The sequence below is a fragment of the Kitasatospora sp. NPDC008050 genome (genome assembly GCF_042957465.1).
Lineage (GTDB): Bacteria > Actinomycetota > Actinomycetes > Streptomycetales > Streptomycetaceae > Kitasatospora.
On sequence record NZ_JBIBIJ010000019.1, the window covers coordinates 111,528 to 156,134 of the forward strand.

37 protein-coding genes and 4 tRNA genes (1 of these 41 cut by a window edge) are annotated in these 44,607 nt (G+C 71.4%); 17 read left to right on the forward strand and 24 right to left on the reverse strand.

Annotation, left to right across the window (positions count from 1 at the left end):
- From ACFZB9_RS29925 to ACFZB9_RS29940, 4 genes are all read right to left on the reverse strand, one after another.
- Positions 1–847, reverse strand: the 5' portion of a protein-coding gene (locus tag ACFZB9_RS29925) for a TIGR03560 family F420-dependent LLM class oxidoreductase (RefSeq protein ID WP_391452328.1). Its footprint begins 35 nt before the window's first position; only the first 847 of its 882 coding nucleotides appear in the window; it begins with the start codon at positions 845–847; its stop codon lies off the left edge, out of view.
- A 46-nt stretch (positions 848–893) separates the two neighbouring features.
- Positions 894–1,376, reverse strand: coding sequence for a hypothetical protein (locus ACFZB9_RS29930; RefSeq protein ID WP_391452330.1), 483 nt, complete (start codon positions 1,374–1,376; stop codon positions 894–896).
- Between the two features lie 217 nt (positions 1,377–1,593).
- Complete coding sequence (locus ACFZB9_RS29935) at positions 1,594–2,550, reverse strand: pirin family protein (protein ID WP_391452332.1); 957 nt, start codon at positions 2,548–2,550, stop codon at positions 1,594–1,596.
- A gap of 140 nt (positions 2,551–2,690) precedes the next feature.
- On the reverse strand, positions 2,691–3,227 hold the full coding sequence (locus tag ACFZB9_RS29940; RefSeq protein WP_391452334.1) for an SseB family protein: 537 nt from the start codon (positions 3,225–3,227) through the stop codon (positions 2,691–2,693).
- A 276-nt stretch (positions 3,228–3,503) separates the two neighbouring features.
- Here ACFZB9_RS29940 and ACFZB9_RS29945 point away from each other — a divergent pair, with 276 nt between their 5' ends.
- Both ACFZB9_RS29945 and ACFZB9_RS29950 read left to right on the forward strand, forming a co-directional pair.
- Positions 3,504–5,333 carry an acyl-CoA dehydrogenase gene (locus tag ACFZB9_RS29945; protein ID WP_391452335.1) on the forward strand — a complete coding sequence of 610 codons (1,830 nt, stop codon included), beginning with the start codon at positions 3,504–3,506 and terminating at the stop codon, positions 5,331–5,333.
- A gap of 328 nt (positions 5,334–5,661) precedes the next feature.
- Positions 5,662–6,969, forward strand: a complete 1,308-nt coding sequence (locus tag ACFZB9_RS29950) for a M18 family aminopeptidase (protein WP_391452337.1) — start codon at positions 5,662–5,664, stop codon at positions 6,967–6,969.
- An 84-nt stretch (positions 6,970–7,053) separates the two neighbouring features.
- Here the strand turns inward: ACFZB9_RS29950 and ACFZB9_RS29955 are convergent, their stop codons facing one another.
- Together ACFZB9_RS29955 and ACFZB9_RS29960 are read right to left on the reverse strand one after the other, a co-directional pair.
- Complete coding sequence (locus ACFZB9_RS29955; RefSeq protein ID WP_391452339.1) at positions 7,054–8,883, reverse strand: NHL domain-containing thioredoxin family protein; 1,830 nt, start codon at positions 8,881–8,883, stop codon at positions 7,054–7,056.
- A 42-nt stretch (positions 8,884–8,925) separates the two neighbouring features.
- Entirely contained in the window at positions 8,926–9,381 is a 456-nt protein-coding gene (locus tag ACFZB9_RS29960) for a winged helix-turn-helix transcriptional regulator (RefSeq protein WP_391452341.1), read from the reverse strand.
- 96 nt (positions 9,382–9,477) lie between these two features.
- Here ACFZB9_RS29960 and ACFZB9_RS29965 point away from each other — a divergent pair, with 96 nt between their 5' ends.
- Positions 9,478–10,467: an NADP-dependent oxidoreductase gene (locus tag ACFZB9_RS29965; protein ID WP_391452343.1), complete on the forward strand. Its 990-nt coding sequence runs from the start codon at positions 9,478–9,480 to the stop codon at positions 10,465–10,467.
- Positions 10,468–10,683: 216 nt separating this feature from the next.
- On the opposite strand, the gene tgmC is transcribed toward ACFZB9_RS29965, so the two are convergent.
- The 5 genes from tgmC to ACFZB9_RS29990 form a co-directional block, all read right to left on the reverse strand.
- Positions 10,684–11,823, reverse strand: coding sequence for an ATP-grasp peptide maturase system methyltransferase (gene tgmC / locus ACFZB9_RS29970; protein WP_391452345.1), 1,140 nt, complete (start codon positions 11,821–11,823; stop codon positions 10,684–10,686).
- Positions 11,820–12,785 (reverse strand): ATP-grasp ribosomal peptide maturase, encoded by a 966-nt coding sequence (tgmB, locus tag ACFZB9_RS29975; RefSeq protein ID WP_391452347.1) that lies wholly within the window; start codon positions 12,783–12,785, stop codon positions 11,820–11,822. Before tgmB ends, tgmC begins: the two co-directional genes overlap by 4 nt.
- A 1-nt stretch (position 12,786) precedes the next feature.
- Positions 12,787–13,071 carry a putative ATP-grasp-modified RiPP gene (gene tgmA / locus ACFZB9_RS29980; RefSeq protein WP_391452349.1) on the reverse strand — a complete coding sequence of 95 codons (285 nt, stop codon included), beginning with the start codon at positions 13,069–13,071 and terminating at the stop codon, positions 12,787–12,789.
- A gap of 333 nt (positions 13,072–13,404) precedes the next feature.
- A complete protein-coding gene (locus ACFZB9_RS29985; RefSeq protein ID WP_391452351.1) occupies positions 13,405–13,977 on the reverse strand; it encodes an ATP-binding protein in 573 nt (190 codons plus the stop codon).
- A gap of 195 nt (positions 13,978–14,172) precedes the next feature.
- Positions 14,173–14,355 carry a hypothetical protein gene (locus tag ACFZB9_RS29990; RefSeq protein WP_391452353.1) on the reverse strand — a complete coding sequence of 61 codons (183 nt, stop codon included), beginning with the start codon at positions 14,353–14,355 and terminating at the stop codon, positions 14,173–14,175.
- Positions 14,356–14,596: 241 nt separating this feature from the next.
- On the opposite strand from ACFZB9_RS29990, the gene ACFZB9_RS29995 reads away from it, so the two are divergent.
- Entirely contained in the window at positions 14,597–15,835 is a 1,239-nt protein-coding gene (locus ACFZB9_RS29995; RefSeq protein ID WP_391452355.1) for a helix-turn-helix domain-containing protein, read from the forward strand.
- Positions 15,836–15,919: 84 nt separating this feature from the next.
- On the opposite strand, the gene ACFZB9_RS30000 is transcribed toward ACFZB9_RS29995, so the two are convergent.
- Positions 15,920–16,069, reverse strand: coding sequence for a hypothetical protein (locus tag ACFZB9_RS30000; protein ID WP_391452357.1), 150 nt, complete (start codon positions 16,067–16,069; stop codon positions 15,920–15,922).
- 9 nt (positions 16,070–16,078) lie between these two features.
- Between ACFZB9_RS30000 and ACFZB9_RS30005 the strand changes: the two genes are divergently transcribed.
- Positions 16,079–16,213 (forward strand): zinc-binding dehydrogenase, encoded by a 135-nt coding sequence (locus tag ACFZB9_RS30005; protein ID WP_391452359.1) that lies wholly within the window; start codon positions 16,079–16,081, stop codon positions 16,211–16,213.
- Positions 16,214–16,309: 96 nt separating this feature from the next.
- On the opposite strand, the gene ACFZB9_RS30010 is transcribed toward ACFZB9_RS30005, so the two are convergent.
- Positions 16,310–16,903: a GNAT family N-acetyltransferase gene (locus tag ACFZB9_RS30010; protein ID WP_391452361.1), complete on the reverse strand. Its 594-nt coding sequence runs from the start codon at positions 16,901–16,903 to the stop codon at positions 16,310–16,312.
- A 144-nt stretch (positions 16,904–17,047) separates the two neighbouring features.
- A complete protein-coding gene (locus tag ACFZB9_RS30015) occupies positions 17,048–18,331 on the reverse strand; it encodes an adenylosuccinate synthase (RefSeq protein WP_391452363.1) in 1,284 nt (427 codons plus the stop codon).
- 126 nt (positions 18,332–18,457) lie between these two features.
- Here ACFZB9_RS30015 and ACFZB9_RS30020 point away from each other — a divergent pair, with 126 nt between their 5' ends.
- From ACFZB9_RS30020 to purM, 3 genes are all read left to right on the forward strand, one after another.
- Entirely contained in the window at positions 18,458–19,288 is an 831-nt protein-coding gene (locus ACFZB9_RS30020) for a diacylglycerol kinase (protein WP_391452364.1), read from the forward strand.
- Between the two features lie 161 nt (positions 19,289–19,449).
- Complete coding sequence (purF, locus tag ACFZB9_RS30025; RefSeq protein ID WP_391452366.1) at positions 19,450–21,030, forward strand: amidophosphoribosyltransferase; 1,581 nt, start codon at positions 19,450–19,452, stop codon at positions 21,028–21,030.
- Positions 21,031–21,099: 69 nt separating this feature from the next.
- Entirely contained in the window at positions 21,100–22,173 is a 1,074-nt protein-coding gene (purM, locus tag ACFZB9_RS30030; RefSeq protein WP_391452367.1) for a phosphoribosylformylglycinamidine cyclo-ligase, read from the forward strand.
- A 153-nt stretch (positions 22,174–22,326) separates the two neighbouring features.
- On the opposite strand, the gene ACFZB9_RS30035 is transcribed toward purM, so the two are convergent.
- Positions 22,327–22,581 carry a DUF3073 domain-containing protein gene (locus ACFZB9_RS30035; RefSeq protein WP_327068206.1) on the reverse strand — a complete coding sequence of 85 codons (255 nt, stop codon included), beginning with the start codon at positions 22,579–22,581 and terminating at the stop codon, positions 22,327–22,329.
- A 402-nt stretch (positions 22,582–22,983) separates the two neighbouring features.
- Positions 22,984–24,177 carry a Glu/Leu/Phe/Val dehydrogenase dimerization domain-containing protein gene (locus ACFZB9_RS30040; RefSeq protein ID WP_391452369.1) on the reverse strand — a complete coding sequence of 398 codons (1,194 nt, stop codon included), beginning with the start codon at positions 24,175–24,177 and terminating at the stop codon, positions 22,984–22,986.
- A gap of 252 nt (positions 24,178–24,429) precedes the next feature.
- Between ACFZB9_RS30040 and ACFZB9_RS30045 the strand changes: the two genes are divergently transcribed.
- Together ACFZB9_RS30045 and bldC are read left to right on the forward strand one after the other, a co-directional pair.
- The gene (locus tag ACFZB9_RS30045) at positions 24,430–25,332 is read left to right on the forward strand and encodes a hypothetical protein (protein ID WP_391452371.1); all 903 of its coding nucleotides are present in this window, start codon (positions 24,430–24,432) and stop codon (positions 25,330–25,332) included.
- Between the two features lie 637 nt (positions 25,333–25,969).
- Positions 25,970–26,176, forward strand: coding sequence for a developmental transcriptional regulator BldC (bldC, locus tag ACFZB9_RS30050; RefSeq protein WP_014137253.1), 207 nt, complete (start codon positions 25,970–25,972; stop codon positions 26,174–26,176).
- Positions 26,177–26,703: 527 nt separating this feature from the next.
- Here bldC and ACFZB9_RS30055 read toward each other — a convergent pair.
- A tRNA-Asp gene (locus ACFZB9_RS30055) sits at positions 26,704–26,780 on the reverse strand.
- Between the two features lie 149 nt (positions 26,781–26,929).
- Entirely contained in the window at positions 26,930–30,898 is a 3,969-nt protein-coding gene (gene hrpA, locus ACFZB9_RS30060; protein WP_391452373.1) for an ATP-dependent RNA helicase HrpA, read from the reverse strand.
- Positions 30,899–31,380: 482 nt separating this feature from the next.
- Here hrpA and ACFZB9_RS30065 point away from each other — a divergent pair, with 482 nt between their 5' ends.
- From ACFZB9_RS30065 to ACFZB9_RS30075, 3 genes are all read left to right on the forward strand, one after another.
- On the forward strand, positions 31,381–32,691 hold the full coding sequence (locus ACFZB9_RS30065; RefSeq protein WP_391452375.1) for a glycosyltransferase 87 family protein: 1,311 nt from the start codon (positions 31,381–31,383) through the stop codon (positions 32,689–32,691).
- Positions 32,691–34,385: a DUF2079 domain-containing protein gene (locus ACFZB9_RS30070; protein WP_391452377.1), complete on the forward strand. Its 1,695-nt coding sequence runs from the start codon at positions 32,691–32,693 to the stop codon at positions 34,383–34,385. The genes ACFZB9_RS30065 and ACFZB9_RS30070 overlap by 1 nt, the downstream gene beginning before the upstream one ends.
- A gap of 739 nt (positions 34,386–35,124) precedes the next feature.
- Entirely contained in the window at positions 35,125–36,345 is a 1,221-nt protein-coding gene (locus ACFZB9_RS30075; protein WP_391452378.1) for a styrene monooxygenase/indole monooxygenase family protein, read from the forward strand.
- 40 nt (positions 36,346–36,385) lie between these two features.
- On the opposite strand, the gene ACFZB9_RS30080 is transcribed toward ACFZB9_RS30075, so the two are convergent.
- Positions 36,386–36,802 (reverse strand): DUF1348 family protein, encoded by a 417-nt coding sequence (locus ACFZB9_RS30080; RefSeq protein ID WP_391452380.1) that lies wholly within the window; start codon positions 36,800–36,802, stop codon positions 36,386–36,388.
- 121 nt (positions 36,803–36,923) lie between these two features.
- On the opposite strand from ACFZB9_RS30080, the gene ACFZB9_RS30085 reads away from it, so the two are divergent.
- A complete protein-coding gene (locus tag ACFZB9_RS30085) occupies positions 36,924–37,871 on the forward strand; it encodes a GlxA family transcriptional regulator (RefSeq protein ID WP_391452382.1) in 948 nt (315 codons plus the stop codon).
- A 43-nt stretch (positions 37,872–37,914) separates the two neighbouring features.
- Here the strand turns inward: ACFZB9_RS30085 and ACFZB9_RS30090 are convergent, their stop codons facing one another.
- Positions 37,915–38,142 (reverse strand): hypothetical protein, encoded by a 228-nt coding sequence (locus ACFZB9_RS30090; RefSeq protein ID WP_391452384.1) that lies wholly within the window; start codon positions 38,140–38,142, stop codon positions 37,915–37,917.
- 386 nt (positions 38,143–38,528) lie between these two features.
- Here ACFZB9_RS30090 and ACFZB9_RS30095 point away from each other — a divergent pair, with 386 nt between their 5' ends.
- The gene (locus ACFZB9_RS30095) at positions 38,529–38,732 is read left to right on the forward strand and encodes a cold-shock protein (RefSeq protein WP_045694210.1); all 204 of its coding nucleotides are present in this window, start codon (positions 38,529–38,531) and stop codon (positions 38,730–38,732) included.
- 3 nt (positions 38,733–38,735) lie between these two features.
- The gene (locus ACFZB9_RS30100; protein WP_391452461.1) at positions 38,736–40,139 is read left to right on the forward strand and encodes a DEAD/DEAH box helicase; all 1,404 of its coding nucleotides are present in this window, start codon (positions 38,736–38,738) and stop codon (positions 40,137–40,139) included.
- A gap of 111 nt (positions 40,140–40,250) precedes the next feature.
- On the opposite strand, the gene ACFZB9_RS30105 is transcribed toward ACFZB9_RS30100, so the two are convergent.
- The 4 genes from ACFZB9_RS30105 to ACFZB9_RS30120 form a co-directional block, all read right to left on the reverse strand.
- Positions 40,251–40,324 (reverse strand) — tRNA-Phe (locus ACFZB9_RS30105).
- A 27-nt stretch (positions 40,325–40,351) separates the two neighbouring features.
- A tRNA-Asp gene (locus ACFZB9_RS30110) sits at positions 40,352–40,425 on the reverse strand.
- A 53-nt stretch (positions 40,426–40,478) separates the two neighbouring features.
- A tRNA-Glu gene (locus ACFZB9_RS30115) sits at positions 40,479–40,551 on the reverse strand.
- Positions 40,552–40,708: 157 nt separating this feature from the next.
- Positions 40,709–41,050 carry a metallopeptidase family protein gene (locus ACFZB9_RS30120; protein ID WP_391452463.1) on the reverse strand — a complete coding sequence of 114 codons (342 nt, stop codon included), beginning with the start codon at positions 41,048–41,050 and terminating at the stop codon, positions 40,709–40,711.
- Between the two features lie 1,520 nt (positions 41,051–42,570).
- Between ACFZB9_RS30120 and ACFZB9_RS30125 the strand changes: the two genes are divergently transcribed.
- A partial coding sequence (locus ACFZB9_RS30125) for a DEAD/DEAH box helicase (RefSeq protein ID WP_391452465.1) occupies positions 42,571–44,607 on the forward strand: 2,037 nt, incomplete at its 3' end.

Below are 44,607 nucleotides of genomic sequence, written 5' to 3' on the forward strand. Positions count from 1 at the left end.
CGGCGATCTCCTCGGCGAACTCCGCCGGGTTGCGGCCCGCCTCCGGCACCACCTGGAGTTCGGCCACGCCCAGCTTCGCCAACTGCTCCGCCTCGGCGAGGAAGGCGTCCAGCTCGCCCAGCGCCGGACGGCGGCTCCACATCACGGTCTTCTCGATCGCCTCGTAGTCGCGACCCGCATCGGCGCAGTGCGCCCGCAGTACGTCCAGCTTGTGGCCGACCTCCGCGACGCTGTTGCCGAACAGGTTGCAGGCGTCGGCGTACTGGGCGACCAGCCGCAGCGTCTTCTTCTCGCCGCTGCCGCCGATGATGATCGGCGGACGCGGGCTGCGCAGCGGGCGCGGCACGCAGAGCGTCTCGGCCAGCTGGTAGTGCCGGCCCTCGTAGGGACCGTTGTCGTCGCTCCACATCTGCAGACAGATCTGCAGCGTCTCCTCCAGGCGCTCGAACCGCTCGCTCACCGGCACCACCGGGACCCCGAGGGCTCGCTGCTCGCGCTCGTACCACGAGGCCCCGAGGCCCAGCTGCGCACGGCCGCCGGAGAGCACGTCCAGGGTGGTGACGATCTTCGCCAGCAGGCCCGGATAGCGGTACATCACGCCGGTGACCATCAGGTTGAGCTGCATCCGCTCGGTGATCGCGGCGACGTAGCCGAGGGTGGTGTAGCCCTCCAGCATCGGCTCGGTGGCGACCGAGTGCGGGGTCTCCATCTGGAAGTAGTGGTCCATCACGGTGAACCGGGCGAACCCGGCCTCCTCGGCGATCCGCGCGGTGCGCGCGAGCGTCGGGGCGATCAGCGCCGGGTCCTCGGGGGTGGTGTACTTCCAGTAGTGCAGGCCGAGCTTCATGTCGGTGCCCCCAACAGGGTCGGGTGAATGGTCAGCTGACTCGACGCTATCGTGCCTGACGGAAGATCAGATGCCATGATGCGAGCAGCTCGTGGCGCAGCAGATCGTCGGCGATCGGCCCGTTGGCCGGTGTCCGGAACCACCACCAGCCGCGGCCCGCCAGGTCCAGCTGCGCGACCCGCGCCATCCGCTGCCCGTCGTCGACCACGGTGAACGAGCGGTAGTGGTCGTCCGTCTGCTGGACCGCGGCCTGCTCCAGCCGCTCGCGCAGCGCGGCCGGGAGCTTGCCGAGCGCGGCCGCCAGGTGGTCACGCAGGAAGAGCGCGCCGGCTAGGTCGTAGGCGTTCCACGCGTCGCGGGCGAAGGGCGGCAGCGCACGGTCGGCGTCGATCCGCGCGACCTGCTCCGCCCAGGCGGTGGCCAGCTCGACGGCATCCCGCTCGGCACCGACGCCGAATGGCACCCGGTGGGCGGTGAGCTGGGCCAACTCGTCCTCGCTGAACAGGGATCGCAGTCGCGCGTCGGTCATCGATGGGTCGCCTCCCGAGGTGATTCGGACGCTCAGCTAGGAGGACGAGTAGCGATTCCGTTTAGTTCGCGAGTTGAGCGCAACTTGAGTCCAGACGGCCGCTCTTGAGGATCGAGCTCGTCGCCACCCGGCCCGCCTGCGCCCGCTGCCCCGCCGCCGGTGGGCGGCCGACGGGGCAGCGGGCGGGGCGCTCGGCGGTGGTGTGTGAGTGGCCTGATCAGTTGGCGCCGGCGGGGATGGTGCCCAGGCGGCCGGCCTGGAAGTCCTCCATGGCCTGCTGCAGTTCGCGGTGGCTGTTCATCACGAACGGGCCGTAGTGGGCGACCGGCTCCCGGATCGGCTCACCTCCCAGCAGGACGACCTCGAAGTTGGCGCTGCGGGAGTCCTGGGCCTCGTCGGCCCGGATGGTGAGGGAGTCGCCCTCGCCGAAGACGACGGCCTGGCCCAGGTGGAACGGGCGCCGCTCCGAACCCGCCGAGCCGCTGCCGGCCAGGCCGTAGGCCAGCCCGTTGAAGTCGGGCCGCCAGGGCAGGGTGACCTCGGCGCCGGGGTTCACCGAGACGTGGATCATCGTGATCGGGGTGTGGGTGGCACCGGGGCCCTGGTGGCCCGCGATGTCGCCGGCGATGAGCCGTACGAGCGCGCCGCCGTCCGCCGAGGCGAGCAGCTTCACGTTGCCGCCCCGGATGTCCTGGTACTTCGGCGCGATCATCTTGTCCGCGGCGGGCAGGTTCACCCACAGCTGCAGCCCGTGGAAGAGGCCGCCGGACATGACCAGCGACTCCGGCGGGGTCTCGATGTGCAGCAGGCCGGAGCCCGCCGTCATCCACTGGGTGTCGCCGTCGGTGATGACGCCGCCACCGCCGTGCGAGTCCTGGTGGATGAAGGTCCCGTCGATGATGTACGTGACGGTCTCGAAGCCGCGGTGCGGGTGCCAGGGGGTGCCCTTGGGCTCGCCGGCCGCGTAGTCCACCTCGCCCATCTGGTCCATCATGATGAACGGGTCCAGGTACTTCTGGTTGATCTTGGCGAAGGCGCGACGGACCGGGAAGCCCTCGCCCTCGAAGCCGCTCAGCGCGGTCGACACGGCCAGCACCGGCCGCGGCCGGGCGCCTTCGGCGGGGGATGCGATGCGCGGCAGAACAAGCGGGTTCTCGACGGTCACGGCTGGCATGTCGGCCTCCTTCTGAGTGCTTGGGCCTACCTCTGCGAGGTTAGTTCAACGCTCAACAAGAAGCAAGTTGAATGTTCAACCATGACTCGACGGGTCGGCCGGGATCAGCCCCCCGCGGGGGGCCGGGTGTGCGGGGCGGGTCAGCCGTACATCCGCCGCATGGTGAAGTCGACCATCTGCTCCACGGCCTTGGCGTCGAACACCATCCGGTGCTCGCCCTCCATGTCCAGCGCGAAGCCGTAGCCGGTCGGCAGCAGGTCCAGCACCTCGGCGCCGGAGACGCTGAAGTACTTGGAGTCCTTGCCCGCGTACCGGCGCAGCTCCTTGAGCGAGCTGAACATCGGGATCACCGGCGTCGGCGTGTTGTGCAGGGCCAGGAAGCCGGGGCGGTCGCCGCGCGGGCAGTGCACCTTCGAGGTGATGAAGATCGCCTGGAAGTCCTCCACCGGCATCGAGCCGGTGGTGAAGGCGCGCACGGCGTCCGCGAGCGAGGGCGGCGAGGGCTCGGGGTAGAGCGACTGCCCGGCGGCCTGCGGCTGCTCGCCGTACCCTCCGAGCCCGCCGGCCTGCGCGCCGTAGCCCTGCTGCCCGTAGCCGCCGCCCATGCCCTGCTGCCCCGCCTGCTGGTAGGGGTCGCCGGGGTAGCCGCCGTTCGCGCTCTGCTCATAGCCGTACACACGGACAGGCTAGCGAACCCGGCCCGTCCGGCGGGGCGGTCGGATCGGACAAGGTGCGCTGGGATGGTCCTGTCGGGAACCGACGGCGCGTGGGTCGGCGGGCACTGCGGGGCCGGCGGGGACGTACGGCCCTGGACGTGACTACGTTCACGCCGGATTAACGGTGAAAGGCTTGAAGAAGTTACTTACCGGTAGCATCATGATGTCTACTGGCGGGTAGGTGCGCCCACGAAACCTTATCGGCGCACCCGGAAGCGACGAACCGGAGAAACGGTCATGGGTCACTACAAGTCCAACCTGCGGGACGTGGAGTTCAACCTCTTCGAGGTGCTCGGCCGCGACCAGGTGTACGGCACCGGTCCGTTCGCCGACATGGACGTCGACACCGCGAAGAGCATCCTCAGCGAGATCTCGCGGCTGGCCGAGAACGACCTCGCCGCCTCCTTCGCGGACACCGACCGCAACCCGCCGGTCTTCGACCCGGAGACCAACACCGCGCCGATCCCGGACACCTTCAAGAAGAGCTACAACGCCTACATGGACGCCGAGTGGTGGCGCCTGGGCATCCCGACCGAGATCGGCGGCCAGGTCACCCCGTCCTCGCTGATCTGGGCCTACGCCGAGCAGATCCTGGGCTCCAACCCGGCCATCTGGATGTACTCCTCCGGCCCGGCCTTCGCCGGCGTCGTCTTCGACGAGGGCACCGAGGAGCAGCACAAGGTCGCCAAGCTCATGACCGACCGGCTCTGGGGCGCCACCATGGTGCTGACCGAGCCGGACGCGGGCTCCGACGTGGGCGCCGGCCGCACCAAGGCGATCAAGCAGGAGGACGGCTCCTGGCACATCGAGGGTGTGAAGCGCTTCATCACCTCGGGCGAGCACGACATGTCCGAGAACATCATCCACCTGGTGCTGGCCCGCCCCGAGGGCGGCAAGCCGGGCACCAAGGGCCTGGGCCTCTACATCGTCCCCAAGTACGACTTCGACTGGGAGACGGGCGAGCTGGGCGAGCGCAACGGCGCCTACGCCACCAACGTCGAGCACAAGATGGGCCTGAAGGCCTCCAACACCTGTGAGATGACCTTCGGCGCCAAGCACCCGGCCAAGGGCTGGCTGGTCGGCGAGAAGATCGACGGCATCCGCCAGATGTTCAAGATCATCGAGTTCGCCCGGATGATGGTCGGCACGAAGGCCATCGCCACCCTCTCCACCGGCTACCTGAACGCGCTGGAGTACGCCAAGGAGCGCGTGCAGGGCGCCGACATCGCCAACTTCCTGGACAAGAACGCCCCGCGCGTCACCATCACGCACCACCCCGACGTGCGCCGCTCGCTGCTGACCCAGAAGGCGTACGCCGAGGGCATGCGCGCCCTGGTGCTCTACACCGCCTCGGTCCAGGACGACATGCTGGCCGCCCGCCTGCGCGGCGAGAAGGACGAGGCCGCCGAGCGCCTCAACGACCTGCTGCTGCCGATCGTCAAGGGCTACGGCTCGGAGAAGTCCTACGAGCAGCTCGCCCAGTCCCTGCAGACCTTCGGTGGCTCCGGCTACCTGCAGGAGTACCCGATCGAGCAGTACATCCGGGACGCCAAGATCGACACCCTCTACGAGGGCACCACCGCGATCCAGGGCCTGGACTTCTTCTTCCGCAAGATCGTCAAGGACGGCGGCCAGGCGCTCACCGCGGTCTCCGAGCAGATCCAGAAGTTCCTCGGCGCGGGTGAGGGCGGCGACGCCCTGGCCGCCGAGCGCGAGCTGCTCGCCAAGGCCGCCGGCGACCTGGAGGCCATCGTCGGCAAGGTCCTCAGCGACCTGTCCGCGGTCGAGCAGGACGTGAAGAACATGCACAAGGTGGGCCTGAACACCACCCGCCTGCTGCTGGTCTGTGGCGATGTGGTGGTCGGCTGGCTGCTGATGCGCCAGGCCGTCGTGGCCCAGGCCAAGATCGAGGCCGGCGCCACCGGCAAGGACCTCGCCTTCTACCAGGGCAAGCTCGCCGGTGCCCGGTTCTTCGCCCGCAACATCCTGCCGACCATCAGCGCCCAGCGCCTGATCGCCGAGGGCATCGACCTGGACGTCATGGAGCTGGCCGAGGACGCGTTCTGATCCCGTTGACCACCTGACACACCCTCAGCACTGTGGGGCCCGCGCTGTCGTGCGGGCCCCACAGTGCTGTCCCGGCCCCACCCTCCTGGCGCCGTGGCGCCCGGCCGGGCCCCCACGCGCCGCGCCGATCCGCGCACTCGTTCGACCCCGAGCGATCCGGGCTCCCAGGTACCGGACAGTAGGTGAACAGGGCGGGTGATGATGACGCATCAGTCACCCGGGACCAATACCAACTCTTGACTGTCCTGTCGGTGTACGGGCATATGCTCGGATGGGAGGGCACCTTCGCACCGCCGGCTCTCCGCACTTCCCTCGACCCAGGAGCAGCATGTCCACCGCCGACCGACCGGTGTTCTTCGACCGGACCCATACCGACGACCTGATCGCCTTTCTGGCCGCCGCCCCGTCCCCGTACCACGCGGTGGCCGGCGCGGCCGAGCGGCTGGAGAAGGCGGGTTTCCGGCAGGTCGCGGAGACCGACGGGTGGGAGGGCACCACCGGCGGGCGGTACGTCATCCGGGGCGGCGCCCTGATCGCCTGGTACGTGCCCAAGAGCGCGGGCCCGGCCACGCCGTTCCGGGTGGTCGGCACCCACACCGACTCGCCCAACCTGCGGGTCAAGCCGCTGCCCGACACCGGTGCGGCCGGCTGGCGGCAGGTGGCGGTGGAGATCTACGGCGGGGTGCCGCTGAACACCTGGCTGGACCGGGACCTGGGTCTGTCCGGCCGGCTGGTGCTGCGTGACGGATCGACCCGGCTGGTGCAGCTGGACGAGCCGCTGCTGCGCGTCCCGCAGCTGGCGATCCACCTGGACCGGCAGGTCAACGACGGGCTGAAGCTGGACAAGCAGCGGCATCTGACCCCCATCTGGGGGCTGGGCAAGGTGGACGAGGGCGGCCTGATCAAGTACGTCGCCGAGCGCGCCCAGCTGGACGCGAGCGCGGTGGTGGGCTGGGATCTGATGACCCACGACGTCCAGCCGCCGTCGTACCTGGGCCGGGACCGCGAGCTGCTGGCCGCGCCGCGGCTGGACAACCTGCTCTCGGTGCACGCGGCGACCGCCGCGCTCGCCGCCGCCGTCAGCGCGGAGGGCGCCGACCGGCTGCCCTACATCCCGGTGCTGGCCGCCTTCGACCACGAGGAGACCGGCAGCGAGTCGGACACCGGCGCGCAGGGCCCGCTGCTCGGCAATGTGCTGGAGCGCAGCATCCACGCCCGCGGCGGCACCATGGAGGACCGGGCCAGGGCGCTGGCCGGCACCGTCTGCCTCTCCTCCGACATGGGGCACGCCGTGCACCCCAACTACAGCGAGCGGCACGAGCCCGGCCACCAGCCGGTCCCCAACGGCGGGCCGATCCTCAAGGTCAACGTCAACAACCGGTACGCGACCGACGGTGTCGGCCGGGCGGTCTTCGCCGGCGCCTGCGAGCGGGCCGGCGTGCCGTGGCAGACCTTCGTCTCCAACAACGCGATGCCGTGCGGGACCACGATCGGCCCGATCACCGCGGCGCGGCTCGGGATCACCACGGTGGACTGCGGGATCGCCGCGCTCTCCATGCACTCGGCGCGCGAGCTGTGCGGCGCCGAGGACCCGTACCTGCTCGCCTCGGCGCTGAAGGCGTTCCTCGAAGGCTGACGCCCGGCGGCGGGTCGGGGCCGGCCGCGCCGGCTCCCGACCCAGGGCCTGTCCGGCGGATCTTGCCGGACAGGCCCTGGCCGCTCACTCCATCCCGGCCAGCACCAGCGGCAGCCGGCTCGCGCCGCCCGCCACCAGCTTCACCGGCACGCCCCAGTCCTGCTGGTGCACATGGCAGGCCGGGTACTCGATCGCCGGGTCGTCGTCGCAGGAGGCCGCCATCGCCGAGACGTGCAGCACGCCCTCGGTCAGCTCACCCGAGAGCACCAGCTCGCGGGAGAGCGCGCTGTCCGCGCCGGCGCCGGAGACCAACAGCTCGGGCGGGGTGGCGCTGACCAGCAGGCGGGTGGAGGGGCCGTAGCGCTCGTCCAGCTTCTGGCCGCTGGGCGCGGTGAAGACCACCTCCAGGCGCAGGGCGCCCGGGGCCACCTCGGTGGCGGCGCGCTGGGTGCGGTGCGCGACGGACTCCACCCGCACCGCCTCCTCGGGCAGCCGCAGCCGGGTCAGCCGGTGCCGGGCCGACTCCACCACCACGATCTCCTCGCCCGCCAGCACCGCGCCCGAGGGCTCGCGCAGGTCGGTGGCCAGCGTGCTGACCTCGTTCGTCGCCGGGTCGAAGCGGCGCAGCGCGTGGTTGTAGGTGTCGGCGATCGCCACCGAACCGTCCGGCAGCACGGTGACACCGAGCGGGTGCTGGAGCAGCGCCTGCTCGGCGGCGCCGTCCCGGTGGCCGAAGTCGAACAGGCCGGTGCCGATCGCACTGTGTACGGACTGTGTTTCACGTGAAACCCAGCGCAGCGCCGAGGTCTCCGAGTCCGCCACCCAGAGCCGCTCGCCGTCCGCCGAGACCGCCAGGCCCGAGGGCTGGGCGAACCAGGCCTCCGCCACCGGGCCGTCCACCAGGCCCTCGTTGGTGGTGCCGGCCGCCACCGCGACCGCGTCGCCGGCCGGGTCGTAGGCCCACAGCTGGTGCACGCCGGCCATCGCGATCCACACCCGGCCGTCGAAGAAGGCGACGTCCCAGGGCGAGGAGAGGTCCACCTCGCGGGCCGGGCCCTCGGTCGGCGAGCCCTGCCACCACTGCTTGCCGGTGCCGGCCAGCGTGGTCACCGTGCCGTCGGCCAGCCGCACCCCGCGCAGCGCGTGGTTGACCGTGTCGGCCACCACCACGTCGTAGCCGAGGTCCAGCCCCTGGGGCACCAGCGCCAGGCCCTGCGGCTCGCTGAACCGCGGCGCCGCGCCGTCGGTGCTGTCCAGGAAGCCGCGCTCGCCGTCGCCGATCCGGCGCACCACGCTCTCGCCGTCCTCGGCCAGCTCGACCAGCGAGTGGTGACCGGAGTCGGCGACCAGGAAGCCGCCGCCGGGCAGCCGCACCGCCTTGCCGGGGAACTTCAGCGCCCCGGCCACCGGCTCCGGCGGCACGTACGGGCCGTCACCGCGGCGCAGCGTGCCCTTCGCGGCGTGCTCGGCCTCCAGCTCCTCGACCAGCCGCTCGATCGCGTGCGCGTGGCCCTCGCCGGCGTGCTGGGCGACCACGTACCCCTCGGGGTCGATCACCACCAGCGTCGGCCAGGCCCGCACCGCGTACTGCTTCCAGGTGGCGAGCTCCGGGTCGTCCAGCACCGGGTGCTCGACCTCGTAGCGCGCCACCGCGTCCACCACGGCCTGGTGGTCGGCCTCGTGGACGAACTTGGGCGAGTGCACCCCGACGATCACCACGGTGTCGCGGTGCTTCTCCTCCAGCGCGCGCAGCTCGTCCAGGACGTGCAGACAGTTGATGCAGCAGAAGGTCCAGAAGTCGGCGATCACGATCTTGCCCCTGAGGTCCGCCAGGGTCAGATCCTTGCCGCCGGTGTTCAGCCAGCCGCCGGCGCCGATGAGTTCGGGGGCGCGGACGCGTGCACGAGAAGCCATGCCCACATCCAACCTCATCGGGTGCCGGAAGCATTCCGCCGACTACAGGGCGAGGTGCAGGCGCCGGGTGGCCGGGGCCAGGGCGCGGGCCGGGGCCGGGATCGGAGCAGAGCGGCGGCGGCGCAGTTCGGTGACGCCGAGGTCGTCGGTGCGGGCGTCGTAGGCGTGCTGGTGGGCCTCGACGGTGGGCTGGTGGTGGTCGATCCAGCTCCGGATGGCGCTCAGCGGCTCGGCCAGGCTGCGGCCGAGCGGGCTCAGCTCGTAACGGACCTTGACCACGGAGTCGGCCAGCACGGTACGGGTGACCAGGCCGTCGCGCTCCAGGCTGCGCAGGGTCTGGGTGAGGATCTTGCGGCTGATGTCGCCGATCCGGCGGTTCAGGTCGCCGTAGTGGGCGGGACCCTCCTGCAGGGTGACCAGCAGCAGTACCGACCAGCGGTCGCCGAGGCGGTCGAGCAGCGGGCGGCAGGGGCAGCGGTCCTGGTCACTCTCGTTCATGCTCTGGGCAACCGCGCAGCCGGCGGGGGGTATTCCAGCAGGTTTCCGCCAGGTTCCGTCTGGCCGCCGTGCGGCGGTCGGCGGCAGCCTGGAGCCATGACGACTCAGACGAACGCGGTGCAGACGAACGCGGTGCAGATGAACACGGTGACCCAGGACCGCTTCGGCGCAGCCTCCGAGGTGCTGCGGATCGCCCGCACCGAGCGCCCCGCGCCCGGCCCGACCGAGGTGCTGGTCAAGGTGCACGCGGCCGGGATCAACCCGGTGGACGTGAAGACCAGCCGGGGCGAGGGGCTGGCCTGGTACTACGGCGAGCCGCCCTACACGCTGGGCTGGGACGTCAGCGGCACGGTGGAGGCGGTCGGCTTCGGGGTCACCACGCTCAAGGCGGGCGACGAGGTGCTCGGGATGCCGAACTTCCCGCGGCTGGCCGGCGGCTTCGCCGAGTACGTCACCGCGCCCTCGCGCCACTGGGTGCGCAAGCCCGCCGGGCTGAGCCACGCCGAGGCGGCCGGACTGCCGCTGGCGGGTCTGACGGCCTGGCAGATCCTGGTGGACACCGCCGAACTGGCCGCCGGCCAGCGGGTGCTGGTGCACGCGGCCGCCGGCGGGGTGGGCCACCTGGCGGTGCAGATCGCCAAGGCCCGCGGCGCCTACGTGATCGGGACGGCGCGGGCGGCCAAGCACGACTTCCTGCGCTCGATCGGCGTGGACCAGGCGCTGGACTACACGGCCCGCCCGTTCGAAGAGGTGGTCAGCGAGCTCGACCTGGTGGTCGACAACATCGGCGACCCCGAGCACCAGCTGCGCTCGCTGCGCACCCTGCGCGAGGGCGGGCTGCTGGTGGCGGTGCCGGGCGGGGTGGACCCGGTGGCGGCCGAGCAGGCGCGGGCGACCGGCCGGCGGATCACCGACGTGCTGGTCGAGCCGGACCGGAGCGGGCTGCGCGGCCTGGTCGAGCTGATCGAGCGCAAGGAACTGCGGGTGGAGGTCGCCGCGCGGCTGCCGCTGGCCGAGGTGGCCCGGGCCTTCGAACTGGTGGGCTCGGGGCGGGCCCAGGGCAAGGTGGTCCTCACCCTGGACTGAACCCGGACCGGACCCTGGACTGAACCCCGGGCTGACCGCACCCCCGTGACGGTCGGCCGGTGCTCGGCCGGTGCTCGGCCGGTGCTCAGCCGGTGGCGAGCCGCTCGGTCAGCCGCTGCTTGGCCGCCGGCCACTCGTCGGCCAGCATCGAGAGGTAGACGGTGCCGCGGGGTCGTGCTGAAAGGGCGGACGGGGCGGTTAAGGTCCGTAGCTAGCTCAGATAGGCAGGTCCCAACCCGGACCATCCTCGGTGCCAATCCAGACCCGCTGTCCCATCTCCGTGATCGTGATCCCGAATCCCTCCTGGTGCGGGCAACCGGCTGCCTGCCACTCCAGGATCGCCGTCTCGACCTGATCCCAGAGCCGCAGCGGCCCCCTCTGCATCACGATCCATCCCCCCTCCGGATTCGCCGCGGTCCGGGCCTGGGAGCCGGTGGCCACGTCCGACAGGATCTGCTGCCCGGGTGCGCCGATCTGCTCGGCGGACGGCGCCGCGAGCTGCGCGACCCAGCCACCAGTCCAGTCGTTGATCAGCGCCGGGTCGATCCGGGTCGGGCGCTCCTCGCCAGGCATCGGCCACAGGCTCTGACGCGGCGGCCTGTCATGGGGACGGGCCACCATGAAACTCGTGTACCCGGGCAGGAATCGACCGGTGGCACGTCCAGGCCCGGTCACGGTCAGCAGCACCAGGCCGAAGCGGAACGACCAGCCGGTCAGCGTGACCAGGATCTTGCCGCCCGGCTTCACCTGGTACAGCCACGGCATGGGCACGTGACGCACCGAACACGTGGCGATCAGCCGGTCATAGGGTGCGCCCTCGGGGGCGCCCAGGAGGCCGTCACCGACGACCAGCGTAGGGCTGAACCCGGCCGCCGCGATCGCACCCTTGGCGCGCTCTGCGACGCCCGGGTCAACCTCGATGCTCACGATGTTCTGCGAGCCGAGGCGGTGCGCCCCCAGGGCTGTCGAGTACCCGGTGCCGGTCCCGATCTCAAGGACACGGTGCCCGGCCTCAACGTCGAGCTGGCGCCACATCCTGAGAACGAGCGACGGCAGGGTGGACGAGGACGACGGCGAACCGACGGCCGGTCCCTTGGAATTGCTCGGCAGCAGCTCGCCGTCCAGCTGGGTGATCAGCGTCTCGTTGCTGTAGACGGTCTCCAGCCATCCGTCACTGCCTTCGCCCACCGACTCATAGGCCGTGGGGAACGAGCCGGGGACCGCACGGAAGTACGCGCGCACGAAGGCTTCGCGCGAAACAGCTTGGGCGGCAGCTCGCCATGCCGGATCGGTCAAGTCGCCGTCGGCTTCCAGCTGTCGAACCAGGGCCGCCCGTAGGGCGGTTGCATCACTCACGAGAGTTGTCCTTTCTGAAGTTCATCAGCGATTGCCTGCCCGATGGGCATGGTGATCTCCGGAGGGAACCAAGCCCACTGGCCACTGGGGTTGCACTCAAGGAAGTACCAGGCGCCTGCCGCATCGACGGCGAAGTCGAACGCACCGAAGACGAGCCCCATCTCCGTGAGGTAACCGGCCACCGAGGCGGCGACCGCGTCCGGCACGCTGATCGGCTCGTAGCTGAGCAGATCCTGTCGCCGACGCCAGTCGAGTTCCGGTCCCGCGATCCGGGCAGCGGTCAGCTTCGCGCCAACCGCCGTCAGCCGCACATCGAACACCTTCTCGACCGTGGCCTGAAACAGGTGAGGACACACGGACACAGCGTCGGTGATGTCGGCCGGGTTCACCTCGCGCACCCAAACCTGGAGTGCCTCGTTGTTCGCGTCGCAGTACGGGGTGTTCCACAGCGGCTTGTACACGGCGGGCCGCTCGGTGCAGAACTGCTGCGCCTCAGCGGGATCCATGGTGATGATGGTCTCGGGGACCACGAATCCGGCACGCAGCGCGGCAGCGAGTTGGGCGGGCTTGTACTCGCCGTTCCTGATCCGCCATGGGTGGTTGACGTGGTGCGCTCCGGGCAGCGAGGCGAGGATGCCGCCGACTCCCCAGAACATCTGTGAGCCAGCGAACTTGGCATCCTGGCCATCCAAATCGGACGGCCCACGGTACGCCGTTGGCCGGCGCCACCAGACCGACCGGACGTGTCCAAGGTCGAGCGCGCGAGTCGGTGTCACAAGTGCGCCTCGCTGACCGCCAGTTCCATACCTGGCGGTCAGCGAGGCGTCGTTGTACAGATCGACACCGGGGTCTACACGAACGACCGGAACACGGCGCTCAGCGAGGATGCGCAGGACCACGTCCGCTGTTGCGTCGAGGGAGTTGGTCAGGACCAGTACGGCCCCAGGCCGATCGTCGATCATGTCAGCCGGTGCCCTGGTCCTGGTCGTTGGCGGGGATGCTGTCCATGTCGCTGGGCTGCGCCTGGCCACCGCTCTGCCCGTCGCCCCCACCGCCGCCGGTGTTGGTCGGCGTGCTGGTGTTGGTGCTCGTGCCGTGCGCCCCCATCTCGATCTCGCGACCCTGGTCGTCGTAGTACACGGCGACCTGCGTCTCGGGCTCGATGACCGCCGAGAGCGCGGGCACGGGCCCGCCCTCGACGAACGGTCCCATGCGGGTGGTACCCCACGGAGGTGCAGCAGTGCTCATACCGCGTCCTTCCATCAGTAGGTGCCAGTTCAGGCCCGCCCCGACCGACGGGCGCGCGCGTTACTGCGGCCGGGGCGAGCAACCCGCGCCGGTGTCCCTCCCCAGAGGAACGACGCGGGAGTCTTTAGGTAGAGCTATGGCGAGGAGCCGGCACCACGCGCTGTCGCGTCGCGTGCCTCGGCTTCCACCTCGGCTCGGAGCTTCCGGGCTTCCTGCCTGTTACGGATGTGCACTCCCCAAGCCGTGAAACACTTCCGCAGGTACTCCGGGGACACCCCAAATGCGGCGGCCACCTGGGCCATGCCCTGCTGGCTGTACAGCTTCACCGCAAGCTCACGATCCAACTTTGGTGGCGCGGAACGGCTGTTGCGCTCCGGCGTCGGTGCCGCTCGGCCTGCCGAGCGCCCCCGCCAGCTCCGGCGGAGGCTGTGGAGCCGCGTCGCCGACGGGAGCACCAGCACCAGCCCGACGTGCGGTAGCGGCCGAGCCAGGGAGCGCGATCGTCGCACTGACGACCTTGCCGGCGTCGGCGTGCTTCCACGTCCAGCTGAGCGACTCGGCCGCGACGATCGCAAGCCCCCGGCCCGCGGTACCGCCGTCGTACGGGTCGCAGGGCGTCGGCACCACGGGCGATCCGTCCGTGACCGCAACGGCGAAGTTCCCGCCCGGGGTAGGCCAGACGCTCACCGTGATCGGGCCCGCACTGCTGGCGTGTCGGAGCGCATTGGTGACCAACTCGGAGACGACACGGCGAATTGAATCCACGATGTCATCGGGCAGCGACTCGGGACACCAGGCGCGCGCGTCTGCGACCGCTCGACGACGGGATTCGGCGACAGCCGCGGTGTCGCCGGGGGCGACCGTCCACGTGTCATCTGGAATGTCCCATGCCTGTCGGCGGCTCATCGCAACCCCCGAGCTTGGCGCCGGCGCCGGCCCTCGGTGAGCTGACGAAGCACCTGTGCCCGCCGGCGAATCCGGTCCTCGTTGGGGAGGTAGACCGCCGTGACCGCGCCCGCGTCGGAGGCCGTGACGTACGCCGTACCGGCGGTCGTTAAAGCGCGCTGCTGCGTCGTCATCGGATTGCCCTTCGGGGGTTGTTCAGAGCGCGGGGCGGCGGCACGACTGCGCCGGGGCACTATGGCGGGTGAGGAACGTTGCGAGCCTGGCGTGCAGCTGTTCGGTCTCGGCCCGCGACAGGACAAGATCGGTGTCACCCTGCGGTTCGTCAATGGCGTACAGACGCAAGGGGATGCGGGTCTCGCCGCTGGTGGGGTCGTGCACGGGTTCCGCTCCCCGGCGTGGGGAGGCATGCACGGCGGTGTGTGACATGCCGGAACCGTAGAGTGACGGCGCGTCAGGAAGGGGGACAGGCTGTCCCCCTCACCCTGTGTGTACCCGTTGCAACCCGCAGAACGGCCTTCACGGCGCCTTCGGGCCGCTCTACGGTGGGAAGCAGCCGCCGCCCCGACCGTGCGTCCGGCTGAGGCATCGTCCGGGGCGGCGCTCAGCCGAGGAGAGGCACATGTCCGAACTGTCCGAGGAACTGACGCCCGGCGAGCGAATCCGGGTCCTACGTGAGCGGCGCGGGATGACGCGCCCCGTGCTGGCCGGCCTGGTTGGCCGCAGCACGGATTGGCTCAAGAAGATCGAGAGCGGCGAGCGACCGATCACCAGCCACGCGATGCTGCTCAAGCTCGCGTCCGCACTCCGCGTCACCGACCTGTCGGCACTCACCGGGCCGGCCGACACTGAACAGCCGGTCAACACCGGCCGCCTGTTCCACCCCGCATCAGCGGCTGTCTGGGCGGCGCTGCTCGAACGCGGCACTCGACCCCTGGCGCCGCTGCCGTCCGGCACCACCGTTGCTGGCTACGCGGCTGACGTGGACGCAGGATGGCGGCTGTGGCACAAGGCAGCGAACAACCGAACCGACGTGGGGCTGATCGCGCCGGACCTGATCAGGCATGGCGAGACGCTGAGCCGCACAACCACGGGCCCCGACCGGCGCGCCGCCCTGGTGGCTCTCGCCGCCGCATACCGGCTCGCGCAACAGGTCATCGCGTACATCGGGCCTGCCGAGGCCGTGTGGATGCTCGGGGACCGTGCGATGGCGGCGGCGGCCGACGCAGACGACCCGGCAGCAATGGGCGCGGCGGCGTGGAACCTCGCGAACACAATGCGTGCGGTCGGTGAGCACGAAGGCGCAATGATGCTGGTCACTACGGCTGCCGAGCGGCTTCGGCCGCATCTCGCCGAAGCGCCGGAGCATTGGCGCGGCCTGTATGGCGCGCTTCAGCTGCACGCCTCGATCACCGAGGCGCGAGACGGCAGGGACGGTTCGGCGTGGAACCACTGGGACACGGCCGACCAGGTTTCGAAGTCGCTGCCAGCCGGATACGCCGAACTCGCCACGGTGTTCGGCAGGGCGAACGTCGACCTCCACGCAGTGAGCATCGCGACCGAGTTGCGCAGCTCGGGGAAGGCGTTGACGCTGGCGGATGAGATCGACCCGGACTCGATCCCCTCGACCGAGCGACGTACTCGGCTATGGGTTGACGCAGCCCGTTCACACATGAACCGGGGTGACCGGACGGCTGCGCTCCACGTGATGGGGATAGCGCTCAAGATCAGCCCGGAGACGGTGAAGTTCACGCCGCAGGCTCGCTCAGTGGCAGCTGAGCTGTGGCGCAAAGCGCCGCGGTCGATGAGGGCCGAGACACTGGAACTCGCCGAGACAGTAGGGATCACGACTGGCGCCTGACCGCTTGTCCGAAGATCGCCACGGCCCCCGGGCAGATAGGTAGTCGGGGGCCGATACCCCGGGGGGCATCGTGATCGTCGCGCGTCAGCTGGTGGGGCGCGCCATCACCCATGCTGAATCGTGCTGCGTGAACCCAACGCGGGGGTAGTACCCAACCGCTGCCGGCGCAGCCAGCAGGGTGATGGAAGCCCGGGGTGCTGCCTCCCGGGTCGCCTGGATGAGTGCACAGCCCACCCCCTGGTGTTGAAACGCCTGGTCGACCGCGAGCAGCTGCGGGTGGTGGTCCAGGAGCGGCTGCCGCTGGCCGAGGTGGCCCGGGCCTTCGAGCTGGTGGGCTCGGGGCGGGCCCAGGGCAAGGTGGTCCTCACCCTGGACTGAACCCGGACCGGACCCTGGACTGAACCCCGGACTGACCGCACCCCCGTGACGGTCGGCCGGTGCTCGGCCGGTGCTCGGCCGGTGCTCGGCCGGTGCTCAGCCGGCGGCCAGCCGCTCGGTCAGCCGCTGCTTGGCCGCCGGCCACTCGTCGGCCAGCATCGAGAAGTAGACGGTGTCCCGCCAGGTGCCGTCCGGCCGGCGCCGGGCCCGGCGGAAGGTGCCTTCGTACTGCGCGCCGAGCCGCTTGATGGCGTTCTGCGAGCGCTCGTTGAGGTTGTCGGTCTTCCACATCACCCGGCCCATGCCGAGCTCCTCGAAGGCGTGGGTCAGCAGGAGGAGCTTGGCCTCGGTGTTGACGGCGCTGCGCCAGACCGGGCGCCCGTAGAAGGTGCCGCCGATCTCCACCCACTCCTCGCGGGCGTTGCAGTCGTAGTAGCAGGTGATGCCCACCGCGCGTCCCGTGGCGGTGGCGATCACGGCGAACGGCTCGCAGCCGGCGTTGGCCAGGTAGCCCTCGACGATCGCGGCGACCTCCGACTCGTGCTGCGGCGCGCTCCAGGAGAGCCAGCGGAACACCTCCTCGTCCTTCTCGGTCACCGCGAAGAGATCGGCGACGTGGTGGCGGCCCAGCGGCTCCAGGCGGACGTGGCTGCCGGTGAGGGTGACGGGGGCGGGAGTCTTGGCGGTCATGACCGCACCGTAGCGGCGATACGCACTAGGTGCAATAGATTATTGATCTAGTGCAATGCTTCCGCACTGTCGAACGGCTTGTGGCGACAACGCGAAGGGCCCCGCACCGAGGTGGTGCGGGGCCCTTCCGGGCAGGTCGGGCGATCAGATGAACGAGTTGATCTGGATCGTCTCGGTCCGGCCGGGGCCGACGCCGATGGCGGAGATCTGGGCGCCCGACATCTCCTCCAGCGCCTTCACGTACGCCTGCGCGTTCTTCGGCAGGTCGGCGAAGGTCTGCGCCTTGCTGATGTCCTCGGTCCAGCCGGGGAGGGTCTCGTAGATCGGCTTGGCGTGGTGGAAGTCCGACTGGTTGTACGGCAGCTCCTCGACCCGCCGGCCGTCGATCTCGTACGCCACGCAGACCGGGATCTGCTCCCAGCCGGTCAGCACGTCCAGCTTGGTGAGGAAGAAGTCGGTCAGGCCGTTGACCCGGGTCGCGTAGCGCGCGATCACCGCGTCGAACCAGCCGCAGCGCCGGTCGCGCCCGGTGGTCACGCCGCGCTCGCCGCCGATCCGGCGCAGCGCCTCGCCGTCCGCGTCCAGCAGCTCGGTCGGGAACGGGCCCGAGCCGACCCGGGTGGTGTAGGCCTTGAGGATGCCGATCACCCGGTCGATCTTGGTGGGGCCGATGCCCGCGCCGGTGCAGGCACCGCCGGAGGTCGGGTTGGACGAGGTCACGAAGGGGTACGTGCCGTGGTCCACGTCCAGCAGGGTGCCCTGGCCGCCCTCCAGCAGCACCACCTTGTCGGCCTTCAGCGCCTCGTCGAGCACCAGCGTGGTGTCCGCCAGGAACGGGCGGATCTTCTCGGCGTAGCCCAGGTACTCCTCGACCACCAGGTCGGCGGGCATCGCACGGCGGTTGTAGAGCTTGACCAGGATCTGGTTCTTGTCGTGCAGCGCCGCTTCGACCTTCTGGCGCAGGATCGACTCGTCGAAGAGGTCCTGCACCCGGATGCCGATCCGGTTGATCTTGTCGGCGTAGGCCGGGCCGATGCCGCGCCCGGTGGTGCCGATCTTGCGCTTGCCGAGGAAGCGCTCGACGACCTTGTCCAAGGTGCGGTGGTAGGGCGTGATCAGGTGGGCGTTGCCCGAGATCAGCAGCTTGGAGGTGTCGATGCCCCGCTCGTTCAGCCCCGCCAGCTCGGACAGCAGCACGCCCGGGTCGATCACCACGCCGTTGCCGATCACCGGCGTGACGTTGGGGCTGAGGATGCCGGAAGGCAGCAGGTGCAGCGCGTACTTCTGGTCGCCGATGACCACCGTGTGACCGGCGTTGTTGCCGCCCTGGTAGCGGACGACGTAGTCGACGGAGCCGCCGAGGAGGTCCGTGGCCTTCCCCTTGCCCTCGTCTCCCCACTGGGCACCAACGAGCACGAGTGCCGGCACAGGCGTACACCCCTTCCGGTTGGGGCATCCTGCGTAGGCCGCAGTCTGCCCCGAGATAGACGAAGCCCCTGGCGCAATAGCGCAAGGGGCTCTTGCACCGAGAGATTACCTGAGGAAGGACCGGTCGTGTCGTCCCTGTCCACGCCCGCCCCCCGACCCTCCGACGCCGCCGGGCCGCCCGGCGGCGCCCCGCTGCTGGTGCTGCTGGACCCAGCCGCCAAGGAGGCCGACGGGGAGGCGGTGCGGATCGCCCGGGACGTCCTGGCCGGGGGCGCGGACGTCAAGGTGGTGGTGCCCGAGAGCGCCGGCGAGCTGGACCGGGTGCTCGCGCACCGGGGCAGGCGCCGTCCGGTGGTGATCGGCGCCGACCTCGCGCTCCAGCGCGTGGTACAGGCCCTGCACCAGCAGCGCGAGTTGGGCGCCGGGCCGGTCGGCCTGGTCCCGGTCGGCAACGGCCGGGCGGTGCTGCTGGCCCGCTCGCTCGGGGTGCCGCTGGAGCCGGTGGCGGCGGCCCGCGCGGTGCTCGCCGGGGTGCCCAGGCAGCTGGGCCTGCTGCTGGACGACGGCGACGGGGTGGTGCTGGGGGAGGTGCGGATCCCTGGCCGGCAGCAGAGCCATTCGGGCGGGTGGCGTTCGCTCTGGGCGAAATTGATTGCGGCCGAGCAGGTGGATCCCCAGTCCGCCCAGCTGCGGGTCGAGGCGGACGGCCGGGCACTGACCGGCGCGGGGCGGCCGCTGCGGCTGGTCGCGCTGCGACTGCCGGCGGGCTCGGCGCTGGCCGAGGTGCTGGTGCGGCCCTCGGGGCCCGGCAGCGCGCTGCTGCGGGTGCGGGCGGCCAGCGTCACGGTCGCCGGGCGCACCTTCGGTTACGAGGCCGACGGCTGCCCGGCCGGCCCGGTGCCCGCCCGCACCTGGCTGGCCAAGCCGGACGCCTGGGGCCTGCTGCTGCCTGCGTGACCGAGCGTGACGAGGGTCACGCCACCTGGCCGGGTCTCCTGTGCCACCTGCCCGAGCGTCATGGTAAGGGGTTTGATCTACGCGCGTCGCCGGTCAAATCGCCAGTCCAGGCCCCTGCCCGGGCTTCGGAACTCGGCGTCAACTGCCCTAGACTCGAAGGCGTGCCACGTGGTGACGGAAGACTCAACCACGACCTTCTTCCCGGTGAGAAAGGCCCCCAGGACGCTTGCGGCGTCTTCGGTGTCTGGGCTCCCGGCGAGGAGGTCGCAAAGCTCACGTACTTCGGCCTTTACGCCCTGCAGCACCGCGGACAGGAATCCGCCGGTATCGCGGTGAGCAACGGCTCCCAGATTCTCGTCTTCAAGGACATGGGACTTGTCTCCCAGGTCTTCGACGAGGCCTCGCTGGGATCCCTGCACGGGCATATCGCCGTCGGACATGCCCGCTACTCGACCACCGGGTCCTCGGTCTGGGAGAACGCCCAGCCGACCTTCCGGGCGACCGCTCACGGTTCGCTGGCCCTCGGCCACAACGGAAACCTGGTCAACACCGCCGAACTCGCGGCGATGGTCGCCGACCTGCCCGGTGCCGAGCACGTCTCGCGCTCGGGCCGGACCGCGGCGACCAACGACACCGATCTGGTGACCGCGCTGCTGGCCGGTAACCCCGACCTGTCCATCGAGGAGACCGCCCGGCAGATCCTGCCGAAGGTCAAGGGCGCCTTCTCGCTGGTCTTCATGGACGAGCACACCCTCTACGCGGCCCGCGACCCGCAGGGCATCCGCCCGCTGGTGCTCGGCCGCCTGGAGCGCGGCTGGGTGGTCGCCTCCGAGACGGCGGCGCTCGACATCTGCGGCGCCAGCTTCATCCGTGAGGTGGAGCCGGGCGAGCTCATCGCCGTCGACGAGAACGGCATGCGCTCCTCGCGCTTCGCCGAGGCCAAGCCCAAGGGCTGCGTCTTCGAGTACGTCTACCTGGCTCGTCCCGACACCACCATCGCCGGGCGCAACGTGCACCTGTCGCGGGTGGAGATGGGCCGCCGGCTCGCGGTCGAGGCGCCGGCCGAGGCCGACATGGTGATAGCCACTCCCGAGTCGGGCACCCCCGCCGCGATCGGCTACGCCGAGGCCAGCGGGATCCCGTACGGCTCCGGCCTGGTGAAGAACGCCTACGTCGGGCGCACCTTCATCCAGCCCAGCCAGACGATCCGGCAGCTCGGCATCCGGCTCAAGCTCAACCCGCTGCGCGAGGTCATCGCCGGCAAGCGCCTGGTGGTCGTGGACGACTCGATCGTGCGCGGCAACACCCAGCGCGCGCTGGTGCGGATGCTGCGTGAGGCGGGCGCCGCCGAGGTGCACATCCGGATCTCCTCGCCGCCGGTGAAGTGGCCCTGCTTCTTCGGCATCGACTTCGCCACCCGCGCGGAGCTGATCGCCAACGGCATGACGGTCGAGGAGATCGGCAAGACGCTCGGCGCCGACTCGCTCGCCTACATCTCGCTCGACGGCATGATCGAGGCCACCAAGCAGCCCAAGGACCGGCTCTGCCGGGCCTGCTTCGACGGCGAGTACCCGATGGAGCTGCCGGACCCGGCGCTGCTCGGCAAGCTCCTGCTCGAAGCGGAGATCGCCGGTAGCAAGCAGCAACCGCCGGTCCGCGGCAAGCCGACCAGCTCCGACCTGGACGGCGTCCAGTCGCTGCTCGGCGGTCACGGCGCGGCCGACGCGCTGCGCCGCCCGTAATACCTCAGGCGGGGCCCCGACCGGGGCCCCGCTGCTGTTGGCAACCCCCACAGACCCGAAAGGGCCGCAGTGACCAGCACAGACAGTGGCGCCACCTACGCCGCCGCAGGAGTCGACATCGAGGCGGGCGACCGCGCGGTCGAGCTCATGAAGCAGTGGGTGAAGAAGACCAGCCGGCCCGAGGTGGTCGGCGGCCTCGGCGGTTTCGCCGGACTCTTCGACATCTCCGCCCTGAAGCGCTACGAGCGCCCGCTGCTGGCCTCGGCCACCGACGGGGTGGGCACCAAGGTCGCGCTGGCCGCCGCGATGGACAAGCACGACACCATCGGCCACGACCTGGTCGGCATGGTCGTCGACGACCTGGTGGTCTGCGGCGCCGAGCCGCTCTTCATGACCGACTACATCTGCGTCGGCAAGGTCCACCCCGAGCGGGTCGCCCAGATCGTCAAGGGCATCGCCGAGGGCTGTGTGCTGGCCGGCTGCGCGCTGGTCGGCGGCGAGACCGCCGAGCACCCGGGCCTGCTCGGCCCGGACGAGTACGACGTCGCGGGCGCCGGCACCGGCGTGGTCGAGGCGGACGCGCTGCTGGGCGCCGAGCGGGTGCGGGCCGGCGACGTGGTGATCGCGATGGCCGCCTCCGGGCTGCACTCCAACGGCTACTCGCTGGTGCGCCACGTGCTGCTGAACGAGGCCGGCTGGAAGCTGGACCGCGAGGTGGCCGAGTTCGGCCGCACGCTGGGCGAGGAGCTGCTGGAGCCGACCCGGATCTACTCGCTGGACTGCCTGGCGCTCACCCGGGCCACCGAGATCCACGCCTTCTCGCACGTCACCGGCGGTGGCCTGGCGGCCAACCTGGCCCGGGTGATCCCGGACCACCTGCACGCCCGCCTGGACCGCGGCACCTGGAGCCCGCTGCCGGTCTTCCGGACCGTCGCCTCGGTCGGCCGGATGCAGACCCTGGAGATCGAGAAGACCCTCAACATGGGCATCGGCATGGTCGCGGTGGTCCCGCCGGAGTCGGTCGACGTGGTGCTCGCGATCCTTGAGGACCGCGACGTGGAGGCCTGGCTGCTGGGCGACATCGTGGACCGCGACGGCGAGCACGAGGCCGGTGCGGCGCTCTACGGGGAGTACGCGAACTGAGACCGGCACACCGCGGCCCCCTGCTCCCGACCGGGAGCAGGGGGCCGCGGTCCTTGCGCGGGCGTGTTGTGCCCTGAAGGGCTGCCCGAAAGGCCCGGGAACGCCGAAAACCGGCCCGGCGCGGTCTCGCGCTGGGCCGGGTCAGGGCGTGAGCTACGCTCGGCGGCGGGCCTGCTGGTGCGAGGCGCCCGCCTCCTCGTCGTCATCCTCGTCGTCGTCCGCGTAGTAGTTCGCGTACGCCGCGTAGGGATCGTCGTCCTCGTCCTCGACCACCGGCTCAGGGTTGATCGATGGAACGGGTGAAACGCCCAGCTCGCTGGACAGACGGTTAGCGTCGAAGCCGCCGCTGTTGTACTTCAGCTCGCGGGCGACCTTCGTCTGCTTGGCCTTGGCCCGGCCGCGCCCCATGGGTCGACCCCCTCAACGATGGGGCTCACGGCCCCGAGTCTGACACGTGTTCATGATCAGGAGCGGCTTGCCCGAAGTGGGAGAGCCGTCCCTTGGAGCATCAACGGTACCTGTTTCCGCCCTCGGACGGTACGTCGCCGGTGTGACGTGGCGCGCACAGTTGCCCCCCAGGACCAGGTCTCACCTGGTCGGGCGGGGATTTCCAGGCATTCGCAGGGTGCCCGGAGGTGTCCGGGACCGTCGTTCCGCGACCGATTATCCCCCGACCGTGGCGCGTGGGGCGCCCGATCGGGGGACAACCGGGATTCCGGTTCCACATTGTGATCCGGAGGTCGCCCATCCGGATCAATCCGCCACCGACCGGTGACCGGTGGCGGTCCGCCGGTCACCGGTCGCGGACGATCAGCCCTTGCGGGCGCCGGGGAGCAGGACGCTGCGCAGCGCGCTTATCTCACGCATCCGGCGCTCGGCCAGCCGGTCGGCGGCCACGGCCGGCGGCACGCCGTCGGAGGTGGCCAGGGTGAAGATCTCCAGGGTGGTGTCGAAGATCCGGGTGGCCTTGGTCTTGGCCCGCTCGAAGCTGTAGCCCTGGTGCGCCTTGGTGGCCTCGTACTCGTCGGCCACCTGGATCACGCCGCCGGAGTTCACCAGGTAGTCGGGGGCGTAGAGGATGCCGCGGTCGGCCAGGTCCTTCTCCACGCCCGGGTGGGCCAGCTGGTTGTTGGCCGCGCCGCAGACCACCGAGGTGCCGGCCGCGGTCAGCCGGGCGACCGTCTCGTCGTCCAGCGCGCCGCCCAGCGCACACGGGGCGTACACGTCCAGCGCGGCGCCGAGCAGGGCCTGGGTGTCGGCGACCACCTCGACGTCCGGGTGGGCGGCCCGCACCCGGTTCACGGCGGCCTCGGAGACGTCGGTGATCACCACGGTGGCGCCGTCCGCCACCAGGTGGCCGACCAGGTAGTGGCCGACCTTGCCGACGCCCGCGACACCGACCCGCTTGCCGCGCAGGGTCGGCTGGCCCCACCGGGCCTGGGCCGAGGCCCGCATGCCCTGGAAGACGCCGAAGGCGGTGAGGATCGAGGAGTCGCCCGCGCCGCCCTGCTCGGGGGAGCGGCCGGTGACGTAGTCGCTCTCGCGCGCGACCACGTCCATGTCCTGGACGTAGGTGCCCACGTCGCAGGCCGTGACGTAGCGGCCGGCCAGCGACTGCACGAAGCGGCCGTAGGCGCGCAGCAGGGCCTCGGACTTGTCGCCGCCCTCGGTCTTGGCCCGCGGGTCGCCGATGATCACGGCCTTGCCGCCGCCGAGGTCGAGCCCGGCGAGCGCGTTCTTGTAGCTCATGCCGCGCGACAGGCGCAGCGCGTCCTCCAGGGCCTCCTCCTCGGTGGCGTACTGGTGGAAGCGGGTGCCGCCGAGGGCGGGGCCCAGCGCGGTCGAGTGAATGGCGATGATCGCCTTGAGGCCGGAGGTCCGGTCGTGGCAGAGCACGACCTGCTCGTGCCCGTCGCCCGGGGCGCCGTCCTGCTCAGTACGGAAGATCCGGCTCAGCACGCCTGGTGCGGGGTGCGTCGCGGACTCGGTGCGTACGTCGGTCACTGTGGTGACTCCAGTATCTGCGGGCCCGCTGCTGTGGTGCGGGCATCTACGGCGAAGCGTAGTGCGCGGTACCGGCCAGGGCTGCCCCCTTGTCCGGATCGTGAACGACGGCCGGATCGTGGGCGACGGCGGCCGGACCGCGGGCGACGGCGGCCGGATCGTGGGCAACGACGGCCGCACTCCTCGCAGTGCTCCAGCCGCTTCGGGCGGATCCCTCCCGGTGCGTCGGTGGGGCGTGCGACGATGCAGGACGTGACCGCTGTGCACACCTCCGTGTTGCCGCCCTACGCCGCCCACCTGCGGGTGTACGAGCCGTTGGCGGCCTACCCAGAACCCGAGCGGGCCCGCTGGCAGGCCTACGTGGCCGAACGGGGACCTGACGCGGCGTCGGCCGCCGAGCCGGTGGCCCAGGCGGCGCTGGAGGCACAGCGGGGGGCGCTCGCCGAGCTGCTCGCCCGGACCCCGCGCGCGCTGCCGGAGCGGGAGAGCGAGCGGGCCTTCGTGCGGGTGGTCGACTCGGTCACCTATGTCTGCCCGTGGGCGACCAGGCTGCGCAGTTGGCAGGCGTTGGACGAACTGCGCGACTCGCTGCCGGTGGCGCTGCTGGACACGGTGCTGCCGACGGCGGTCCGGGAGCAGGCGCAGGCGGCCCAGGGCCGCTGGCGGGCCGCCCACCCGGACGCCAGGCCCTGGATCCTGACCAGCCGCTGGGAGGTGCCGGTGCGCTGGTTCCTGCCGTTCGGGGCGGAGGAGCGGCAGTACCGCCCGGCCGACCCGCTGGGAGAGGAGAGGACGGACAGCACGGCGAAGCCGGCCGCGCTCTTCTACCTGACCTCGATGGCGCAGGCCCGGCGGCGGGTGGCGCGCGGCTACCGGGTGCTGCGCGAGCAGGTGAAGGGGACACCGCTGGCGCTCGGGGCGGAGGAGGTGGGGCGCTGGCTGGAGGAGTTCCATCCGCGCTCGCTGGTGGAACTGGACTACGGGGGACTGGTCCACGTCCTCGGGCCCGAGCGGCTGGCCGCGGACCGGTCGGCCGGCGAGGTGGCCGAAGGACTGGCCGCGCTGCGGGCGGGGGACACTCAGGGGGCGGCCCGGGCCTACGAGGCGGTGGTCGAACGCTGGCGCGAGGTGCTGGCGCTGCGGCAGGCGAACTGAGCGCGGGGAGGCCGGGGGGCTTTCCTGTGCCCTGACTGGGTATCAACGGGGACGGCGCGACGGGAACGCCGCGACGGGGACAACGTAACGGGGACGACGTAACGGGGACGGCACAGCAGGGGATGACACAGCGGGGGATGTGACGGGGGATCAACGGGGGTGCCACCAACGGGCGGTGTGAGCAGCGTGTTCGGCATGCCCGGGACCAAGGTCCCGGTTCGGGTCAATACCCCTCGAACGTGACACTACTCACTGTTGACGCGAAGTAGCAGGGAAAGGTAAAAATGGGACAACCAGCCCAACTCTCCTCAACCTTGCCCACTTTTGGGTGGATCTGGGGTCGGTGTGCCCTTTGGGGGGAATCGATGGGTCTGGCCTCTCCATTACCGGTTGTCACGATATGATGACTGTCCGCTATGGGGTGGTCCATCGCCTTCCGTCGCTCTTGAACCCGTGAGGGGCCAATTTTGGCGGTTTGGTCGATAGGGCTGGACGGATGGTGTAGTTGTAGACACCAGGACAAGCCGTTCGTCCTATAACCGACTCGGTCCGTCTGTGCCATTTCGGGCATCGCGGGCCAAGGTGCAGAATTTGAAGGATAGAACCGCCCTGGTTCGGTTCTCCGAGGAGGCCGCTCATGACCGCTCGTACCCCAGATGCTGAGCCCCTGCTGACGCCGGCAGAGGTCGCCACCATGTTCCGCGTGGATCCCAAGACGGTGACGCGATGGGCCAAGGCAGGCAAGCTCACATCCATCCGCACACTCGGCGGCCACCGCCGCTATCGGGAGGCGGAGGTGCGGGCTCTGCTGGCCGGGATTCCGGCGCAGCGCACCGAAGCCTGACGGGCCTCCCGGGGCGGCTGCCGTACCGCCGCCGGGAATGCTTCGTAGAAGTAGAAAGGGATCGTCTCCAGGACTCCGCCGGGTCCGGGAGGCGGTCCCTTTTCTTCGTCTTGACCGACATGAGCGTCAACCATTTCATGGCTGTTGATTGACCAAGGAATGGATGATTGTCGGATAACTATTGTGACGTCTGAGGTGGGGCGAAATCCACGGGGCGGAACGGGGGGGAATGCTGGGAGTCCGGTGTGAGCCAGTACAATTTTACATATTAAATCAGGGTATCCCCAGGGGGGGTTCGACCTGGCCAGGTTCAAGAAAAGATAAGTGACGACCGTCACAGGAGTGACTCTTGTGGCCTGGACCAAGGCGTCGATAATGCGCACCTGACGCTCCGTCGAGGCGTCCCGGTGGGCGCGGTGCTGCTCGGCGGCATCGGCGCGCGGGGTGAGCGGCGCCGACGTGGGCCGCTCGACCTGCGCAGGAACGCCGAGAGGCCCGGAACCTGACGGTTCCGGGCCTCTCATGGATGGCGACCCTGACGGGACTTGAACCCGCGACCTCCACCTTGACAGGGTGGCGAGCTAACCAACTGCTCCACAGGGCCAGGCATGTAACTGAGTTTCATCGCTGAGCCTCAGTGTTTTCCGCCGCTCGTGGCGGCAACAAGACAGATCGTACTGCATCCTGGGCCCCCAGGTCGAACCGGCTGCGGACGAGGCATCCGGCGCGACCTGGGGCGGGTCGCCGATCGGCTCAGAGGGTGGCCGCGGCCGCGTCCATCGCCTTGAGGATCCGCTTCTCCGACACCGGGGAGGGAGTACCCAGCGACTGGGCGAAGAAGCTGACCCGCAGCTCCTCGATCATCCAGCGGATCTGCCGGATCTCCGCGGACGGCTGCTGCCCGGCGGGCACCGCCGCCAGCAGTTCGCCGTAGGCCCGCTGCACCTCCTGCACCTTGAGCAGGTGCTGCAGGTCACGCTGCGGGTGGTTGGGCAGGGCCTCCAGGCGCCGGTCGACCGCGACCAGGTAGCGCTTGACGTCGCCCAGGCGCTGCCAGCCGGTGTCGGTCACGAAGCCCGGGTGGACCAGCGAGGCCAGGTGCAGCTTGATGTCGTTCACCGCGGAGAGCAGCACCGGGCTGCTGACCGCCTTCAGCCGGACCTGGGCCCGGTGGAAGGCGACCAGGGCCGAGGCGGTCTTCAGGGTGGTGTCCGCCGCCAGCTCGTACAGGTCGGCCCGGACCTTGTCGTACAGCTTGGCGAACGCCTCCTCCTCCCAGGCAGGGGCGCCGTTCAGCGCCATCAGCCGGTCGGCGGCGCAGGCGGTGATGTCCTCGAAGAGCGCCGGGATCGAGCCGTGCGGGTTGTAGGAGAGCGCCAGCTTCGCCTGGTTGCCCAGCCGGGCCTGGATCCCCTTGGCGGGGGAGTTGACGGTCAGCAGCAGCAGTCGGCGGGTGCCCGCCCACATGGCCTGCTGCTGCGCCTGCGGGGTGTCGTAGAGCTTGATCGCCACGCTGTCGCCCTGGTCGGTCAGGGCCGGGTAGGCGCGCAGCGAGTGGCCGCGGGAGCGCTGCTCGAAGGTGCGCTGGAGCAGCGGCAGATCGGCCGGCCAGGCGGTCAGGCCGGTGCGCTCGATGCCCTGGCCGGAGGCGGCCGAGGAGAGGGTCTCCTTGAGCTTGGGCGTGAGCTTCAGGCGCAGCTCCTCCAGGTCCTTGGACTCGGCGAGCTTGCGCTTGCCGTCCACCACCCGGAAGGTCACCTTCAGGTGGTCCGGGATCCGCTCGTCGTCCCAGGCCTCGGGCGGGATCGGCTGGCCGCCCATCCGGTGCAGGATCCGCTCCAGGGTGGGCAGCAGGGGCTCCTGGCGGTTGGTCAGCTCGCGCATCGCGGCCTTGGCGTAGTCCGGCGCGGGCACGAAGTTGCGCCGGATCGCCTTGGGCAGCGAGCGGATCCAGGCGGTGACCAGCTCGCCGCGCAGGCCCGGGATCTGCCAGTCGAAGCCCTCGGAGGAGACCTGGTTGAGCACCGGCAGCGGGATGTGCACGGTCACGCCGTCCGCGTCGCTGCCCGGTTCGAACTGGTAGGTCAGGTTGAAGCGGAGCTTGCCCTGCTGCCAGTGGTCCGGGTAGTCGGCCTCGGTGATGCCGTCGGCGGCATCGTTGATCAGCATCGACTTCTCGAAGTTGAGCAGGTCGGGCGTCTCGTGCCGGGTCTTCTTCCACCAGGCGTCGAAGTGCCGGGTGGAGACGATGGTCTCCGGCAGCCGCGCGTCGTAGAAGTCGAAGAGGGTCTGGTCGTCGACCAGGATGTTGCGCCGGCGGGCGCGGGTCTCCAGCTCCTCGACCTCGGAGAGCAGCTTGCGGTTGGCGGCGAAGAAGTGGTGGTGGGTCTCCCAGTCGCCCTCGACCAGGGCGTTGCGGATGAACAGCTCGCGGCAGAGCTCGGCGTCGATCCGGCCGTAGTTCACCTTGCGCTGGGCGACGATCGGCATGCCGTAGAGGGTGACCCGCTCGAAGGCCATCACCGCGCCGGCCTTCTTCTCCCAGTGCGGCTCGCTGTAGGTGCGCTTGATCAGGTGGGCGGCCAGCGGCTCGACCCACTCGGGTTCGATCTTGGCGTTGATCCGGGCCCAGAGCCGGGAGGTCTCCACCAGTTCGGCGGACATCACCCAGCGCGGCGGCTTCTTGAACAGGCCCGAACCCGGGAAGACCGCGAACCGGGCGCCGCGGGCACCGCCGTACTCGCGCTTCTCCACGTCGTACAGGCCCAGATGGGAGAGCAGGCCGGCCAGCAGCGACTGGTGGATCCGGTCGGCGTCCGGCTCGGCATCGGGATGAGGCTCGTCGATGGTGACACCCAACTGCTTGGCCACGGTGCGCAGCTGGGTGTAGATGTCCTGCCACTCCCGTATCCGCAGGTAGTTGAGGAACTCCGACTTGCACATCCGGCGGAAGGCCGAGGAGGAGAGCTCCTTCTGCTGCTCCCTGACGTAGCGCCACATCGCCAGATAGGAGAGGAAGTCGGAGGTCTCGGAGGTGAACCGGCGGTGCCGCTCGTCGGCCACCTGGCGCTTCTCGGTGGGCCGTTCGCGCGGGTCCTGGATGGAGAGCGCGGCGGCGATCACCATGACGTCGCGCACGCAGCCGTTCTTGTCCGCCTCCAGCACCATCCGGGCCAGCCGCGGGTCCACCGGCAGCTGGGCCAGCTTGCGGCCCAGCTGGGTCAGGCGCTTGCGCGGGTCCTTCTCCTGCGGGTCGAGCGCGCCCAGCTCCTGGAGCAGGCTGACGCCGTCCTTGATGTTGCGCGAGTCCGGCGGGTCGAGGAACGGGAAGGCGGAGATGTCGCCGAGGCCGGCCGCGGTCATCTGCAGGATGACGGAGGCCAGGTTGGTGCGCAGGATCTCGGCGTCGGTGAACTCGGGGCGGGCGAGGAAGTCCTCCTCCGAGTAGAGCCGGATGCAGATGCCGTCGCTGGTCCGGCCGCAGCGGCCCTTGCGCTGGTTGGCGCTGGCCTGGCTGACCGCCTCGATCGGCAGCCGCTGCACCTTGGTGCGGTGGCTGTAGCGGGAGATCCGGGCGGTGCCGGGGTCGATCACGTACTTGATGCCGGGGACGGTCAGCGAGGTCTCGGCCACGTTGGTGGCCAGCACGATCCGGCGCGAGTTGGAGCGCTGGAAGACCCGGTGCTGCTCGGCGGAGGAGAGCCGGGCGTAGAGCGGCAGCACCTCGGTGAACTTCAGGTTCAGCTTGTTCAGCGCGTCCGCGGTGTCCCGGATCTCGCGCTCGCCGGAGAGGAAGACCAGGATGTCGCCCGGCCCCTCGGCCTGCAGCTCCTGGGCGGCCTCGCAGATCGCCTGGATCTGGTCGCGGTCGCGGTCGACCTCGGCGTCGTCCTCGTCCAGCGCCTCGCCGTCCTCGACCAGCGGGCGGTAGCGGACCTCCACCGGGTAGGTGCGGCCCGAGACCTCCACGATCGGGGCGTCGCCGAAGTGGCGGGCGAAGCGCTCCGGGTCGATGGTCGCCGAGGTGATCACGACCTTGAGGTCGGGCCGGCGGGGCAGCAGCTGCTTGAGGTAGCCGAGGATGAAGTCGATGTTGAGGCTGCGTTCGTGCGCCTCGTCGATGATCAGGGTGTCGTACTGGTGCAGTTCGCGGTCGGTCTGGATCTCGGCCAGCAGGATGCCGTCGGTCATCAGCTTGACCAGGGTGTCCTGGCCGACCTGGTCGGTGAACCGGACCTTCCAGCCGACCGCCTCGCCGAGCGTGGTGTGCAGCTCCTCCGCCACCCGGTCGGCCACCGTGCGGGCGGCGATCCGGCGGGGCTGGGTGTGGCCGATCAGGCCCTTGACGCCGCGGCCCAGCTCCAGGCAGATCTTGGGGATCTGGGTGGTCTTGCCGGAGCCGGTCTCACCCGCCACGATCACCACCTGGTGGTCGCGGATGGCGGCGAGGATGTCGTCCTTCTTCTGGCTGACGGGCAGCTCCGCCGGGTAGCCGATCGCCGGCACCGCGGCACGGCGCTGCTCCAGGCGCAGCTCGGCCTTGGCGATGTCGGCGGCCAGCTCGGCGGCGATCTTCTGGCGGGCCTCGGGCGCCCGGACCCGGCGGGCGCCGTCCAGGCGGCGGCCGATCCGCTGCTGGTCGCGCAGCATCAGCTCGGGCAGCCGGGTGGCCAGCTCGCCGATGGTGGGCGCGTCGGCCGGCTGGACAGCGGGGGAACTCATCGCGGGCATCCCTCTAGGGTCGCAAGGAGCGGCTGCGGACCGCATCTCGTTTCTTGGGCCGGCCGCAGTGGGGCGGCGGCCGGTCGGTCTTAAGTGTCACACCTGGGTAGCGACAAGGAATTTCTCATCCGCCGGGTCGATGCTGTGGGACTGCTGGACGCGGCGGGCGGGCCGTGCCGGGGCGGTGGTGGCCGTCGCGGCGGGCCGGCGGCGGCCGGTCCGGTGGGGCTGTTGGGTTTCCGTCAGCAGCCTGGGCAGACGTTCGGGTGGCGATACCATCAACCGGGTGTGACATCCCTGTGACGGTTCGTGTGAGCGCGGTCACAGGCGCTGGACAGCGGTGCGATGAGCGTATCGAGACCGGTACCCGGAACACGCCGGGTCGATCGTCCGCACCCAGGCTCCACGCATGAGAGGCAGTAGCAGAAGGATGTCCACGACCACGCGGCAGCGATCAGTGACCCCGGACCCTGTGGCGTCTCGTGGGTGACCGCGGAGAGCCGGAGCAGCCCGCCCGGCCGCGCTCGGCCCTGTTCGGTTCCACCGGCATGGCGGCCGTCGCGGCCCTGATCTCGCTGGGTGTCTTCGCGATCCTGCGGCACTTCCAGGCCTTCTCGATGGTGGACATGATCGTCTACCGGGCCGAGGGCCAGGCCGTCGTCAGCGGGCACGACCTCTACACGATGCGGGTGCCGGTCTGGGACCTGGCCGCCACCTACCCGCCGTTCGCGGCGATGCTCTTCGTGCCGAGCACCTGGTTCGACATCTCCGCGCTGCGCGCGCTGGTGACCCTGCTCAACATCGGGCTGCTCGGGCTGCTCGGCTGGTACTCCTTCACCCTGGCCGGCTGGCCGCGCCGGCGGTTCCGCCCGGCCGCGACGGTGCTGGTGGCCGGCTTCGGGGTCTGGCTGGAGCCCGTCTTCACCACGATCCAGTACGGCCAGGTCAACCTGGGCATCGCCTGCCTGGTGCTGTACGACCTGACCCGCCCCGACCAGCACCGCGGCAAGGGCATCGCGATCGGCATCGCCGCGGGCATCAAGCTGACGCCGGGCCTCTTCGCGGTCTACCTGCTGCTCACCGGCCGGGTGCGGGCCGCGATGGTGGCCGGCGCCACCTTCCTGGCCACCGCGCTGCTCGGCGTGGTCGCGCTGCCGGGCGCCTCGTGGGGCTTCTGGACCAAGTACGTCTGGGACTCCAGCCGGGTCGGCGTCACCGAGCTGGTCGACGACCAGTCGATGCGCGGGGCGGTGGCCCGGCTGCTCGGCAAGCACGATCCGGGCCTGATCGCCACCCTCGCCGGCGGCCTGTGCCTGGTGCTGGGCCTGACCGTCGCGGTGCTGGCCGCCCGCGCCACCCGGGAGATCCGGCGGGCCGAGGCCTGGGGCGTGGTCTGCACGGCGATCACCGCGCTGCTGCTGTCGCCGATCAGCTGGACCCACCACTGGATCTGGTGCGTGCCGCTGCTGGTCCTGCTCGGTGCGGAGGTCGCGCAGGAGCTGCGTCTGCCGCGCGGGATGCGCCGGCTGCGCTGGCGGCTGGTGCTGGCCGGGACGGCGCTGGTCTTCCTCTCCTACGCGATGTGGCTGGTGCCGCAAGCAGGCGGGCTGGGCGTCCCCTGGTACTGGCAGCTACCCTCGTCGGTCTATCCGGTGACCGGGGTCGTGGTGCTGGCCGTGATGGGCCGTCGACTGCTGCGGATCCACCGACCGACCCTGGCCCGCCGCATCCGCAGTGAGTCCGAGCCGGCCGACCTGAGCGCGCAGGACGCCTCCCTGACAAGGCAGATCTGATGACCTCCCCGACCGACAGCCCGACCGACAACCTGACCGACAACCAGTCCGACAACCAGTCCGACAGCCGGACCGACAGCACCGACCTGCGGACGGCGGCCGCGGTCCCGGGCCAGCGCACCCGGCCGCGGGCGCTGGGACCCGTGCTCGCCCAGGTCTCCTCCGAGCGCGGCCGCACGGTGCTGCTGAGCCTGATCTGCTTCGCCGCCTGCTTCGCGATCGGCCTGCAGCAGTGGACCTCCGTCCAGCTCGGCGGCTTCGACCTCGGGATCTTCGACCAGGGGGTGCGCGGCTACGCCCACTTCGGGCTGCCGCTGTCCACGGTCAAGAGCGTGCACCACGAGTTCCCGCCCGGCTTCTCGATCCTGGGCGACCACTTCTCGCCGGTGCTGGCCCTGCTCGCGCCGCTGTACTGGATCTGGGACGACCCGCGCTCGCTGCTGCTCGGTCAGGCCCTGCTCTTCGCCGCCGGGGTGCCGCTGATCCGGCGGATCACCGCGATAGCCTTCGCTGCCGCCGAGCCGAAGGCCCGGCTGCGCGCCAAGGACCTGGCCGCGCTCGCCTACGGACTGGGCTGGCCGCTGCTGGTCGCCTCCCGGGTCGGCTTCCACGAGGTGGCCTTCGCGGTGCCGCTGACCCTGCTGATGCTGGAGCGCTCGATGGCGCGCCGGTACGGCACGGCCGCCCTCGCCGCACTGCTGATCTGCTGCACCAAGGAAGACCTCGGGCTGATGGTCGGCGCCTACGGGCTGGTGCTGATCCTGCGCAGCCGGCGCGTCGCCGACCGGCGTGGCCTGCGGCTGGGGGCCGGGCTGCTGGTGGCGGGCCCCGTGGCCTCGGCGGTCGCGATCCAGTGGCTGATCCCCGCGATGGGCGGCGAGCGCGGCTACTACTGGAACTACCAGGAGCTGGGCCCCAACGTCGGCGGCGCGGTCTCCCACGTGCTGACCGCCCCCTGGCTGCTGGTCCAGGGCTCGTTCAACGAGACGCTCAAGCCGCTGCTGCTGCTCTGGCTCTTCGGCACCCTGCTGCTGCTCCCGCTGCGCTCGCTGACCGTGCTGGCGGCCGTGCCGCTGCTCGCCGAGCGGATCCTGTCGACCAACCCCAACCACTGGTCGATCGCCCGGCACTACGACTCCTTCATCTGGCCGATCCTGCTGACCGCCTCGATCGAGACCCTCGGCCGGCTCTACACCGAGGAGCGCCACCGCAAGCTCGCGCAGCGGCTCGGCGTCGCCACCGCCGCGATCACCGTCGCGCTCGCCGTGCCGCTCGGGCTGTACTACCTGGCGGAGCCCGGCTACTGGAAGGCCAAGCCGACCGAGGCCGCGATGCTGCGGGCCAGCAAGCTGATCCCGGACGGCGCCACGGTGGAGGCCGACAACCAGGTGGTGCCGCGGCTGACCGCCCGCACCCACGTGGTGCTGGTGGACCAGACGCCGCGCGGCATGGACTACGTGCTGATCCGCCCCGACGAGCGGGCCTTCCCGTTCGCCACCTCCCAGGAGCAGGCCGCGCGGGTCGAGCTGCTGCTGGCCAACGGGTACCAGCAGATCTGGGGGGAGGACGGCGTGGTGCTGCTGCACCGGGTCGGCAACGCGCCGATCCCCGGCGCGGCGCTGCCCGGTCCGGGCAGCAAGCCGATCCAGGACGTGGTGCCGCCGGACGTGGGCCACAACCTGTTCCAGGGCTAGGACCTGTCGCAGGGCCCGTCAGGCCCGTCAGGCCGCTGCCCGCGGCACCCAGGCCGGTGCCGCCGCCGGTACGTACCCCGCCGCGACGATCGCCGCCAGGCCGCGCAGCGAGCGGCCGGCGGCGTGGCCGATATCCGCTGCACCGCCTTGACCTGGGCGTCAGTGCCCGGCTGGGGACCGGCCTGCTGGAGGCCGCGCCGCGCCAGGGTCACCCCGGTCACCGGCTCGATCGGGCGCCCAATCGAAGATCAGTCAGGTTGGCCGGATTTCGCCCCTGGCCGGGCGGGGGCGCCGGTGGGGCGGCAGTTCGTCCACGCAGGGCATCGCGTTCCCTCAGGTCGGTGGGGGGGACGGCCGCCGGCCGACGGCGCGGGCCCGGCCATCGGTTCATGCGTTTCCGGCCGTCCTGGAGTTTAAGAAAAGCCGTCTCGACGACCCCGGCGCCCGGGACGACGTCCAGGGCCTGACCGAGGAGTCCGAGTCGTACGTCGAGTCGCTGTTCTGCAGCCACTGGTCCTCGCGTACCTGCATGTGATCTTCGCGCACCTGACGGTCGCGTCGATCTGACAGCGGTGCCCACCCGAGCCTCAATCGGGTGGGCACCACTGCGGGTGGCCACCGCTCGCGGCGGCCACCCCCTTTCTACCGGTCGAGCACGGGGCGGGTCGATCCGGCCCGGCCTGACGTACCATCAGGGCCTTGCGCTCCCCCCGTTCCCACCCCCTCTTCGGGAGGCCCCATGCGTCGGATCGCCGTGGTCGGAGCGGGCCAGGCCGGGCTGCACCTCGCGCTGGGCCTGCTGGCCGCCGGATACCGGGTCACCCTGGTCGCCGCGCGCACTCCGCAGCAGCTGCGCGGCGGGCGGGTGCTGTCCACCCAGGCGATGTTCGGGCCCGCGCTGCGGATCGAGCGGGCGGCCGGCCTGGACCTCTGGGCGGACCGGGCCCCGGCGGTGTACTCGGTCGATGCCACCCTCGCCGCCCCGCCCGGCGTCCGGGCGCTGGCGTACACCATGACCCTGGACGAGCCGGCGCAGTCGGTCGACCAGCGACTGAAGATGGCCGGCTGGCTGGAGCTGTTCGCCGAGCGCGGCGGTCGCACCGAGTACCGCGCGGTGGACCGCGCCGGGCTGCAACAGCTCGCCGAGACCCACGAGTTGACGGTGGTGGCGACCGGCCGGGGCGAGCTCGCCGAGCTCTTCGCCCGGGACGCCGGGCGCTCGGCCCCGCAGCCGCTGCGCACGCTCTGCTGCCTCTACGCGCACGGGGTCGGCGCACCCGACCCGGCCGCCGAGCCGCGGGCGCGGATGAACGCGATCCCGCAGGCCGGCGAGCTCTACCTGCAGCCGGCCCTGACTCTCTCCGGCCCCTGCTCGATCCTGCTCTGGGAGGCCGTGCCGGGCGGGCCGCTGGACTGCTTTGCGGACCGGCCCGGACCGGTGGAGCAACTCGACCGGATGCGGGGCCTGTTGCGCGAGTACCTGCCCTGGGAGTACGAGCTGTGGGCCGAGGCCGAGCCCACCGACGCGCTCGGCAACCTCTACGGCGCGGTGACCCCGACCGTGCGGCACCCGGTGGCCGAACTCGACCACGGCTGCCACGTGTTCGGCATCGGCGACACCGTGGTGCTGAACGACCCGATCACCGGCCAGGGCGCCAACAACGCGGCGCGGGCGGCCGCGCGCTACCTGCGGGCGATCACCGAGCACGGCGAGGCGGCGTTCACCCCGGGCTGGATGCGGCGGACCTTCGACCTGCACTGGCGTGAAGAGGCGCGCCACAGCGTGGAGTTCACCGCCTCGATGCTCGCCATGCCGGAGCACCTGCAACGGGTGTTCGGCGCGGCCGCCGAACACCCGCAGGTGGCCCGGCGGTTGGCCAACACCTACGCCGAGCCGAGCGACTACCCGAGTTGGCTCGCCACCCCCGAGCTGACCCAGGCGTACCTGGCCTCGCTCTGAGCGTGGTGCCCGACGGGCGTCCGCTCCCCGGGGTGCGGCGCTACCGGCCGAGCCGCCGGTCGCCGGCGCTGATCGCCAGGTCGTTGATGCTCGCGTAGCGGCGGCGCATCAGGCCGTTCTCGTCGAACTCCCACTGCTCGTTGCCGTAGCTGCGCCACCACTGCTCGGACGCGTCGTGCCACTCGTACTCGAAGCGCACCGAGATCCGGTTGCCGGTGTACGCCCACAGCTCCTTGCGCAGGCGGTAGTCCAACTCGCGCTCCCACTTGGCGCGCAGGAAGGCGACGATCTCCGGCCGTCCGCGCAGGAAGACGTCGCGGTTGCGCCACTCGGAGTCCTGCGTGTAGGCGAGCGCGACCCGTTCGGGGTCACGGCTGTTCCAGGCGTCCTCGGCGGCCTGGACCTTGAGCAGGGCGGTGGCCTCGGTGAAGGGGGGAACGGGCGGTCGCTGGGTCATGGCACTCCTTCGGTGGTTCCGCTGTCCCCACCGACGCTCGCAGCAGCGGGCATCCCGCGGCCATGTCCGGACGGACGGCTCACCCACAGATCCTGCCGTCCCCGCGCCGTATGCTCGGGGCATGACCACTGTGCGCGCGCCGCGGGTCGCCGTGCTCGCCTTCGACGGGGTACGGCTGCTGGACCTGGCCGCGCCGCTGGAGGTGTTCGGCACGGCCGGGGCCTACCAGGTGGTGCTCTGCTCGCCGGGCGGGGCCGCCGTCACCGCCTCGACCGGGACCGTCCTGTCGGTGGCGGCCGACGCCTTCGCCATCCACGCGGACACCGTCGTGGTGCCCGGATCACCCGCCCTGCCGGACGGGTCCCTCCCCGAGGACCTGGTGGCCGCGGCCGCCGCGCTGGCGGCCAGGGCGAGCCGGGTCGCCTCGGTGTGCACCGGGGCCTTCGTGCTGGCCGAGGCCGGGCTGCTGGACGGTCGCCGGGCCACCACGCACTGGCGGCACGCGGCCGCTCTCGGCCGGCGCTACCCGCGGGTCACCGTCGAGCCGGACTCGATCTACGTGCGGGACGGCCATCTGCTGACCTCGGCCGGGGTCAGTGCCGGGCTCGACCTCGCGCTCGCCCTGGTGGAGGACGACCTGGGCCCGCAGGCCGCCCGGGAAGTCGCCCGTGACCTGGTGGTCTTCATGCAGCGCGCCGGCGGCCAGTCGCAGTTCTCGGTGCCGGCCCGCACCCCGCGGCCCCGCCACGACGCGCTGCGCGCCGCCCTCGACACGGTCGCCGCGGACCCGGCCGCCGACCACTCGGCCACCGCCCTCGGCGCGCGGGTGGGTCTGAGCGCCCGCCAGCTGGCGCGCCTGTTCCGGGCGCAGCTCGACACCACGCCCTCGCGGTACGTCGAGCAGGTACGCCTGGAGGCCGCCCGTGGCCTGCTGGAGGCCGGCGAGTCGGTGACCGGCGCGGCCCAGCGCTCAGGTCTGGGCAGCGACGAAACCCTGCGGCGGGTCTTCCTGCGCCATCTCGGCGTGCCGCCCTCGACCTACGCGGCGCGGTTCCGCACCACCGGGTGAGGGCGCGCCGGAGCGGGCGCCCACGGCAAGGGGAGCAGGGCGCTTACAGCAGGAAGAGCTTGGTGAACGGGGCGACGATCCGGACCTGCCGTGAGCCGAAGTCGACGACCACCGCGGTCGTGCCCTCGCCCTCAACGCTGATGGCCCGGCCGAGGCCGTACTGGTCGTGGGACACCCGGTCGCCGGCGGCGAACCGCTTGGCCGGCGGCGGGGTCGCGGCCCGGAAGGGGCTGGTAGGCAGGTGGCGCCGTGGCGCGGATGAATTCGACATCTGTGCCAGTATGCGCCCCAGCCGAGGTTTCGGGGACGCCCGGGGAGAATTTTTCCGGCTTTTTGAATCTTGGATTTCCGTCGGCGAGCCGCGGACGGTGCCTGGCGAGCCGGGCTGGGACGGGTGTCCGAGGCGCCCGCACGGCGGGGCCACGGGCGTTCGAGGGTGCCCGAGAAGTCGGCCCCAAGATCCCCCCCGTTCGGGGTCGGACCCTGCTACAGTCGAGTCAGTTGCAGTTGTGGTTCCCATGAACTTTGTGTGCGCCTGCCGGTTGTGATCGCAGGCGCATTTTTGTTTCCCGGATGTTCTCCGGCGGGTCATCCATCTCGGCGATGTGAGGCTCGCGACGCGCGAGCTTCGAACAGCCCTTTGAAGGAGATTTTTCTATGGCTAATGGCACCGTGAAGTGGTTCAACTCGGAAAAGGGCTTCGGCTTCATCGAGCAGGAGGGTGGCGGTCCTGACGTGTTCGCCCACTACTCGAACATCAACGCCAACGGCTTCCGTGAGCTGCTCGAGGGCCAGAAGGTCGAGTTCGACGTCACGCAGGGTCAGAAGGGCCCGCAGGCCGAGAACATTCGCCCGCTCTAGTACATCCCGCTGCATGGCATCCGCCGCGCGGCACGGGCCTGCATCGCGCGTTTGCACGGTGCAGGCCTTCGGCATTTCCAAGGAAGGCTCCGCACGATGCACTCCTCCGATGCCACGCCGGTGCTGCCCGCTGTCGAGTCGTTCGATGGAATGGATCTGCCGGGGGCGCTGCTCGCGACCCTGATCCGGCAGGGCGTCACCGCGCCGTTCCCGATCCAGGCCGCGACCCTGCCGAACTCGCTGGCCGGTCGTGACGTGCTGGGCCGTGGCCGCACCGGCTCCGGCAAGACCATCGCCTTCGGGCTGGCCCTGTTGGCCCGTACCGCCGGCCGGCAGGCCGAGCCCCGTCGTCCGCTGGCCCTGGTCCTGGTGCCGACCCGGGACCTCGCCCAGCAGGTGAGCGGCGCCCTGGCCCCCTACGCCCGCGCGGTGCGGCTGCGACTGACCACCCTGGTCGGCGGGATGCCGATCCACCACCAGGCGCTGGCCCTGAACCGGGGCGCCGAGGTGGTGGTGGCCACCCCGGGCCGGCTGGCGGACCTGGTCCTGCGCGGCGACTGCCGGCTGGACGACGTCGCGGTGACGGTGTTGGACGAGGCCGACCAGATGGCCGACATGGGATTCCTGCCGCAGGTCACCGAGCTGCTCGACCAGGTGGGCGCGGGCGGCCAGACGCTGCTGTTCTCCGCCACCCTGGACCACGACGTCGACCGTCTGGTGCACCGCTTCCTCAAGGACCCGGTCACCCACGCGATCGACCCGGCAGCGGACGAGGGCGGCGCGATGGACCACCACGTGCTGTACGTCCGGGGCGCGGACAAGCGCGCCGCCGTCACCCGGATCGCCTCCCGCGACGGCCGGGTGATCATGTTCACCGAGAGCAGGGACGGCGCCGACCAGCTGGTGCTGGAGCTGCTGGCCTGCGGGGTGAAGGCGGCCGCGCTGCACAGCGGCAAGTCGCAGCCGCAGCGGACCCGCACCCTGGAGCAGTTCCGCTCCGGCACCGTGACCGCGCTGATCGCCACCAACGTCGCCGCCCGTGGCATCCACGTCGAGGGCCTCGACCTGGTCGTCAACGTCGACCCGCCGACCGACCACAAGGACTACCTGCACCGCGGCGGCCGCACTGCCCGGGCCGGCGAGTCCGGCACGGTCGTCACCCTCGTGCTGCCCAGCCAGCGCCGCGGGACCGCCCGGATGCTGGCCGCGGCCGGCATCACGCCCGCCGCCGCCCACGTACGGTCCGGCGACGTGGCGCTCGCCCGGATCACCGGCGCCCGGGTCCCCACCGGCGTGCCCGTGGTGGTGCCCGACCCGGTGATCGAAGCACCCGGCCGCGGCCACGCCGAGCGCGGCCGCGGCAGGCCGGCGCGCCGTCACCCGGCAGCCGCCCGCGCCGCGGGCTGAGCGCCGTCGCCACCTGAGTGCCGGAGCCGGTTGGGCGCCGGAGCCGGCTGAGCACCGGACCGCACGAAAAAGCCCCCGCAGCGCGATGCGCTCGGGGGCTTTCCATTCGGGTGGCCAGGGCCGGGGTCGAACCGGCGACCTTCCGCTTTTCAGGCGGACGCTCGTACCAACTGAGCTACCTGGCCGTACTGCACCATCCCTTGCGGGATGAGCGATCCTGACGGGACTTGAACCCGCGACCTCCACCTTGACAGGGTGGCGAGCTAACCAACTGCTCCACAGGACCTCGACAGAGCCTTACGGCCCTGAACTGTACTACGTTTACTGCTCGGTACTACGTGCCCCCAACGGGATTCGAACCCGTGCTACCGCCTTGAAAGGGCGACGTCCTGGGCCACTAGACGATGAGGGCTTGCGGCCCGCCCGGCTGTTCTCCAGCGGTCGGGGACGTGAGAAGCATATGGGATGCGGGCGGGAACGCCAAAACGGGTTTGCCCGGGGCCGGCCGGGAGCGGGGCCGCGACCAGCGGTGTTGCGGGGGCGTGCGGCGCGCGGGCGCGCCGCACGGTTCAGGACCAGCCGAGCTCGTGCAGCTCGTGGTCGTCGAAGCCGAAGTGGTGGGCGACCTCGTGGATCACGGTGGTGCGGACCTCGGCGACGACCAGCTCGCGGGTCTCGCACTGCCGCAGGGTCGGGCCGCGGTAGATGATGATCCGATCGGGCAGCACCCCGGCGTACCACTCGCCGCGCTCGGTGAGCGGGGTGCCCTCGTAGAGGCCGAGCAGGTCGGGGGTGGCGGGGTCGGGCTCGTCCTCGACGAAGACGGCCACGTTGTCCATCATCGCCGCCAGTTGCGGGGGGATCTGGTCGAGGGCGTCACTGACCAGCGTCTCGAATTCGTCCCGGCTCATGTCCACGCGGCCATTGTCCTGGGCGGGCTGAAGCTGTGCCAGGTGATGGCGCCTCGGGTCGGCGCGGGTTCGCCGGATCCGCCGGGGCGGCGGCCGTGTCCCAGGGGCGCGCCGGGCGTTGGGCACCGCAAGGGGCCGCTGGTCGGTGCGGCCAGGGTGGGGTGCGCGGAGAGGCGGCGGCAATGATCCCGACAGGTGCGAGCGGACGGCCGGGCGAGCAGTCGAGCGGGCGTTCGGGCGAGTGGCCGGATGAGATGCCGGAGGGGACGCCGGGTGGGCTGCCCGGCCGACGGGCAGGCGGCCGTCCGGGCGGCCGGGGAGTGCCGGCCCTCGTGGCGGCGGGCCGGCGCGGGCGGTCCGCGGCGGCGCGGGTCTCGGTGGCACGGGTCTCGGCGGCGGCCCGGGTGCGGGCGGCCCGGCTCGCGGCGGGACAGGGGGCGGACGGGGCCGCGGCGTCGCGCCGGGTGGCCCTGCGCTCGGTGGCGGCGCGGACGGCGGTGCGCACCGCGGTGCTGGCACTGGCCGGGCTGAGCGCGGCCGGCTGCATGGAGGTCGGGTCCGGCCAGGGGCAGCAGCCGGTCGGCCACGTCTCGGGATCGGCCACTCCGAGCGGCAGGGTCGGCGGGGCTGCCGGGCCGCTGCGGGCCGGCACCGCGTCCGCCCGCCCCGAGCGGCCCGGCAGCCGGGTTGAGGGGGCGTCAGGGGCGCCTGGCGGGGCCTCGACCGGCGCGGCCGGCGGCGAGGTCGCCCCCGTGAACGACCCGAGCCCGGGTGCGTCCCCGGCGCCCGGCACCGGTGGGGGCGTGGTGGCGGTGCCCGCGCCGCCGCCCGAGCCGGGGGCACCCGCGGCGGCGGGCGGTGCACCCGCGGGCGGCGGGGCGCAGGGCGGCGGGCCCGCTGCGGGCGCCGCCGGCGGCACGGGTGGCACCGGGGGCGCGGCCGGGGCCGGCGGTGCGGGCGGTGCGGGGGGTGGCGGCACCACCGGCGCGCCGGCCACCGGCGGTGCCGCGGGGGGTGCCGGCGCCGCGGGCGGTGGTGGCGCGGGCGGTGGCACGAGTGGCAGCGGGGGCGCGGGCGGCGGTGGCAGCACGGCGAACCCCGGCTCCTCGGCCGGGGCGGGCGGCGCGGGTGGGGCCGCCGGCGGCGGCTCGGCCAGCCCCGGGACCTCGGGCGGCTCCTCGGCCGGGTCGCCTCACCCGTCCGGCGCACCGGCCTCGCCGACGGGCGCACCGGCGCCCTCCGCGAGCGGTAGTGGATCTACGACTGGGAGTGCCGGTTCGGCCGCACATTGACCAGGTGCGCCCCCGGGTTTGCCTTCGGAGTGATGGTTCCTCTATGGTGGGAGATCGTTCGTTTGATCCATTTGACTGGCGCCCTCGTTTTCACCTGGCGCCCTTGGCGCGTTCCGGCGATCCGTGGCTGACCGCATAGAGGCGGTTGTAAGTCAGAACCCCGGACTTAGGCGCGTGCCACTTCCGGAAGGTTTTGCATTGTCTCTCGTTGACGACGCCCGCTTCGTCATGCCCGCTGACGCCCAGGACGAGGCCCTCGCCGCCGCCGGCCTGACCGACACCACCATCGACGCCTCCATCGCCGAGTTCGAGGCCGACGTCGACACCGACGCCGACGCCACCGAGGTCGACGCCGCCGAGGCCGAGGTCGAGGCCGAGCCGACCATCACCTTCGGTGACCTCGGCCTGCACGACGACGTGGTGCGTGCCCTCGCCAAGCGTGGTGTGACCACCCCGTTCCCGATCCAGGCCGCGACCATCCCGGACGCGCTGGCCGGCAAGGACGTACTCGGCCGTGGCCGCACCGGCTCCGGCAAGACCCTGAGCTTCGGTCTGCCGCTGCTCACCCGCCTCGCCGACGGCGAGCGCACCAAGCCCAAGCACCCGCGCGGCCTGATCCTGGTCCCGACCCGCGAGCTGGCCATGCAGGTCGCCGACGCGCTGGAGCCGTTCGGCTCGGTGCTCGGCCTCAAGCTCAAGGTCGTCTGCGGCGGCACCTCGATGTCGAACCAGATCTACGCGCTGGAGCGCGGTGTCGACGTCCTGGTCGCCACCCCCGGCCGCCTGCGTGACCTGATCAACCGCGGCACCGCCAAGCTGGCCGACGTCCAGACCGTCGTGCTCGACGAGGCCGACCAGATGGCCGACATGGGCTTCCTGCCCGAGGTCACCGAGATCCTCGACCAGGTGCCGACCGGCGGCCAGCGCCTGCTCTTCTCCGCCACCCTGGAGAACGAGATCGACAGCCTGGTCAAGCGCTACCTGAGCAACCCGGTCACCCACGAGGTCGACGCGGCCCAGGGCGCGGTCACCACCATGACCCACCACATCCTCGTGGTGAAGCCCAAGGACAAGGCGCCGATCACCAACGCGATCGCCGCCCGCAAGGGCCGCACGATCATCTTCGTCCGCACCCAGATGGGCGCGGACCGGGTGGCCGAGCAGCTGATCGAGGCCGGTGTGAAGGCCGACGCGCTGCACGGCGGCATGACCCAGGGCGCCCGCACCCGGGTGCTGGGCGACTTCAAGGACGGCTACGTCAACGTGGTCGTCGCCACCGACGTCGCCGCGCGTGGCATCCACGTGGACGGCATCGACCTGGTGCTGAACGTGGACCCGGCCGGTGACCACAAGGACTACCTGCACCGCTCCGGCCGCACCGCCCGCGCGGGCCGCTCCGGCGCCGTGGTCACCCTGGTGCTGCCGCACCAGCGCCGTGGCGTCTTCCGCCTGATGGAGGACGCGGGCGTGGACGCCTCGCGCCACATCCTGGACCACGCCTTCGACGCCGAGGTCGCCAAGATCACCGGCGCCCGCTCGCTGATCGAGGTCCAGGCGGAGAGCGCCTCGGGCATCGCCGGTGCGGCGGAGCGCGAGGTCGCCGAGATGACCCGCCAGCTGGAGCGCGCGCAGCGCCGTGCGAACGAGCTGCGCGAGGAGGCCGACCGCCTCACCGCGCGGGCCGCGCGCGAGCGGGCCGAGCTGGGCATCGAGGACGAGGCGCCGGCGGAGTCGGCCGAGGGCGCGACTGCTGAGGGCACGGCCGCCGAGGCCGTCGTCACCGAGCCCGTGCGCGAGGTGCGCGAGCCGCGCGAGGACCGGGTGCCGGCCTACCGCGAGGCCCGCAACGAGCGTCCGTCCTACGGCGACCGCGACCGTGACCGTGGCGGGCGTGGCGGCGAGCGTGGTGGCTACGGTTCGCGTGACCGCGATGACCGTGGCGACCGTCCGGCGCGTTCCTTCGGTGACCGTGACAACCGCGGTGGCTTCGGTTCGCGTGACCGTGACGACCGTGGTGGCCGCTCCTTCGGTGGCGACCGTCCGGCGCGTTCCTTCGGTGACCGTGACAACCGCGGTGGCTTCGGTTCGCGTGACCGCGATGACCGTGGTGGCCGCTCCTTCGGCGGTGACCGTGACAACCGTGGTGGCTTCGGTTCGCGTGACCGCGATGACCGTGGTGGCCGCTCCTTCGGTGGCGACCGTCCGGCGCGTTCCTTCGGTGACCGTGACAACCGCGGTGGCTTCGGTTCGCGTGACCGCGATGAC

Excerpts from the sequence above, each read along its gene's own strand:
- ACFZB9_RS30070 (WP_391452377.1), top strand. The coding sequence starts at position 32,691 with ATGACCTCCCCGACCGACAGCCCGACCGACAACCTGACCGACAACCAG.
- ACFZB9_RS30085 (WP_391452382.1), top strand. The coding sequence starts at position 36,924 with ATGACCACTGTGCGCGCGCCGCGGGTCGCCGTGCTCGCCTTCGACGGG.
- ACFZB9_RS29985 (WP_391452351.1), bottom strand. The coding sequence starts at position 13,977 with ATGAGCCGCCGACAGGCATGGGACATTCCAGATGACACGTGGACGGTC.
- ACFZB9_RS29955 (WP_391452339.1), bottom strand. The coding sequence starts at position 8,883 with ATGGCTTCTCGTGCACGCGTCCGCGCCCCCGAACTCATCGGCGCCGGC.
- ACFZB9_RS30010 (WP_391452361.1), bottom strand. The coding sequence starts at position 16,903 with ATGACCGCCAAGACTCCCGCCCCCGTCACCCTCACCGGCAGCCACGTC.
- ACFZB9_RS30120 (WP_391452463.1), bottom strand. The coding sequence starts at position 41,050 with ATGAGCCGGGACGAATTCGAGACGCTGGTCAGTGACGCCCTCGACCAG.
- ACFZB9_RS29960 (WP_391452341.1), bottom strand. The coding sequence starts at position 9,381 with ATGAACGAGAGTGACCAGGACCGCTGCCCCTGCCGCCCGCTGCTCGAC.
- bldC (WP_014137253.1), top strand. The coding sequence starts at position 25,970 with ATGACCGCTCGTACCCCAGATGCTGAGCCCCTGCTGACGCCGGCAGAG.
- tgmB (WP_391452347.1), bottom strand. The coding sequence starts at position 12,785 with ATGATCGACGATCGGCCTGGGGCCGTACTGGTCCTGACCAACTCCCTC.
- ACFZB9_RS30090 (WP_391452384.1), bottom strand. The coding sequence starts at position 38,142 with ATGTCGAATTCATCCGCGCCACGGCGCCACCTGCCTACCAGCCCCTTC.
- ACFZB9_RS29965 (WP_391452343.1), top strand. The coding sequence starts at position 9,478 with ATGACGACTCAGACGAACGCGGTGCAGACGAACGCGGTGCAGATGAAC.
- hrpA (WP_391452373.1), bottom strand. The coding sequence starts at position 30,898 with ATGAGTTCCCCCGCTGTCCAGCCGGCCGACGCGCCCACCATCGGCGAG.
- ACFZB9_RS29950 (WP_391452337.1), top strand. The coding sequence starts at position 5,662 with ATGTCCACCGCCGACCGACCGGTGTTCTTCGACCGGACCCATACCGAC.
- ACFZB9_RS30095 (WP_045694210.1), top strand. The coding sequence starts at position 38,529 with ATGGCTAATGGCACCGTGAAGTGGTTCAACTCGGAAAAGGGCTTCGGC.
- ACFZB9_RS30075 (WP_391452378.1), top strand. The coding sequence starts at position 35,125 with ATGCGTCGGATCGCCGTGGTCGGAGCGGGCCAGGCCGGGCTGCACCTC.
- tgmA (WP_391452349.1), bottom strand. The coding sequence starts at position 13,071 with ATGAGCACTGCTGCACCTCCGTGGGGTACCACCCGCATGGGACCGTTC.
- ACFZB9_RS29995 (WP_391452355.1), top strand. The coding sequence starts at position 14,597 with ATGTCCGAACTGTCCGAGGAACTGACGCCCGGCGAGCGAATCCGGGTC.
- ACFZB9_RS30080 (WP_391452380.1), bottom strand. The coding sequence starts at position 36,802 with ATGACCCAGCGACCGCCCGTTCCCCCCTTCACCGAGGCCACCGCCCTG.
- ACFZB9_RS30035 (WP_327068206.1), bottom strand. The coding sequence starts at position 22,581 with ATGGGGCGCGGCCGGGCCAAGGCCAAGCAGACGAAGGTCGCCCGCGAG.
- ACFZB9_RS29945 (WP_391452335.1), top strand. The coding sequence starts at position 3,504 with ATGGGTCACTACAAGTCCAACCTGCGGGACGTGGAGTTCAACCTCTTC.
- ACFZB9_RS29930 (WP_391452330.1), bottom strand. The coding sequence starts at position 1,376 with ATGACCGACGCGCGACTGCGATCCCTGTTCAGCGAGGACGAGTTGGCC.
- ACFZB9_RS29935 (WP_391452332.1), bottom strand. The coding sequence starts at position 2,550 with ATGCCAGCCGTGACCGTCGAGAACCCGCTTGTTCTGCCGCGCATCGCA.